The organism is Burkholderia latens (genome assembly GCF_001718795.1).
In the GTDB taxonomy this organism is placed as follows: Bacteria; Pseudomonadota; Gammaproteobacteria; order Burkholderiales; family Burkholderiaceae; genus Burkholderia; species Burkholderia latens_A.
Window position 1 is genome coordinate 57,672 of the sequence record NZ_CP013437.1, and the last position, 57,671, is coordinate 115,342.

Annotated in this window: 44 protein-coding genes and 4 pseudogenes (2 of these 48 cut by a window edge); 19 read left to right on the forward strand and 29 right to left on the reverse strand. The window is 64.3% G+C overall.

Translation table 11 applies throughout. From position 1 onward, the window contains the following. On the reverse strand, positions 1 to 598 hold the 5' end (the start) of the coding sequence (locus WK25_RS15950) for an NAD(P)/FAD-dependent oxidoreductase (RefSeq protein WP_069242424.1). Its footprint begins 611 nt before the window's first position; the window shows 598 of its 1,209 coding nt (coding positions 1–598); its start codon is at positions 596 to 598; its stop codon lies beyond the left edge, outside the window. Positions 599 to 827: 229 nt separating this feature from the next. Here WK25_RS15950 and WK25_RS15960 point away from each other — a divergent pair, with 229 nt between their 5' ends. The 5 genes from WK25_RS15960 to WK25_RS15980 all read left to right on the forward strand — a co-directional run bounded on the left by WK25_RS15960 (position 828) and on the right by WK25_RS15980 (position 6,164). Beyond that, entirely contained in the window at positions 828 to 1,829 is a 1,002-nt protein-coding gene (locus tag WK25_RS15960; RefSeq protein ID WP_069242073.1) for a bestrophin family protein, read from the forward strand. Positions 1,830 to 2,124: 295 nt separating this feature from the next. Further along, positions 2,125 to 2,904: an acetoacetate decarboxylase gene (locus WK25_RS15965; protein ID WP_156789061.1), complete on the forward strand. Its 780-nt coding sequence runs from the start codon at positions 2,125 to 2,127 to the stop codon at positions 2,902 to 2,904. Positions 2,905 to 2,919: 15 nt separating this feature from the next. Then, a complete protein-coding gene (locus WK25_RS15970; protein WP_069242075.1) occupies positions 2,920 to 3,702 on the forward strand; it encodes a 3-hydroxybutyrate dehydrogenase in 783 nt (260 codons plus the stop codon). A 10-nt stretch (positions 3,703 to 3,712) separates the two neighbouring features. Further along, positions 3,713 to 4,984, forward strand: a complete 1,272-nt coding sequence (locus WK25_RS15975; protein ID WP_069242076.1) for a DUF3734 domain-containing protein — start codon at positions 3,713 to 3,715, stop codon at positions 4,982 to 4,984. 175 nt (positions 4,985 to 5,159) lie between these two features. Further along, on the forward strand, positions 5,160 to 6,164 hold the full coding sequence (locus tag WK25_RS15980) for a VTT domain-containing protein (RefSeq protein ID WP_069242077.1): 1,005 nt from the start codon (positions 5,160 to 5,162) through the stop codon (positions 6,162 to 6,164). A 641-nt stretch (positions 6,165 to 6,805) separates the two neighbouring features. On the opposite strand, the gene WK25_RS15985 is transcribed toward WK25_RS15980, so the two are convergent. The 3 genes from WK25_RS15985 to WK25_RS15995 all read right to left on the reverse strand — a co-directional run bounded on the left by WK25_RS15985 (position 6,806) and on the right by WK25_RS15995 (position 11,787). Further along, positions 6,806 to 8,362 carry a DHA2 family efflux MFS transporter permease subunit gene (locus tag WK25_RS15985; protein ID WP_069242425.1) on the reverse strand — a complete coding sequence of 519 codons (1,557 nt, stop codon included), beginning with the start codon at positions 8,360 to 8,362 and terminating at the stop codon, positions 6,806 to 6,808. Between the two features lie 103 nt (positions 8,363 to 8,465). Continuing rightward, positions 8,466 to 9,785 (reverse strand): HlyD family efflux transporter periplasmic adaptor subunit, encoded by a 1,320-nt coding sequence (locus tag WK25_RS15990; RefSeq protein ID WP_069242426.1) that lies wholly within the window; start codon positions 9,783 to 9,785, stop codon positions 8,466 to 8,468. 34 nt (positions 9,786 to 9,819) lie between these two features. After that, entirely contained in the window at positions 9,820 to 11,787 is a 1,968-nt protein-coding gene (locus tag WK25_RS15995) for an efflux transporter outer membrane subunit (RefSeq protein WP_083253031.1), read from the reverse strand. A 454-nt stretch (positions 11,788 to 12,241) separates the two neighbouring features. On the opposite strand from WK25_RS15995, the gene WK25_RS16000 reads away from it, so the two are divergent. From WK25_RS16000 to WK25_RS16010, 3 genes are all read left to right on the forward strand, one after another. Beyond that, positions 12,242 to 12,742 (forward strand): Ohr family peroxiredoxin, encoded by a 501-nt coding sequence (locus WK25_RS16000; protein ID WP_069242078.1) that lies wholly within the window; start codon positions 12,242 to 12,244, stop codon positions 12,740 to 12,742. Positions 12,743 to 12,890: 148 nt separating this feature from the next. Continuing rightward, entirely contained in the window at positions 12,891 to 13,370 is a 480-nt protein-coding gene (locus WK25_RS16005; protein ID WP_069242079.1) for a carboxymuconolactone decarboxylase family protein, read from the forward strand. A gap of 4 nt (positions 13,371 to 13,374) precedes the next feature. Continuing rightward, positions 13,375 to 13,779, forward strand: coding sequence for a cupin domain-containing protein (locus WK25_RS16010; protein WP_069242080.1), 405 nt, complete (start codon positions 13,375 to 13,377; stop codon positions 13,777 to 13,779). 225 nt (positions 13,780 to 14,004) lie between these two features. On the opposite strand, the pseudogene WK25_RS16015 reads toward WK25_RS16010, so the two are convergent. The 11 genes and pseudogenes from WK25_RS16015 to WK25_RS31295 all read right to left on the reverse strand — a co-directional run. Further along, positions 14,005 to 14,619, reverse strand: a pseudogene (locus WK25_RS16015) (LysR family transcriptional regulator); the annotation flags it as partial. Positions 14,620 to 14,701: 82 nt separating this feature from the next. Beyond that, positions 14,702 to 15,244 (reverse strand): annotated as a pseudogene (locus tag WK25_RS16020) (SDR family oxidoreductase); the annotation flags it as partial. A 500-nt stretch (positions 15,245 to 15,744) separates the two neighbouring features. Further along, positions 15,745 to 16,464, reverse strand: a complete 720-nt coding sequence (locus WK25_RS31285; protein ID WP_167432654.1) for a hypothetical protein — start codon at positions 16,462 to 16,464, stop codon at positions 15,745 to 15,747. Positions 16,465 to 16,665: 201 nt separating this feature from the next. Beyond that, the gene (locus WK25_RS16025; protein ID WP_083253032.1) at positions 16,666 to 18,147 is read right to left on the reverse strand and encodes a TolC family protein; all 1,482 of its coding nucleotides are present in this window, start codon (positions 18,145 to 18,147) and stop codon (positions 16,666 to 16,668) included. Between the two features lie 2 nt (positions 18,148 to 18,149). Continuing rightward, positions 18,150 to 19,397: an HlyD family type I secretion periplasmic adaptor subunit gene (locus tag WK25_RS16030; protein ID WP_413169626.1), complete on the reverse strand. Its 1,248-nt coding sequence runs from the start codon at positions 19,395 to 19,397 to the stop codon at positions 18,150 to 18,152. A 2-nt stretch (positions 19,398 to 19,399) separates the two neighbouring features. Beyond that, positions 19,400 to 21,727: a type I secretion system permease/ATPase gene (locus WK25_RS16035; protein WP_083253046.1), complete on the reverse strand. Its 2,328-nt coding sequence runs from the start codon at positions 21,725 to 21,727 to the stop codon at positions 19,400 to 19,402. Positions 21,728 to 22,046: 319 nt separating this feature from the next. Beyond that, the gene (locus tag WK25_RS31290) at positions 22,047 to 24,884 is read right to left on the reverse strand and encodes an Ig-like domain-containing protein (protein ID WP_156789048.1); all 2,838 of its coding nucleotides are present in this window, start codon (positions 24,882 to 24,884) and stop codon (positions 22,047 to 22,049) included. A gap of 183 nt (positions 24,885 to 25,067) precedes the next feature. Next, positions 25,068 to 25,568 (reverse strand): OmpA family protein, encoded by a 501-nt coding sequence (locus WK25_RS16045; RefSeq protein ID WP_315854879.1) that lies wholly within the window; start codon positions 25,566 to 25,568, stop codon positions 25,068 to 25,070. Positions 25,569 to 25,910: 342 nt separating this feature from the next. Beyond that, positions 25,911 to 36,326, reverse strand: coding sequence for a YadA-like family protein (locus tag WK25_RS16050; RefSeq protein ID WP_257785760.1), 10,416 nt, complete (start codon positions 36,324 to 36,326; stop codon positions 25,911 to 25,913). A gap of 141 nt (positions 36,327 to 36,467) precedes the next feature. After that, a pseudogene (locus WK25_RS32430) lies at positions 36,468 to 36,668 on the reverse strand (ESPR domain-containing protein); the annotation flags it as partial. A gap of 1,139 nt (positions 36,669 to 37,807) precedes the next feature. Next, positions 37,808 to 38,011: a hypothetical protein gene (locus tag WK25_RS31295; RefSeq protein ID WP_156789049.1), complete on the reverse strand. Its 204-nt coding sequence runs from the start codon at positions 38,009 to 38,011 to the stop codon at positions 37,808 to 37,810. Positions 38,012 to 38,506: 495 nt separating this feature from the next. Between WK25_RS31295 and WK25_RS16055 the strand changes: the two genes are divergently transcribed. Together WK25_RS16055 and WK25_RS16060 are read left to right on the forward strand one after the other, a co-directional pair. Further along, the gene (locus WK25_RS16055) at positions 38,507 to 38,947 is read left to right on the forward strand and encodes a hypothetical protein (protein ID WP_038570182.1); all 441 of its coding nucleotides are present in this window, start codon (positions 38,507 to 38,509) and stop codon (positions 38,945 to 38,947) included. A gap of 139 nt (positions 38,948 to 39,086) precedes the next feature. After that, positions 39,087 to 40,076 (forward strand): patatin-like phospholipase family protein, encoded by a 990-nt coding sequence (locus WK25_RS16060; protein ID WP_069242084.1) that lies wholly within the window; start codon positions 39,087 to 39,089, stop codon positions 40,074 to 40,076. A 452-nt stretch (positions 40,077 to 40,528) separates the two neighbouring features. On the opposite strand, the pseudogene WK25_RS32095 reads toward WK25_RS16060, so the two are convergent. From WK25_RS32095 to WK25_RS16090, 7 genes and pseudogenes are all read right to left on the reverse strand, one after another. Continuing rightward, positions 40,529 to 40,754: pseudogene (locus WK25_RS32095) on the reverse strand (hypothetical protein); the annotation flags it as partial. Between the two features lie 54 nt (positions 40,755 to 40,808). Continuing rightward, positions 40,809 to 41,696, reverse strand: coding sequence for an ABC transporter permease (locus WK25_RS16065; protein WP_038570188.1), 888 nt, complete (start codon positions 41,694 to 41,696; stop codon positions 40,809 to 40,811). Next, positions 41,693 to 42,688 carry an ABC transporter ATP-binding protein gene (locus WK25_RS16070; RefSeq protein ID WP_069242085.1) on the reverse strand — a complete coding sequence of 332 codons (996 nt, stop codon included), beginning with the start codon at positions 42,686 to 42,688 and terminating at the stop codon, positions 41,693 to 41,695. The genes WK25_RS16065 and WK25_RS16070 overlap by 4 nt, the downstream gene beginning before the upstream one ends. 73 nt (positions 42,689 to 42,761) lie before the next feature. Then, positions 42,762 to 43,817: an ABC transporter substrate-binding protein gene (locus WK25_RS16075; RefSeq protein ID WP_052110895.1), complete on the reverse strand. Its 1,056-nt coding sequence runs from the start codon at positions 43,815 to 43,817 to the stop codon at positions 42,762 to 42,764. 56 nt (positions 43,818 to 43,873) lie between these two features. Next, complete coding sequence (locus WK25_RS16080) at positions 43,874 to 44,797, reverse strand: TauD/TfdA dioxygenase family protein (protein ID WP_069242086.1); 924 nt, start codon at positions 44,795 to 44,797, stop codon at positions 43,874 to 43,876. A 176-nt stretch (positions 44,798 to 44,973) separates the two neighbouring features. Then, positions 44,974 to 45,978, reverse strand: a complete 1,005-nt coding sequence (locus tag WK25_RS16085) for an SDR family oxidoreductase (protein ID WP_069242087.1) — start codon at positions 45,976 to 45,978, stop codon at positions 44,974 to 44,976. A 90-nt stretch (positions 45,979 to 46,068) separates the two neighbouring features. Beyond that, entirely contained in the window at positions 46,069 to 46,347 is a 279-nt protein-coding gene (locus WK25_RS16090; protein ID WP_038572082.1) for a hypothetical protein, read from the reverse strand. 338 nt (positions 46,348 to 46,685) lie between these two features. Between WK25_RS16090 and WK25_RS16095 the strand changes: the two genes are divergently transcribed. Together WK25_RS16095 and WK25_RS31300 are read left to right on the forward strand one after the other, a co-directional pair. Beyond that, positions 46,686 to 48,932, forward strand: coding sequence for an ATP-binding protein (locus WK25_RS16095; RefSeq protein ID WP_069242088.1), 2,247 nt, complete (start codon positions 46,686 to 46,688; stop codon positions 48,930 to 48,932). Positions 48,933 to 49,007: 75 nt separating this feature from the next. Beyond that, complete coding sequence (locus tag WK25_RS31300; RefSeq protein ID WP_156432163.1) at positions 49,008 to 49,148, forward strand: hypothetical protein; 141 nt, start codon at positions 49,008 to 49,010, stop codon at positions 49,146 to 49,148. Positions 49,149 to 49,295: 147 nt separating this feature from the next. Here WK25_RS31300 and WK25_RS16100 read toward each other — a convergent pair whose 3' ends face one another. From WK25_RS16100 to WK25_RS16110, 3 genes are all read right to left on the reverse strand, one after another. Then, positions 49,296 to 49,565, reverse strand: coding sequence for a DUF2934 domain-containing protein (locus WK25_RS16100; protein WP_069242089.1), 270 nt, complete (start codon positions 49,563 to 49,565; stop codon positions 49,296 to 49,298). Between the two features lie 28 nt (positions 49,566 to 49,593). Continuing rightward, positions 49,594 to 50,019, reverse strand: coding sequence for a CBS domain-containing protein (locus WK25_RS16105; protein ID WP_038570200.1), 426 nt, complete (start codon positions 50,017 to 50,019; stop codon positions 49,594 to 49,596). 81 nt (positions 50,020 to 50,100) lie between these two features. Further along, positions 50,101 to 50,811 carry an MgtC/SapB family protein gene (locus WK25_RS16110; RefSeq protein ID WP_038570203.1) on the reverse strand — a complete coding sequence of 237 codons (711 nt, stop codon included), beginning with the start codon at positions 50,809 to 50,811 and terminating at the stop codon, positions 50,101 to 50,103. A 535-nt stretch (positions 50,812 to 51,346) separates the two neighbouring features. On the opposite strand from WK25_RS16110, the gene WK25_RS16115 reads away from it, so the two are divergent. From WK25_RS16115 to WK25_RS31305, 3 genes are all read left to right on the forward strand, one after another. Further along, a complete protein-coding gene (locus WK25_RS16115) occupies positions 51,347 to 51,631 on the forward strand; it encodes a helix-turn-helix domain-containing protein (RefSeq protein ID WP_059545820.1) in 285 nt (94 codons plus the stop codon). Beyond that, entirely contained in the window at positions 51,621 to 52,925 is a 1,305-nt protein-coding gene (locus WK25_RS16120; RefSeq protein ID WP_069242090.1) for a HipA domain-containing protein, read from the forward strand. The genes WK25_RS16115 and WK25_RS16120 overlap by 11 nt, the downstream gene beginning before the upstream one ends. A 236-nt stretch (positions 52,926 to 53,161) precedes the next feature. After that, on the forward strand, positions 53,162 to 53,464 hold the full coding sequence (locus WK25_RS31305) for a hypothetical protein (RefSeq protein WP_156789050.1): 303 nt from the start codon (positions 53,162 to 53,164) through the stop codon (positions 53,462 to 53,464). Positions 53,465 to 53,591: 127 nt separating this feature from the next. Here WK25_RS31305 and WK25_RS16130 read toward each other — a convergent pair whose 3' ends face one another. Further along, entirely contained in the window at positions 53,592 to 53,804 is a 213-nt protein-coding gene (locus WK25_RS16130) for a twin transmembrane helix small protein (RefSeq protein WP_038570212.1), read from the reverse strand. After that, positions 53,801 to 54,151 (reverse strand): hypothetical protein, encoded by a 351-nt coding sequence (locus WK25_RS16135; protein ID WP_069242092.1) that lies wholly within the window; start codon positions 54,149 to 54,151, stop codon positions 53,801 to 53,803. The genes WK25_RS16130 and WK25_RS16135 overlap by 4 nt, the downstream gene beginning before the upstream one ends. 342 nt (positions 54,152 to 54,493) lie before the next feature. Between WK25_RS16135 and WK25_RS16140 the strand changes: the two genes are divergently transcribed. Continuing rightward, complete coding sequence (locus WK25_RS16140; protein WP_038570216.1) at positions 54,494 to 55,249, forward strand: YoaK family protein; 756 nt, start codon at positions 54,494 to 54,496, stop codon at positions 55,247 to 55,249. An 86-nt stretch (positions 55,250 to 55,335) separates the two neighbouring features. Further along, the gene (locus WK25_RS16145; RefSeq protein WP_038570218.1) at positions 55,336 to 55,521 is read left to right on the forward strand and encodes a ribbon-helix-helix protein, CopG family; all 186 of its coding nucleotides are present in this window, start codon (positions 55,336 to 55,338) and stop codon (positions 55,519 to 55,521) included. A 34-nt stretch (positions 55,522 to 55,555) separates the two neighbouring features. Here WK25_RS16145 and WK25_RS16150 read toward each other — a convergent pair whose 3' ends face one another. Next, positions 55,556 to 56,392 carry a spermidine synthase gene (locus tag WK25_RS16150; protein WP_069242093.1) on the reverse strand — a complete coding sequence of 279 codons (837 nt, stop codon included), beginning with the start codon at positions 56,390 to 56,392 and terminating at the stop codon, positions 55,556 to 55,558. 42 nt (positions 56,393 to 56,434) lie between these two features. Beyond that, positions 56,435 to 56,773, reverse strand: coding sequence for a zinc ribbon domain-containing protein YjdM (locus WK25_RS16155; RefSeq protein WP_038572085.1), 339 nt, complete (start codon positions 56,771 to 56,773; stop codon positions 56,435 to 56,437). 366 nt (positions 56,774 to 57,139) lie between these two features. On the opposite strand from WK25_RS16155, the gene WK25_RS16160 reads away from it, so the two are divergent. Together WK25_RS16160 and WK25_RS16165 are read left to right on the forward strand one after the other, a co-directional pair. After that, on the forward strand, positions 57,140 to 57,403 hold the full coding sequence (locus WK25_RS16160) for an HPr family phosphocarrier protein (protein ID WP_059545829.1): 264 nt from the start codon (positions 57,140 to 57,142) through the stop codon (positions 57,401 to 57,403). Between the two features lie 65 nt (positions 57,404 to 57,468). Continuing rightward, a protein-coding gene (locus WK25_RS16165) for a hypothetical protein (RefSeq protein WP_038570227.1) crosses the window boundary here: on the forward strand, positions 57,469 to 57,671 show its 5' portion. Its footprint extends 19 nt past the window's final position; 203 of the gene's 222 nt are visible here — the first part of the coding sequence; it begins with the start codon at positions 57,469 to 57,471; its stop codon lies beyond the right edge, outside the window.

Here is a 57,671-nt window from a genome sequence, read left to right on the forward strand (position 1 = left end):
CGATGTCGTCCTGCGCGCCGATCACGACGACACGCCCCATCGTCTGCGGGCCGAACCACTCGCGCAAGCGCTTGGGCAACTCGGTGGCGACCTCGATACCCGTGAAGCCGCAGCCGACCACCACGACCGTATTGCGTGCCGGCGATTCCGGCAATTTTGCGAGCGCCGCGAAGTGGTCGTCGAGCGCGACGGCGTCCTCGATGCGAGCAACTGAGAACGCGTGTTCCGCGAGCCCCGGCACCGGCGGTTTGCTCAACCTGCTGCCGCTCGTCAACAACAACCTGTCATACGCGAGCAGACGTCGCTCGCCGTTGGCGCACGCGACGCCGACCGTCTTCTCGCCGACGCAAATTTCCTCGACGCTGCCTTCGAGAAACTTCACGCCGACCGCATCGAGCAGCGGCAGCAACGGCGCGGCCATCCGCTGTGGTTCGCTTTCGTACAGACGCGGCCGAATCTGCAGTTCCGGTTTCGGCGAGATCAACGTGATCTCGACGTCGCCGCTCGTCACACCGGCACCATCCAGCACCCGCGCGGCACCCAGTGCACCCCACACGCCGGCAAAGCCGGCACCCACTATTAGGATCTTCTGCGACATGATCATTGCCCTCGGTTGATGTCGATGGCGGCAACTCGCCGCGCAAAATCATCGTAGGTCGACATGGCATTGCGCAGTAGATCCGCAGTCGTGCTCACGATGTTGCCGCTTCGGCACCAATCCGTCACACGCCGCATGGATCGATCGCAGGCATGATGTCGGCGAACGATCGCACGCGACTCGAACGCCGTCTTCGTCATCCACCTGAATCAACGATGAGGCAAATAAAATGCACATGGGGAAATCGTACAAACTGTCGGAGTTCCTGATCTGGACACGCTGGAAAATTTACGAGCTGCTCATTTTCGGTTCGGTTCCGGTTGTCCTGTACAAGTTCTTCTCCGTTACGTGGCTATCGATCCCTCTGACGATCGTGGTTCTGCTCGGAACCGCGACGTCGTTCATCGTCGGCTTCAAGAACGTTCAAACGTACAACCGCGCGATGGACGCGCTGGAAATCTGGACCGATATCCTGAGCAAGAGCCGTCGCTGGGGCCAACTCGCTCGCGATTTCGTCACCGATGACGAGATCGCCCGAAAACTCGTCGATCGCCACCTGGCATGGCTGACCGCGCTGCGCTATGACCTGCGCCGCCCGCGCATCTGGGAAAGCACGAACAAACGCTACAACGCCGAGTACCGCCGATTCTATCGCGTTCCCGAGTGGGAAAAGGACATCAGGGAATTGTTGCCGAAGTATCTCTCCTCGACCGAAACGGAACAGGCGCTCGCGTCGCCTTGCATCGCAACGTTCGTGCTGAGCCTGCAGGGCACTTCGCTCACGACGCTTCACATGGCCGGCCATCTGGATTCGAACTTCTTCATGGAGCTTCAGAAGACCGTCGGCGACTTCATCGACCTCCAGGCAAGATCGGAACGCTTCAAGAACTTTCCCTACCCGCGTCAGTATGCGACCGTCAGCTCCCTGTTCGTCCGGTTCTTCTGCCTCTCGCTTCCGTTCGGTTTGCTGAACGAATTCAACCGGTTGAACGACGGCGTGAGCGGTTTCATGCACGGCAACATGGTCTGGCTGGTCGTGCCGTGCAGCGTCGCCGTTTCCTGGATGTACACCTCGCTCGAGCAGGTTGGCGAAAGCACGGAGAACCCGTTCGAAGGCGGCGCCAACGACGTGCCCATTTCAACGCTGTGCAGCACGATCGAACGCGATCTGAAAGCGATGCTCGGAGAACACGCGCGCGCCCCGTCGAGCCGCACGATCATCGCGCTGTAACGCGTCAGGCGTCTCTCGTCGCGTCACCCTCCGTTCGTCGATTGTTGCCATCGCGACAACATGATGAGGTCCTTCCCGGCGCTACTGTCGCACGAGCACATCGCCTACGCTTGGCGCTGACGGTGGCCGTGCATGCATGTCCGCTCCCGTCCGGGAAACGGACACGACACCGCAAGAGCGACGTGCGACTCGCGCGGCCGTGTGCGCCGCGTTGCGTCGTCGCGCGTCATTGGCCGCGGCAGCCAGGGCTGTTGCCATGGCATCACCCGGCACCTCACCAACCGAGGAACGATCCGTGACAGAAGAAGATATCCGCAGCAACGCGTTCGCGATGCCCGTGCATAACCCGGCTTACCCGCGTCCGCCCTTCCGATTCGTCAATCGTGAGTATTTCATCATCTCGTACGAGACGGACATGGACGCCCTCCGGGCCGTCGTCCCGGAACCGCTGACGGTCGACCGGGCCGTCGTCCACTACGAGTTCATTCGGATGCCTGATTCGTCTGGATTCGGTGACTACACCGAAAGCGGCCAGGTGATCTCCGTTCTGGACGAGAACGGCACGCGCGCCAATTTCACGCATGCGATGTACCTCGACGACGAAGGCCCGATCGCCGCCGGACGGGAAATCTGGGGATTTCCGAAGAAACTGGCGTCGCCACGGCTCTGCGTCGACGGCAAGGACACGCTGCTCGGCACGCTCGACTACGGCACGCAGCGCATCGCCACCGGCACGATGGGTTACAAGTACCGCGCGCTCGACACGGAAACCGAACGCCGCAAGCTCGCCGACACGCCCAACTATCTGCTCAAGGTCATTCCGCACGTCGACGGATCCGCGCGCATCTGCGAGCTGGTGCGCTTCGTCCTGCGCGATGTCGACGTGATCGGCGCATGGGAGGGACCCGCCGCGCTCGAACTGCATCCGCACGCGCTCGCGTCGGTTGCCGATTTGCCGGTCCGCAAGGTGATCGGCGCGCGCCACGTCATCGCGCATCTCACGCTCGATATCGGCGAAGTGGCTCACGACTACCTCGCCCCCGCCGCGTCGCTGAAGCTCGCGGTCAACCAGTAAACCTCCGGAGGACGTATGGCACTGAATGACAAGGTCGCGCTCGTGACGGGCGCGGCAAGCGGTATCGGCGATCTGTGCGCACGCAAGCTTGCGGCGGACGGCGCGACCGTCGTGATCGCCGATCTGAACCTCGCGGCCGCCCGCAAGGTTGCAGACGATATCGTCGCGGCCGGCGGCAAGGCATTGGCGATCGCGATGGACGTCACCAGCGAGGAAGCCGTCGAAGCCAGCATGGCCGAAACGGTGAACCGGCTGGGCAGCATCGACGTGCTCGTGTCGAACGCGGGCATCCAGATCGTCAACCGGATCGAGGACTACGCATTTTCCGACTGGAAGAAGATGCTGGCCGTTCACCTGGACGGGGCATTCCTGACGACGCGTGCCGCCATCAGGCACATGTACGCGTCGAACAAGGGTGGCACGGTGATCTACATGGGCTCGGTGCATTCGCACGAGGCCTCGCCGCTGAAGTCCGCCTACGTGACCGCGAAGCACGGGTTGCTCGGTCTCGCGCGCGTCGTCGCGAAGGAAGGCGGGCCGCGCGGCGTACGCGCCAATGTCGTGTGCCCGGGCTTCGTCAGGACGCCGCTGGTCGACAAGCAGATTCCCGAGCAGGCGAAGGCGCTGGGCATCTCGGAACAGCAGGTCGTTAAGGACGTGATGTTGAGGGAGACAGTCGACGGCGAATTCACGTCGGCGGCCGATGTCGCGCACACGGTTGCGTTCCTGGCCGGCTTCGAGTCGAACGCGCTCACCGGACAATCGATCGTCGTCAGCCACGGCTGGTTCATGCAGTAAGGAGGACATCATGTATTCGAGCCAGCGTAACAAGCTGAAGCAGGCCCATCGCATCAAGCTTCCCCCGTATGACGAAATCGGAGTCGTGCTGCAGGGTGGCGGCGCACTCGGCTCATATCAGGCCGGCGTGTATGAAGGCATGGCCGAAGTCGGCGTGGAGCCGACGCGAATCGCCGGCGTATCGATCGGCGCGCTGAATACGGCGATCATCGCCGGCAATGCGCCGGCGGACCGCACCGACGCGCTTCGCGGCTTCTGGAACACCATCAGCCAGCCGGGAGATCCGTTCGCTCACGTCGGCGCGTGCATGTCGGCGTGGCCCGGGCTTGCCGACGTGGGGCGCAGGTGGTCGAGCGCATGGGCCGCCGCGCGCACGCTGATGGAAGGCCAGGACGGATTCTTCTCGCCGCGCATGCACGTGCCCTTCGCCGGGTTCGGCGGAAAGCGTCCCGACCAGGTCAGCTATTACGACACGTCGGCGTTGCGTGAAACGCTCCTGCGGTACGCCAACTTCGACCGCATCAACGACGGGAACATTCGCGTATCCGTCGGAGCGGTCAACGTGCGAACGGGCAATCTCGTCTATTTCGACAATACGAAGATGCGCCTGGCGCCGGAGCATTTCATCGCCTCCGGCGCGCTGCCGCCGGGCTTTCCGGCCGTCGAGATCGATGGCGAGTTCTACTGGGACGGCGGTCTCGTTTCCAATACGCCGCTCACCGAGATCATCCGCGAAAGCCAGCACAGGGACACGCTCGTTTTCCAGCTCGATCTGTGGAGCGCGCGCGGCAAGTTGCCGGGCGACTTCCTCGATGTCAGCGAACGCACCAAGGACATTCAGTATTCGAGCCGCACGCGCGCGATCACCGCGTTCATGTCGCAGAACCAGAAGCATGCGCAGATGATCAAGGCACTGCTCGAACATATTCCCGAACACGTGCGGCTTGCCCACCCGCTGCTGCGGGAGGCGCAGAAGACGGCGGACGGCAGTGCCGTGAACGTGGTGCACCTGATCTACAAGAACAAGACGTTCGAGGGGCACTACAAGGACTATGAGTTCAGCAAGGACACGATGCGCGAGCATTGGGCGAGCGGTCTCGAGGATATTCGCCGTTCGTTCGGACACCCGGAGTGGTTCGAGATTCCGAGCCGGGAAATCGGCTTCGTCACGCGGGACGTGCACCGCTATCGGCACGACGTCGACGAAGCCGGCAACCTCGGCAGGCATGCCGCTCCCGCGGAACACCTTGCGCCGGAGAAGGAATCGTCCGTCGCCGGGTAACCCGTATCGACGCCAGCCGCGGGCGAGCCAGGCGGTCGGCCGCGCACCGGCGACGCGTGACCGGCGGCCCGCCGGCGCCGTTCCCGACTCGCGGTACCGCGCCTGCAGGACCGCTTCAGGCGGCGCAACGACCGATCGTCGAGATCGCGCATGCGCCCGCCGCAAGGAGAGCACCATGATGTCGCATGAAATGATCGCGAGGTACGGCACGCTGGTCGTATTCCTGAACGTGCTCGGATCGTCGCTCGGCCTGCCGCTGCCTGCCATTCCGACCTTGGTCACAGTGGGCGCGGGCATCGCGCTCGTGACCCATGTCGCGTCGTCGGCGCTGCTGCATTTCTCGGCGCTACTGGCCGCCGCCGTGGTTGGCGGCCTGCTCGGCGACCTGGTCTGGTACCAGGGTGGGAAGCGCTACGGCAAGCGCACGCTTCACACCGTCTGCAAACTGACGCCGTCGCGCGACGCGTGCGTCCGGACGACCGAGCGCTTTTTCGGCCGCTGGGGCGTTCGCGTGCTCGTGGTCGCGCGGTTCGTACCCGGCCTGTCGCTCGTGGCCGTTCCGCTTTGCGGCGCGATGGCCGTCAGGTTGCGCGCCTTTGTCCTGCACGATTGCGTCGGCGTCGCGCTGTGGGCGTCGATCGGGCTGGCAATCGGCACGCTGTTCGCGTCGCAGATCGACGCGGTCTTCGCCTTTGTCGCCCGTCTCGGCTGGCACGTGCTCATCGTGATCGCCATCGCACCGCCGCTGTATTTCGTGTACGGATATTGCCGCCGGCGAATGCTGGCAAGCGCGCTCGGGAAAGCGCGGATCAGCGCGGGCGAACTGCATGCGCTGCTCGCGAACAATCCGCGGCCGGCCGTGATCGATATCCGTTCCGCCGAGCGGAGAATGCTCGATCCGTTCGTCATTCCGGGCGCGGTGATCGGCGATGAACGCAAGCCCCGCCAGATCATGGAGCGCTATGGCACGAACCGGACGCTCGTCATCTATTGCGCGTGCCCGCACGAAACGTCTGCCGCGTCGGTGGCCAGGCAGTTGCGGCTGTCCGGCGTCAAGCTCGCCCTGCCGCTCACCGGCGGTATCGATGCGTGGCGCGTCGAGGGCTTCGACGTGGAACCGATGGTCGCGATGAACGACGCGGCAATCGGCCCGGAAAAGCAGAAAGCCTTCACGTATTGACTCCGTGGCCCCGTGGCGCGCCCAGGTTCCCGGGCAGCGTGGTATCGCACCGTTGGCGGCCTGCGGGCCGCCGATTCGGCTGGCGACCGACAACACCGCCATGACGCCTTCATCCGCTCGTGCAGCGCGCGCCGGACATTGGTATCGCAACCTTCCCTCCCCCAGCTTCACGCCTCTTCCCGGTCGCATCCTCGGCAGACCTGACACGGCTTTTTCGATCACAGTTGCGCCATGCGGCGACTGCACCGCTTGTCGCAAACCTGCTGGCAAGACGACCTGTCGTTCGGATTGCGGGTAACGCGCCCCTTCCGCCGCTGCACGCTTGGCGGGCATATTCCCCGACACAGGCAGTGAGATCGGCGTAACGGACAAGCGATGTCAGCACGCTCGAAACGCCATCCGGCGCGTTTCCGTGACGATGAAGGCACGCGCTGGCCTCGAACGGCTTGATCACAGTTGGACGAAGCGTTTGAAGCACGGGGTGGCGGCTCCCTGCAACGATCCGGCCAGTCGGCCAAATGCGACGGCATGGTGGCCATCATGTTGACGGACACCATGCCGGGATCGACGCTCGCTGGTTTGGCATATCCCCCAGCCGCGGAAGCCGGGCGATCGTCGCCGTGCGGTTCCAGCGGCCGCGTTCAGTGCCCGCCGGCCGCTATCCCGCCGCCGCTGCCCTTGACCGGCCGGGTGAGCCAGACCAGCGGAATGATACCGACGAAGATGATCGACGACACCCAGAAGATGTCGTTCAGCGCGAGCATCGCGGCCTGCGCGTTCAGCGAGCGTTCGAAGAAGGCCGTGGCCTGATCCACACCGACGCCGAGCATCGCCTGGAGCTGCGCGACGGCACTCGTGTAGGTCGGGTTGTTCACGCTCGTTTGCTCGGCGAGCCGCGCATGATGCAGGATCGTCCGGTCGTTCCATCCGGTCGCGATCAGCGACGTGCCGACGCCGCCCGCGAACACGCGCACGAAATTCGACAGCCCGGCGGCCGCCGGAATCCGGTCGGGCGTCAGGCCGGACAGGATGATCGCGGTCAGCGGCGTGAAGAAGAGCGCCATCGGAATGCCTTGCAGCAAGGTCGGCAGCACCAGCGTATACGGGTCGACGCCCGTCGTGTAATGCGAGCGCATGAAAAACACGCCCGCAAAGCCGACGAAGGCCAGCGTCGCGAGCACCCGCGCGTCCGACTTCGGCATGATCTTCGCCATCAACGGTGCCAGCAGCACGGCGAAGATCCCGAGCGGCGCCGTCACGAGCCCGGCGTCCACCGACCGATAGCCGAGATAGCCCTGAATCCATTGCGGCAGGATCACGAGGTTCGAGAAGAACACCGCGTATGCAACCGAGATCGCAATCGTGCCGCCGCGGAAATTGCGCACCGCGAACAGGCGAATGTCGACGATCGGGTTCCGCTCCGTGAGCTCCCAGATCAGGAAAAACACGAAGCTGACGGCGGCGATCACGGCAAGCGTGCAGATCACGGGCGAGCTGAACCAGTCGAGATCCTTGCCCTTGTCGAGCATGATCTGCAGCGTCGCGACCCATACGATCAGCGACATCAGGCCGACCTTGTCGATAGGAATCTTGCGCACCTGTGTCTCGCGGTCGCGATAGATCATCCACGTGATGCCCGCCGCGAACAGGCCGACCGGAATGTTGATGTAGAAGATCCACGACCAGCTGTAGCTGTCGGTGATCCAGCCGCCCAGCGCGGGACCGGCAATCGGGCCGACTGTCGCGGTCATCGACCAGAGCGCGAGCGCGGTCGAGCTTTTCTCCTTCGGATACGAACCCAGCAGGATCGCCTGCGAAAGCGGAATCAGCGGCCCCGCCACGGCGCCCTGCAGGACGCGCGCAGCGAGCAGCACGAGCAGGTTCGGCGCGACGCCGCACAGCCACGACGAGAACACGAACAGCACGATCGCGGCCACGAACAACCTGATCTGCCCGACGCGCTGCGTGAGCCAGCCCGTCAGCGGAATCGCGACGGCATTGGCCGCCGAGAACAGCGTGATCACCCACGTGCCTTCGTCGACGGATACGCCGAGGTTTCCCGAGATGGTCGGAATCGCCACGTTGGCAATGGACGAATCGAGCACGTTCATGAACGTCGCGAGTGCGACGGCGAGCGTCGCAAGGACGAGCTTGCCACCCGTCAGCGGCGGCGGTGCGGGTTGCGTTGAGGAATTCATCTCGCTTCCAGTCTGAAGTTGCGACTGTGCCGGCGTGTCGAGCCGGCCAGTCGGACGATTGAATCGACCGGGGCGCGACAGCGACGCGCACCGGGTCAACGATTCAGCTTGCGCGCTGCGCGGTGTCGCGCGCATCGCGCGCGACCCTTGCGTCGCGCTTGCCGGAAGCCGCCGGCGCGCCAGTTTGCGCCGCCGCATGCTCGCCGACGACGTTGCGCGCGATGATCTTCTCGATCTCGGCATCCGCCTGTGCGCCGTATTCGGCAAACACGTCTGTGCGATACGACGTGTTGATCGCCGCACCGAGCTGCGGGCCCGTGTCGTCGCGCGTATCCACGTCGACATCCATCGACAGTCCGATACGCAGCGGATGCGCGTCGAGTTCCTTCGGGTCGAGCTGGATGCGCGCGGGCAGGCGCTGAACGATCTTGATCCAGTTGCCCGTTGCGTTCTGCGCGGGCAGGCTCGCGAATGCGCTGCCCGTACCCGCGGAGAAGCCGACCACGCGGCCGTGATACTTGACCTTTCCGCCGTACACGTCGGCCGTCAGCGTGACGGGTTGACCGATGCGCATGTTGCGCAACTGGCTTTCCTTGTAGTTTGCGTCGACCCATACGCCGTCGAGCGGCACGATCGCCATCAACGGCGTGCCGGGCGACACGCGCTGGCCGACCTGAACCGAACGCTTCGCGACGTAGCCGGTGACGGGCGCGGGCAACACGTTGCGCGCGTAGGCCAGATACGCGTCGCGCACCTTCGACGCGGCCGCCTGCACGTTCGGGTGCTGATCGATCGTCGTGCGATCGGTCAATGCGCGGTTGGCCTCCGCCTGTCGACGCGCGGCGTCGAGCGCGGCCCGCGCGGCCGCCACGGTGTCGCGCGCGTGCGCGATGTCTTCCGCTGACACGGCCCCCGTATCGGCAACGGCCGCGCGACGACGCAGGTCGTCCTGGGCACGGACGAGATCGGACTGCTTCTGCGCGACGTTCGCCGCGTACAGATCGTCGTTCACGTAGAGACTGCTCACCTGGCGCACGGTCTGGCCCAGCGCCGCCTCGGCGTTGCCGAGCGCGACTTTTGCGTCGGCGGCGTCGAGCGTGACGACAGGATCGCCCGCCTTCACGATCTGTGTATCGTCGGCGTTCACCGCGACGACGGTACCCGCCACCTGCGGCGTCAGCTGCACGAGATTGCCGCTGACGTACGCGTCGTCGGTCGATTCGTGGTAACGCGCGAACGTCAGGTAGTACGCGGCGTACGCAATCGACGCCGCCACGACCGTCACGCCGAGCAGCGCCAGCAGCAGCCGGCGGCGGCGCGGCGCGTCTTCGCTTGCGACATCGTCGCCGCCCGACGGCGACGTATCACGATTCGCGCGGGGGGCGTCGGCCGGCTTGTGTACCGGCGGATCGATTTCGCTCATTTCAATTCTCCAGGCAGATTCGATGGATCGCCGCTCAGCGCGCGGCGGCGGCGGGCACGGCCGATACGCGCGCATCGGCATGTGCCGATGTGCCCGCGCCCGCGAATGACGTGTCGACGAAGCCGCCGCCCAAAGCGGACGCGAGCGCGATCTGACGGTCGCGGCGGTCCATGCGCAGATTCGCGACGCGCTGATCGGCGGAAAGTGCGTTGACGTCGGCGTTCAACACCGTCAGTTGATTCGTGAGACCGGCCTTGTACTGCGCGAGCGCCAACGCGGCCGCCTTCAGCGCGGCCTGCTGCGCCGTCTGCGCATCGACCAGCTCTGCGTCCGTTGAACGCACGTCGGCGACTTGCGTCGCGACCTCGCTCAGCGCGGTGACGAGCGCCTGGTTATAGGTCGCGACGGCAAGATCGAAGTCCGCGTAGCGCCCCTTCAGTTGCGCGCGTAGTGCACCGGCGTCGAAGATCGGCAGATGAATAGCCGGTCCGACCGACGCGGTGCGGCTCGCCGCCGTCAGGAAGCGGCCGAAGCCGAACGCATCGAGTCCGATCGCGGCGCTCAGGTTGATGTCCGGATAGAACTCGGCCTTCGCTTCCTTCACGCCGTGCGCGAGCGCATCGACACGCCACCGGGCAGCCACGATGTCGGGGCGCCGGCTCACGAGATCCGCGGGCAGATTGTCGGGCACGCGTACCTCGTTGCCGGTGCCGAGCGTCGGGCGCCCGATCCCCAGGCCGCGATCGGGACCGGCGCCGAGCAGCGCGGCAATCTGGTAGCGCGCCGCGAGGATCCGGCCGTCGAGCGATTTCAGCAACGCACGGCTCGTCGCGAGATTGGCGCGGGCGGTCTCCCGCTCGACCTGCGTATCGAGCCCGGTCGCGATTCGGTCCGCGGCGATGCGATCGATCTGCTCGCGTTGGGCGATCTCCCGTTGCGCGATGTCATGCAACAGGAACAGGCGTGCAAGTTCGTTATAGGTGCGTGCGATCGCCGTCGTAAGCGCCAGCCTGACCGCTTCCGCCTCGGCGCGGCTCGCCTGCAGGCCGGACACCGACGCGCGCAGCGCCTCGCGTTTCTTGCCCCAGAGGTCAAGCTCGTACGAAGCGCCCAGGATGCCGCGGTTCTCCGTCTGCCATGACCCGCCATACGGCGGCGGCACGAGCGCCGTACCGGAAAACTGCTGGCGGGTGAGGGCGTAGCTGGCATCGACGCGCGGCATCGTCCCCGCTCGCGCGGATTCGCTGTAGGCCTGCGCGGCCGCCACGCGTGCGCGCGCCTGATCGAGCGTCGGGCTGCGCTCGAGCGCCTCGTCGATCAAGGACTTCAACTGGCCGTCACCGAACTGATCGACCCAATCCGCAGTGGGCCAACGGCCTTGCTCGAACGGCAGGCTCCATTGCGTCGCGTAATGCTGCGGATCGGTCATCGCCGCATCGCCGTGAATGCCGGCGTAGTTCGCGCATGCCGACAACATGCCCGCGACGACCACCGGCACCCCGGTCTTGAGTGTGCGCGACGCATGCCGCCACGCGATCGAAAGCATGACCGTCGTGCGTCCCTTCGCGAGCGCGATCAAGGTTCGGATGCCGATCCATGGATTCAGCAAACCGCGGCGCACCTGCTCGCTGTGACCGACACCACACACGCACCAACTGCAGAAGTGCTCGCAGTTGTTCGTCAGAAGCCGATAGCGATCCTCGCCGACGCGCGACCAGGCGCGCTCGACGACAGCGATTCCTGTATAGATGGCATCCGGCTCCGCCTGAACTTGGATGGTGTTGCTCGCCGCGAAGCGACGCAATGAGATGCATTCCACCGGAGACCGCCTCGCGGAGCAATCAAAGCCGCCATAGTGAACAACCAGTCCATCTCCAACGTAGATGCCGTGATGCGCGTACCCGTCGCGCTCGCTGACGAGATGCGCGCCTATGTCGATGTCGGGTTCCGTACGAATCGGTTCGCGTGAAAGCGTCGGCCAACCGATATTCAAAGTGTCCATCGCAAGCCTCCGATTGCGTAGGTGTGCCGCATGTCGCGTCACCGAGGGGTTGCCTGCATGCGCAAGCCGAAGATCGGCCCGCACTGCCGTGTCGTCATACTAGGATCCGCACGCATGTGCAGGTAGACCCGCATCGGAACACTTTCCCGTTCCTCATCGGCACCAATCGGCTGCACCCGCGGTCGTGCAACGTTCGACGCGAGCGACACCGGCCGTTCTCGCCGCATTGGTGCGTAGCGCGCAACACCATGCATCCCAGACCGATCTAGTCCGGCGCCCTGTCTTTGCCTAGCATGCAAGAGCGCTGGGGCCATCGTTCGGATGGCGGTCGTGGGGAACGGCCTGCAGGCAAGCGCTGCACCAATGCGCCGAGTCGCTTCGGGAAACGACGCGCCGCCCCGATACGCAGGGCTCGGAACACTCGCGTCGATCAATACAAGCAACCGGGAGGCATATGGAGAACGAGAGGTTGCAACCTCCGCCGTTGACACTGCTCGACAAATACCGCGGGCGAGAATTCGCCGCGCTCTACACGACCACGGTCACCGTCTCCGGTGGCCAGTCCGGTCATGGCCGCGCATCGGGCGTCGCACGATCCGATGACGGCTGTCTCGCCCTCGATCTGCGATTGCCGACCGAACTCGGCGGGCCGGGCGGCGGGACCAACCCCGAACAGCTTCTCGCCGCCGGCTACGCCGCCTGCTTTCACGGCGCGCTAAGCCTGATCGCGCAACGCGATCGGATCGACATCCGGGAAACGACAGTCGCCGTCGAAGTGGCGTTCGGTCGCGATCCGGTTGATGGCGGCTATGCGCTGACGGCCAACATCACCATCCGCATGCCGGGCGTGGACCGGCAGGTCGCGGAGCGTCTCGTTCGCGACACGGAGCGCCTGTGTCCCTATTCGAAGATGGCACGGCAGGGAATCTGCAGTGTCGTCGCCGTGTCGGCGTGATTGGTGCCGAAGCGGCAACATAGTGCGCACGTTCCCGGCCCTACCCGCCCGCGGGACCCGCGATTACGATGGTTGCCAGGCAGGTCGTGCGATGCATCGCCATGCTCACGACCACTCGAGCAGCTTCAACCAATCAGGACAACGGATCATGACGCAACGTATCAATTATTTTCAGCAATCGCCGGAACTGACCAGGAAACTCGTCGAACTCGACGGGCTGCTTCAGAAGACGGCGATCGAGGTTCCGGTCCGCGAGCTCGTCGAGATTCGCGCGTCGCAGCTCAACGGCTGCGCGTTCTGCGTCGACATGCACATCAAGATGGCGAAGATCCACGGCGAGCGCGAACTGCGCGTGCATCACGTTGCGATCTGGCGCGAGTCGCCGCTGTTTTCGCCGCGCGAGCGCGCCGCGCTCGAATGGACCGAGGCGCTGACGCATCTCTCGTCGCACGGCGTGCCGGACGATCTCTACGAGCGCGTGCGAGCCCATTATTCCGAGCAGGAACTGTCGGATCTCACCGTCCTCGTGGGTGCGATCAACTGCTGGAACCGGCTGAACGTCGCGTTCCGCATCGTGCCCGGCTCGTTCGACACGATGTTCGGGCTCGACAAGGCCAACCTGGAGTAACGACATGAAACGCATCGTGCTCGCACTTGCACCGCTTGCGTTGTCGCTGCTGATGCCCGTTCAGCTGGTCGTCGCCGCACCGCAAGCCAAGGTCACGCAACTGACGACGGAACCGTTGCCCGAGTATCCGGGCAAGGAAGTCGAGATGATCGTCGTGGATTATCCGCCCGGCAGCGTCGACCCCATCCATCGCCACGACGCACACGCATTCGTCTACGTGCTCGACGGCAGCATCGTGATGGGCCTAAACGGTGGAAAGACGGTCACGCTCCACGCCGGCGACACGTTCCATGAAGGCCCGGAAGACGTGCACACGGTCGGACGGAACGCTAGCAGCACGAAGCCGGCAAGATTCGTCGTGTTCCTGATCAAGAACAAGGGGGCGCCGGTCCTCACTCCGGTGAAGTAGTGTAGCCACTTGCGCGGCCGGGCAACCCCGGGCCGCGTTGCCAGTTTCAAGCGAAGCGACGCATTGAATACCTGTCGCCGGGTATTAGGCCGAACTCGACCCACCGTTGATCCACGGATCAGCAACATACTGATTTAACATGATAAATATTTGGGGTCGCAGCCAGGAGTTTTGCCGCGCTTAAGATCACCTAACCGGAAAAGCGCACGGGAATCAAAGGCCCCCCGGGAGCCCGTGCTTCGCCACGTACGACGGCGACGCGCAAAGCGCCATCTGCATCGGAATCAGCTGCCGCGCAATGATGCTGGAGTCTTCGATGCGGCCATTGCGAAACGCCACGTCGATCCGTTCCGATACGAGGTCGATCGGCCGGTCGTCGAGCAGCAGATCGAAGACGATGTCGGGGTACGCCTGCGCAAACTTTTCCAGCAACGGCGCAACGATTTTCCGGCCAAACCCCACTGCTGAGCTGATACGGATCAGGCCGCGCGGCGGCCCCTGCCGCAGCTCCAGCATGTCGTTCATGGCCTCGACGATCTGCGCGACGCCCTGGTGGCAGTTCTCGAAGAACCGCTGACCTTCGCACGTGAGCTCGGTCATGCGGGTGGTCCGCTGGAACAGCCTCGTGCTCAGCTGCGCCTCGAGCTTCTGGACGTTCCGGCTCACGGCCGGCCGGCCGACGCCGAGCAGCTCGGCGGCTTTGGTAAAACTGCCCTCGCTCGCCACCGCGACGAATGCAAGGATGCCCGCGTAGCTGGCGCCGAAGCTCGCCGACAGTGCATCGGCACGACGGGCCAGCTCGCGCCGAACGCCGTGCTCCGCTGTATCCGATTGATTCATTTCCGCTTCCCCAGACATGCCGCTCACTCCGATTGCCCTTCGCCGGCATGCGCCGGCGAACAGCTTCACGTGCGAACGGAAATCAGCTTGCCGCGAGCCACCGGTCGAGACCGATGCGACCCAGCCGCGCCGGCCCGAGCGGCACCAGCGATTGCGCCTCAACGCGGCCGCCGTAGTAGCGGGCGTCGCGATCGGTCACCACCGTACGCGTATCGCCGACCGACTTCAGATACCGTGCAACGATCTCCGCGAACGGTGCGCGATCCGGACCTGCGATCTCGACCGTGCCGTTCTGCGGCCCGGCGAGCGCAGCCTGAGCGACGAGTGCCGACACGTCTTCTGCAGCGATCGGTTGAAACAGGCCGTCGCCGATGCGGACCGTGCCGTCTCGCGTGCTGAAATCCGCGATGCCGCCAATGAATTCCATGAACTGCGTGGCACGCACGATCGTGTACGGCACGCCCGCTGCGTCGATGGCCTGCTCTTGCGCGACCTTGGCCAGGAAATAACCGTTCTCCGGCATCCGGTCGCAGCCGACGATCGACACTGCAACGTGATGGCGCACGCCTGCGGCAACCTCGGCCTTGCCGAGATTGCGTGCCGATGTACGGAAGAAGTTCCTGATCAAGAATAAGGGGGCGCCGGTGCTCACACCGGTCAAGTAACACAATCGTTGGCGAGGCCCGGCAACGCCGGGCCGCGTCCGGGTATTGATCGAGCCAATGCGGCGCAACTGTGCGCTGCCTGTATGTGCGGAAAGCGCTCAACCGGTCACGCTGCGACTGGCTGTCAGACAGGAATGCATTGATTTAAAACGACACATGAAAGTGGCGCAAGACAACCCCTCGACAAGGCCGGGGGGCCGCGTAACTGGAAATGCGCATCGGGATCAAAGGCGCCGCCGTTCGCGCTCATCTTCTCGACGCCCGCAGGATCCCGACGTTCGAGTCAACATTGCCACGTCGTCACGACGCGTATATATGCGTTTCGATCGCGTGTTGATGCTGCGGGGATCCACCTCGCTCATGCTGGTCAATCCACGCCGCCAAGGTCGAAATCGAAGCGGTTCCGTGCGAACGCGGCCAGTGATCGTCGCTCGCGGGATCCCACGCGTCACTGGTCAAATTACGAGTCGGTCAAGCGCGTGTGCTCCCTGAAGTGAATCGCATTGCCCGGCGAATATCCGCGTGTCGCCTGCTGCCGTCCGCGCGCCGCTTCGTGGTTCGCCAATTCGATCCTCGCCGCCTGCAAATTTTCCCCACACAGCCACTCGCCTTCACATTCGTGCGCCGATTCGGGAGCTGGCACGGCAAGTGCCACGCTCGCGGGACGCACCGGGCGCGCTACCGCACGTTTGCTCTCGCCGGGTGCCGCCTTCCGCTGATGCGCGCGCGGGCGCCGATCGTCCGGAAGCACAACAGACCGACCTGACTCCCGTTGCTCCCGGACACCAGCTTGACGCAACGGCTCCGACGCCAGCAACTTCCCCGTTCGAGTATGCTGCTCGTTCGAATCCGTGTGCGCGCCGGCGACAGCCACTTCGCCCGATGCGCGCAGTGCCAGGGTGTCTGCACGATCTCCGTGTACCACTCCAGCTCCCTGACCGCCCGGTAGCGCGCTCGAAAAAGCCGCCTTTTTCGACAGCGCCACGGCATCCGGCAGGCTCGTGCCAAACCATACGGCAATTGCCGCACCGAACAGCGCACTGCACACCGCAGTGAGTGCGATCCGGCCACCACCGTGTCGTGTGCGCGAGCGGCTCCATGCGAGATTGTCATGCCCGAAGTCCACTGCCCGCCACACGCGCCGTTTCATGCCGAACCGCTTACTGCTGGGCGTTGACACCCCCGTCGCCAAATGAATCTCGGCTTCGGCCGATCGCACGAATGCAAGGACGGCACCGCGCCGGCCTCCATACGGTGGCGGCAAATAGGAGGCTGGCCGCGGCGCAGGTGGGGTGAACCAATCCACAGTCGAGTGAATTCTCATTGCTTTCTCCGTTGCGCTTGTCTGCATCTATCGTCGCGCTCGCGTGAGCGGCACACGCTAACCTTCCCGAAGCCACTGGACGAGCAAGCCTGCCGATGCGTAGCCGCGCAGCGTAGCGACGTAGCCATCGAATCGATAGGCCACTTCGCTCACCCGATTGTTGTAGTAATCGCTCTCCGCAATCAGCACGTCGAGCAGCGTGCGCCGTCCAAGGTGATACCACTGATCGAAAAACGCCTTGCGCACCCGATCCGACTCCACCGACAGAGCACGGTACTGGTTCGCGCGTGCGCCAAACGACCGGGCGTCCTCGTCCGCAGTTCGCACTTGATACTCGAGATCGAGACGCGTTTGCTCGACCTGGCGCCACCCGGCCAGCGCCCTGAATGCCGCGGCGTCGGTCGCGGCAGTCGCAGCACCGCCCGTGAACGCGTTCCAGCTCAACGTCAGCATTGTTTGCCATGGCATCCTGCGCCCCTGCACGTCATGCCCCGTACTGGCGCTGACGACCCAGTTCAGTTGCGGTTTTCTTGACGCGCGCACCGCGTCGCGATTCATATCGGCAGCCGCAGCCTCCGCGCGCGCCTGCTGAAGTCGCGGATTGTTGTCGAGCGCTGCCATCAGGCGCTCGAGATTGGCCGGTTTGAGCGGCCAGGTCGACGTCGCGGGCGTCGGCACGGGCTGCTGTCCCACCAGCTTGCGCAAATTCAGCTCGGCGTCGCGGCATTTGGCAAGCGCGGCATCTCGACTCGCCTGCGCCTGTAGCAGGTGCGCCTCTGCCTGCGTCAGCTCGCTGGCACGGCCGCGATCGGTCGCAACGATAGCCGCGAGCATGCCGACCAGCTGAGTCATCCGATCGACGAACTGCTGACTGAGCGCTGCGATATTGCGTTGTTTCGCGAGTTCCGCGAGCGTGGTCGACACCTGATACGCGGAGTCCTCCATTTGCGCGATGTAGCGCTCCTGATTCGCATTCGCGAGCTCTCTGCGGCTCGCGATCTGCTTCGCGTTGCGCCCCCAGTCAAACAGCGTCGTCGTGAGGTCTGCACTGATCGAGTTGCCCGGATCATATCCATTGCCTGCATTCGAACCGAACTGCATCGAACGCGTCCGGCCGTTGAGTTGAAGTTGGGGCCAGCGGGCCGCCTTCGCCTGGCTGACGTCCGACTGAGCGGCCTGATACTCCGCATACAGCCCGCGCACCTGCGGACTGACGTCCATAGCCGCTTGGGCAGCGGCATAGAGCAACTGCCGTAACTGAGCCTCGGTAGCGAAGGATCGCGCTCCCGTGGCCGGGATCTGCGGGCCGGGAACGGCAGGCGTTTCTCCCTGACCGGCTTCCTCCGGCATATCGCGCAGCGGCGCGTGGGTTGTCGTTGGGCTCGCCGGCGTCAAGATGACCGGCGGCATGTCGGCTGCCCTGGCCGGTTGCCATGCGATCGCGGCGATCGGTATCGCGAGTGCGACTACAGCCGACACCGGCACGCGCCGGCGCGCAAACTCGACGCGGGCGCGTGCAAGATTTCGACGATCACTCATGTTCAACGCTCCCGGAACGCTTCGCGAACTTTGAATATCGGCTTCAACAAATAGTCGAGCACTGTCTTTTCGCCGGTACGGATATCGACCGTTGCCTGCATCCCTGGAAGTATCGGCAAGCGCTTGCCCGCGATGTGCAGCGCGTTCGTGTCGGTCTCGACCATCAGCCGGTAGTACGTCGCGTCCGGCCGCCCTGTGGCCGCGCGTTGTTCGTCTTTCACCGTGTCCGGCCCCACGCTGACGACGCGCCCATGAAGTCCACCGTAGATCGCGAAATCGTACGCACTGACTTTCACCAGCGCCGGCATTCCGGGACGCAGGAACGCGACATCGGAGGGCTTGATGCGCGTTTCGACCAGAAGCGTGTCGTCGACCGGCGCGATTTCCATAATGTGTTCGCCCGGTTGCACGATCGCGCCCGGCGTGTGGATCCGCAGGTTCTTCACGACACCGCGGCTTACTGCGACGATGTCGGTGCGCTCCAGGACGTCGGCGCGACCGACGAGCGATTCGCTCGTTTGCGCGAGTTCCGGCTCCAGTCGCGTCAGCTCCGCGCCGGCATCTGCCCGATAGCGACTCCTGCGCTCGACGATTTGAGCGTCGATATCGGCCGCCTGTCGCCGCATGCGCAAGATTTCGACCTCCGAGATCAAGCCTTTCGCCGCGAGCGGCTCCGACATCGCAAGCTCGCGCGACACGAGCGTCCGGCTCTGCGTCAACGCAGCGACGCTTTCGTCGAGCGCCCGCCGACGAGCACGATAGGCCGCCGTCTCTTGCCGGACAAGATCCGGTTCCCGCGCAACTTCGTAGGGAAACGCGAGCGGAATGCCGTATGCCTCGGCGCGCAGCCGAGCGACAGTCGCCTTCAGGCCGACTGCCTTTGACCGCAATTCGCGATAACTCGATTGCGCGCGGGTCGGATCGATCTTGGCCAACAACTGCCCTTTCTCGACGAGATCGCCCTCGCGTACGGCGATTCGCTCGACGATCCCGCCTTCCAGGCTCTGTATGACCTGCTCCCGACTCTGAGACACCACGGTCGCGTCCCCGCGCGTAACTTCTTCGACACGCGCGAAGTGCGCCCATGCCAACCCGATACCGAGCACGGCGGCAACGACGTACAGCACGGACTGAGCACCGGCCGACGAACGCACCAAGAGCGCCTCACGAATGTCGTTCATGAAAGCCGCGTCCTGTACCAGCAATCGCGGCTCGGTCTTGCGCCGCCGCAACATCGCTCCAACTTTCATCGTCATGCCTCCGTGGCGTCCGTATCCGCGGTCGCGGATTCGCCCTCCGTGCCGGCGAGATGCCCGGCCCGCTCGGTCATTCGGGCAAAACGGCCGCGTGCAGGCTCCGGTTCATTTGGCGTGCGCCGTCGGTCCGGCGTCGACTGCCCCGACAATTCGGCGAGCACGCGAGCCTTCGGCCCGTCCATGACGACTTTCCCGTGATCGACGATCACGATGCGATCGACGAGTGCGAGCATCGAGGTGCGGTGCGTTACGACCACAAGCGTCTGACCGACCGTCGCTTGCCGCAGGTGTTCGATGAAGAGCGTCTCCGTTTGCGTGTCCATCGCGCTCGTCGGCTCGTCCAGCAGCAACGCGCGCGGACGCGCGATCAGACTGCGTGCGAGCGCAACAAGCTGCCGCTGGCCGCCCGACAGTTCGCTGCCGTTTTCGCCGACCGGCAGGTTGACGCCAAGCGGATGTCGCGCGACCAGCTCGCCCAGCCCCGTCAATTGCAACGCCCGGACCAGCTCGTCCGTGGTTGCGTCGGGCCGCCCGAGCGTCACGTTCTCGCGCAGCGAGCCGTAGAAAAGGCGGCTGTCCTGACTTACATAGCCGAACGTATTACGCCAGTCTGCGGGCGCGATTTGCTCGGCATCGAGGCCGTCGGCAAGCACCTTTCCATCGGTCGGCCGATACAGGCGAGCGATCAATCGCAGCAGCGTCGATTTCCCGCTGCCGACCCGGCCGAGTATCGCGACGCGTTCACCCGCGCCTATTTCGACCGACAGGCCCTGCAGTACCGACGGGTTCTGCGCGGCCGCCGACGGATAGGCAAACGACACGTTGTCGAGCTTCACGTGGCCGGTCAGCGGCGGCCGGGCAAGGTATTCGTGCGCGGCGTCGTGATCCAGCGGCATCGCCATCAGTTCGTTCAGCGATTGCAGCGCGGCTTTCGCCTGCTGAAAGCGCAATGCCAGCGCCATGATCTGCCCGAGGGGTGCGGTCGCTCGGCCGGCAAGCATCACCGCGCCGATCAGCGCGCCTTGCGTGAGCGTGCCAGCCCCGATCAGGTAGACGCCCGCGACTACGATTACGACGGTCTGCAGTTGCTGGAGACCCGTCACGATACTCGTCGAGAGGCTCGAAAGCTGACGCGACTTCATCGACGCCGCCGCCGCCTTCGCGCTGAATGTGTCCCAGCGATGCCGCATCGCGCCCTCACCGCCGACCGCCTTCAGCGTTTCGAGCCCCTCGATCGATTCGATGAGTACGCCTTGCTTGAGCGACGCTTCCCGAAGGTTCTCGCGCATCGCACGCGCGAGCGGCCACTGCACGAGCAGGCCGATTCCGACGATGAGCGGGATCATCAGCAGCGGGATCCAGCCGAGCGGCCCGGCAACCGCGAAGATCACGCCGACGAACAGCAGCACGAACGGCAAGTCGGAGATCGCGGAAAGTGTCGCGGACGTCGCGAAGTCGCGCACCGATTCGAACTCGCGCAGGCGATGGGCGAACGAGCCGGCCGACGCCGGCCGGCGCTCCATCCGGATCGCGAGCGCCTGCCTGAACAGCAGGCTGCCGAGCACGAGATCGGCCTTCTTGCCAGCCGTGTCGAGCACGTGCGCGCGCACGTGACGCGAAACCGCCTCCATCAGCATCGCGAGCGCGACACCGATCGCGAGCGACCAGAGCGTCGCGTATGCCTGGTTCGGCACGACGCGGTCGTACACGTTCATCGTGAAGAACACGCTTGCGAGGCCGAGCACGTTGATGAGGAAAGCGCCCAGCGCGGCGCTCGCATAGTAGTTGCGGTAGTGCCAAAGCGTGCGGAGCAACCAGTGGCCTGCCGGTTCGCCGAGCGGTTCGCCGCCGCGGCTGTCGGACTTCGCGAGCGGCTTGACGAGGATCGCGTAGCCCGAATAGGTGTCGCCGAGTTCATCTTCCCGACATTCGACCGGACCCGTGCCGAATTCAGGCGTCATCACCCGGTAGACGATGCGCGGGTCTTTCAGTCCGGACGGACCGGCGCTTCGACCGAGCAAAACGCACGCGTCGCTGTTTTTCCGCAGCAGAACGACGGGAAGAAGATGCTCGGGCAATTGCGACAATTTCCGCTCTACCAGCTTCGCACTCAATCCCGCTTGGGCGAGCAGCTCCAGTGCAAGCGATGGCGTCAATGATGCGGACATAGCCAGTCCTGCCGTCAACGCGTCGCGAGTACGGCCGTGTCCGTAGTAGTCGCAGATCCAGGAAACGGCATCCAGCAGACTGTCGCGTCCGATCGTTTCGGGCAGAGCTGCATTGCTGTCATGCGTGATATTGCTATAGAAGGTTTGGGTGCTCATAGCATCGATCATCAAGCGAGTGCTCGACGATTCAAGTCGAATGCCGCCCGTGTTCGTACGGACGTGATGTTCTAAAAAAACGTTGAATTTGAGAGGGACGGCATATCGGGATTCATATGCGTCACATCGGAATCGGATTCGTATCGCGAACCGTTAGCCCCTCGGGCTCGCTTCGCCGCTATTTCGCGCGGTCTGAGCCGCGCCGTCAGTCATCGTTTCGGACGACGGACGGCGCGCTCAATGCGAAATCGAATCAAAACGGGAAACTACGACGCATCGCATGGCACATGTTTGCGCCATGCAATGCAATCGGCCAGGTTTAGACGAGTTGCGTTGTCACGGTGGATTGCACCAGCAGTTCGACGTTCAACGCAGTGTTTTCATAGACGACGTAGGCTGATCCGTTGACCGCCACCGTCCCCTCTTTCGTCCAGCCCCCCGCTTCCAGCCCGCTCATGTCGGACAAGTCGACGCGGTCGCCGGAATTTCCGTTCACCATTAGTTGCGTGTGGCCGTCGACAAGGAACAGATCCTTGTGACCCAATTCCAGCACGTCGCTCATCGACAGCTTCAGCGTGTTGTTGCCCGTACCGGTAATGTCGATGATCTCGATGGACGAAATCTTGTCGTGACCGTCGACATTAATCAGCTTCGACAGATCCAGCACTTGGCCCGCGCCCGTGAGCTTCAGTGTATCCGTGCCGGCGCCGCCGTGAATGCCGCTGTTCCCGCCAGAGAAGTAGGAAACGTGATCGACTTGAAATTCGCTGCCATCAGCGGCGCCGTAGTAAGCACCATCAGCGATGTCAGACACATGCTGCACGTCTGCGGGCGGCACGATTTCGGTGGTCGTTTCCCATTTCGATTTGGCGAAGCTTCCGCCGGAGAAACCGATATTGTCGATCCAGAATCCCGGCCCCTCGGCAGGCAGATATGGGCCTCCACCACTCATGCTGAATATAAATGACGAAAACTCGAGGTCATTGGGTAGCACAATATGGTACGAATTGATTTCGCCTGCGGCCACCTTGGAACCATCTTTGGTGAGGAAATGCCGATAAACCAGCGATCCTGAGTCATCAAGAAAATCGATTGCATAATTCCAGTAGATCGAGGAGGTGATGCCTATGTCGATTTTCAAACCCTGGGCATGCGCCCCATCGTTAAGGAAAAATTTCGCCTTGTTAGCAGAGATCAACAACCCCGTTTCGCCGACTTCGGGCTTGATTTTTCCCGCAATGGGACTCCCACCGGCCTGCCGGATACCTTGGTCTTTGATGGTTGGATCGAGCGACAACGAAAAAGCACCGAAATTGATCGGTATTCCACTGGCGCCCAGGTCGCGCGGTTTCTCGCCGTTGAACGTCACATCAACATCAGGCGCGATTGTGCTGAAGCTTCCGCCGGAGAAACCGATATTGTCGATCCAGAACCCCGACCCCTCGGCAGGCACATATGGGCCTCCACCACTCACGCTCAATATAAACGACGAAAACTCGAGGTCATTGGGCATCACGATATGGTACGAATTGATTTCGCCCGCGGCCACCTTCGAACCATCTTTGGTGAGGAAATACCGATAAACCAGGGATCCTGTTTCATCGAGAAAATCGATTGCGTAATTCCAGTAGTTCGACGAGTTGATGCCTATGTCGATGGTCAATGCCTGGGCGTGCGCTCCGTCATTAAGGAAAAATTTCGCCTTGTTGGCAGCGATCAACAGTCCTGTTTCGCCCACTTCGGGCTTGATTTTCCCCGCGACGGGACTCCCACCGGCTTGCCGGATGCCTTGGTCTTTGATGGTTGGATCGAGCGACAACGAAAAAGTACCGAAATTGACCGGTATCCCACTGGCGCCCAGGTCGCGCGGCTTCTCGCTGTTGAAGTCGACAACCTTGAAATCAATGCCCGCGTGTGAACCCGCTCCCGCAGTGACCTCCACGTATCGCGTGACCAGGTAATCCGAAATATTCCCGCTGCCATCTACCAGCGCCACGCCGTAGCTAGCGTGCTCGTCGATCGTCGCGGCAATGTTCGCGGGAATTGCTACCTTCACGCGTCCGGCAGCAATATCCGCTGCCGTGAGCGTGTAAGCGATCCGATGATCGCCGATCATCACGTTGACCATGTCGCCCGCCGACATCCCTTTGCCGGCCAGCGATACGTCTATCACGTTCCCCGAGCGTGTCGCCGATGCCGGCGCGCCGGGCGCAGTCGTATCCAGCTCCACGTCATACGCCTTGAGCGGTCCCGACATGCCATCTGCATTGACTACACGCGTCTGCACGGTCCACTTTCCGGCGTGCGCGTTCGGATCGATCGCCACCCAGGTACCGTCCGACTTCATCAGCGCGTCTTGCCACGTCTTGCCGCCGTCCGTCGAAACCTGGACTTTCTGCCCGGCGGGCAACGTCGCGGACAAGCGGCCGCTCAACAAACGTCCGGCCGTCCCGTCGTTAGTCACACGGTCGGCATTGGAACTGCCGCTATCTCGCCCGAGATTGTCCAGGATCGCCGTCGCGACCGGCGTCGGCGCCGGCGAGGTTACTGCCTCGACCGTCACCTCATATGCCGCCGATGCAATGCTCGTGTTTCCCGCTGGATCCATCGCCGTCACGGTCAGCACATGCTTGCCGCCGGACAGGCCGGACGGCAGCTGGAACGACCACGTCCCATCCTCGTTGGTCGTTACCGTACCCAATACCTTCGTGCCTTCGTAGACGGTCACCTTCGAATAGGCTTCCGAGCGTCCCGACACGACCGGCTGCTTCCCGTCCGTCGCCGTCTCGACCTTCGGTTGCGACGGCGGCGTGGTGTCCACCTGGATCCCATATGACGTCGACGGCACACTCAAACCCGCGTCGTTGCTCGCGCGTACGGTCAAGCGGTATTCCCCGTCCGCCAACGCCTTCGGCAACGTAAAGTTCCACGTACCGTTCGCTGCAACTACTACGGTGCCGACCTCCCGGCCGTCCACCAGGATGTGGATCGTCGAACCTGCATCGCCGCGCCCGCTCATCTTCGGACGCGAATCATTGGTCAGACCGCCCTTGGGCACGACGCCGGTGTACGGCGGAACACTGTCCGTTACGCTGTCGATCGTCGGACGCGACGGCCGCTTTACAGCCCTCGTCATTGCATTGGTAGAAATGCTCACTACTAATCCTTGTGCTGGATACTTCTATTTCGCGTGGAAACGGCGACGCAATCAATGCGGCCGTATGCGCTGTTGAAATTGAACGCACGTGCAATATGCAGGTGCGTGCGCGTTCAGTTCGGTCGTAGTCCGGCGTCGGCAAAAGCATTGGCCTTGCCGGAGCAACGCTGACGCTTGCCGGACTTACTCCGTCGCGAGTCGAATTTCGACTCGGCGGTTTTGTGCGCGTCCTTCTGCAGTGCTGTTGGTTGCAACCGGATCTGCGGCTCCTCTGCCTTCGGCAATGAACTGTTGGGCCTGCAAGCCGCCGATGCGCAGATAGCTGATTACCGAACGCGCGCGCGCTTCGGACAGGCGTTGGTTATGCGGGACGGAACCGGTCGAATCGGTGTAGCCGGTGACGGTCACCCGGCGAAACTCGACACCGCCATTCACGCCCAAAAACTGATCAAGCGCGCGACGGGCCGTTACGGTCAGTGCCGCGCTGTCGGTCGCAAAATGCGCATTACCTTGCAACAGCACCTGTGGCCGGGATGCGGGTTGCGGAGCCGGCTGAGGCGGCTGCGGCGGCGGCAGGTGAGCCGCCGGTTTCGGGCTTGGCTTTCCGCACATGAAGTCGATTTCACGCGGATCTTTCAACGCCACGCCGTCGCGAACGCGGTCGACCGAATGAAGTTGCGTCATGCCTTTGTCCGTGCAGAACTTTTGTGCCGCCGCGACACACGCATTGCTGCTTGACAGCATGCCTGCGCATGTCACCCGGTATATCGGCTCCTGTTGCTCAGGCGAACTCAGTGCGCGGATGCTGTACGTCGGCCCGGACTGGGTTGCACATGCGCCCAGCGCGGCAGCGATCGCACCGAGCATGCACGACCGAAGAACGAGAGATGAAAATTTCATGTTGTTTGGACCGTCAGGGTAATAGCTAAAGTGAACAATGAGAGAGAAAGCGAACCTGGGTCCGGGCAAGACCATGTCACTGCCCGGACCGGCGGCGGAGGCAGGCCTTTCGGCCCGCCTCGGCGCTTACCATTGATAGGAGGCACCTGCGCCGACGACGTTGCCGCCGCTACTGAGACTCACGCCGGCTTTCATTTTCAGGTTCTCGGTAATACGCGCTTCGCCACCCATCGCGACCGCCTGATAACCCTTGTATGAAGCTGCGCCGATACCGAACGAGAGATTCTTGCCCGGGTCCACGCCAGGAATCATCGTCAGTGCCGTTGCTGCCGCGACGCCGGAATAGGCGTTTCTCGCCATACCGTCGATCTGCCCCTGCATACCGCCCATTGCCCTGTCAAACTGCCCCTTGCTGACGGCGTCCGTAGCCTTGACGCCGTCTGCCACGTTGACCAGCCGGCGCGTATGGCCATCCGATCCGATGGACACCGTGTTCGCCTCATTCGCGACCGAGCCCTGACCGATTGCGACTGCATTGCTTGCTCCGGCGGAGACAGTCGCCCCCTGGCCGATTGCGGTGCCGCCGTTCGACTTGACGCTCGCGTGGGCTCCAACCGCCGTACCATCGTTGACGCCGTTCGCAACCTGCGAATTCGAGCCAGCGCTGACGTTGGCGTTACCCGTGCCAGGCTTCGGCGCGACGACATCACCGGCAGTGTCGCCCTTGCCGCCCGTTCCGTCGATGAGACCATTGCCTACGGCGGCACCGGACCCACCGGGCACTTCCGCAGCGATCACCCGGTCGTGGATCTCGTCCACTTGACCTTGCAGCGCCGACAGCTGGCCGTAGTTGACGGCGTCATACTGGCTCTTTCCGTCTGCGACATTGGTCAGCGTCACCGGTCCCGACACGACGCCGTTGCCAAGCGTGAGCGATCCGAAATTCGGTGTGCCATCCGGGTGCTTGTCGTACGCCACGACACCGGCGAGATTGACGCTTTCACCCAGATTGTTCTGAATATTCGTCACTCGATTGTCGATGTCGGTGAATGCGTCGCCTACGTTGTGATAGGTGTTGCCGCCCACTTCGTACGTCGGCGCGACGATTTCGCCCGTTTGCGGATCAAGCTTCGCCCCACCACCGAGCGCCGTCGTTACGCCGGTCAACTGACTCACGTTCACTGCGTCGGTCGACGCCACACCTTTCGCTACGTTGTGCAGTGTGACCGGTGCGGTGGCGTCAGCGCCACCCAGCGTCACCGAGCTGTAGTTCGTTGTGCCATCGTCATGCTTGTCATAGGTGACCGCTGCCAGCAGCGTGCCGTCACCGCCGATCAAACCCGCGGACTTGAGCTGTCGTACGTTGACCGCATCGGTGTCGTCAGCGCCGTCAGCCACGTTCTTCAGCGTCACCGGCGCCGCTGCGCCCTTGCCGCCGAACGTCACTTCCGCATGAGTCTCGTCGTCATATTGAACGGCATTTGCCAGGCTCCGTTGCAACGAGTCGATCTGGTTCGTGTTCTCCGATGTACGGCCGTCAAGATTCTCGAGCGCGTCGCCGACGTTGTGATAGGTCTCGGTTCCACCATTGGCACCGGCCAGCGTGTACGACGGCGCCGTTATTTTCCCGGTGGCGGTATCGAGCGCGGCACCTGCTCCGAAATGTTCCGAAACGCTCTTCGCTACGGCGTTCAGCTGTGCACCATTGACTGCGTCCGAGCTGTCCGCTGTGAGCGAGCCGTTAGCCACGTTGTTGATCAACGTGCCAGTTTTACCGGCCAGCGTTACCTTGTCTTTCGTCGCGCCGTCGTACACCACCGCGTTCTCGCTCGTGCCGCCACCGCTTGCCGCAGCAGCTTCCAGCGCATCGCCCACGTTTGCGTACTCCTTGCCGTCAACCGTGTACACCGGGGCCTTCACGCCGCCGTCGGTGCCAATTCCGGCTCCGCCGCCCAGCGCGTCCGTCACGCCCTTGAGCTGGCTCACGTTCACCGCGTCCGTCGATGCGACACCCTTGGCGACGTTGTGCAGCACAGTCGGTACCTTTGCGCCGGCTCCGCCAAGCGTCACCGATGCAAAGTTCGTGCTGCCGTCGTCCTTCTTGTCGTACACCACCGCCGACAACGACTTGCCGTCTTCGCCGATCAGGCCCGATGACTTCAGTTGCGACACGTTCACCGCGTCCATGTCCAGCGTGCCTGCCTTCACATTCGACAGTGTCGTGCCCGTCTTGCCGCCGGCCAGCGTCACCTTGTCTTTCGTCGTTCCGTCATACACGACCGCCAGCGACTCACCGGTCGTACCGTCGATTACACCGCCATCCTTCAGCGATTCTTCCAGCGCGCCCAGGCTCTCGTTCGTCGCGAACAGCTGCGCACCGTTCACCGCATCCTTGCTCGTCGACGACAGCGTCCCAGCCTTCACGTTCGTGATCGTCGTGCCCGTCGTGCCGCCGGCCAGTGTCACCTTGTCTTTCGTCGCGCCGTCGTACACCACCGCCGACAACGACTTGCCGTCTTCGCCGATCAGACCCGACGACTTCAGCTGCGACACGTTCACCGCGTCCATATCCAGCGTGCCTGCCTTCACGTTCGACAGTGTCGTGCCGGTCTTGCCGCCGGCCAGCGTGACCTTGTCTTTCGTCGTGCCGTCGTACACCACCGCCGACAACGACTTGCCGTCTTCGCCGATCAGGCCCGATGACTTCAGCTGCGACACGTTCACCGCGTCCATATCGAGCGTGCCTGCCTTCACATTCGACAGTGTCGTGCCGGTCTTGCCGCCGGACAGCGTCACCTTGTCCTTCGTCGCGCCGTCGTACACAACCGCCAGCGACTCACCGGTCGTACCGTCGATTACACCGCCATCCTTCAACGATTCCTCCAGCGCGCCCAGGCTCTCGTTCGTTGCAAACAGTTGCGCACCATTTACCGCGTCATTGCTCGTCGACGACAGCGCGCCCGCCTTCACGTTCGTGATGGTCGTGCCCGTCTTGCCACCGGCCAGAGTCACCTTGTCTTTCGTCGTGCCGTCGTACACAACCGCGTTCTCGCTCGTGCCGCCACCGCTCGCCGCAGCAGCTTCCAGCGCATCGCCCACGTTTGCGTACTCCTTGCCGTCAACCGTGTACACCGGGGCCTTCACGCTGCCGTCCGCGCCAATTCCGGCTCCGCCGCCCAGCGCGTCCGTCACGCCCTTGAGCTGGCTCACGTTCACCGCATCCGTCGATGCGACACCCTTGGCGACGTTGTGCAGCACAGTCGGTACCTTTGCGCCGGCTCCGCCAAGCGTCACCGATGCAAAGTTCGTGCTGCCGTCGTCCTTCTTGTCGTACACCACGGCCGACAACGACTTGCCGTCTTCACCGATGAGGCCCGATGACTTCAGTTGCGACACGTTGACCGCATCCGTATCCAGCGTGCCTGCCTTCACGTTCGACAACGTCGTGCCGGTCTTGCCGCCAGCCAGCGTCACCTTGTCCTTCGTCGCACTGTCGTACACCACCGCCGACAACGACTTGCCGTCTTCACCAATCAGCCCCGACGACTTCAGTTGCGACACGTTCACCGCGTCCATGTCCAGCGTGCCCGCCTTCACGTTCGACAGTGTCGTGCCGGTCTTGCCGCCGGCCAGCGTCACCTTGTCTTTCGTCGCGCCGTCGTACACCACGGCCGACAACGACTTGCCGTCTTCGCCGATCAGGCCCGATGACTTCAGCTGCGACACGTTGACCGCGTCCATATCCAGCGTGCCTGCCTTCACGTTCGACAACGTCGTGCCGGTCTTGCCGCCGGCCAGCGTCACCTTGTCCTTCGTCGTGCCGTCGTACACAACTGCCAGCGACTCACCGGTCGTACCGTCGATTACACCGCCATCCTTCAACGATTCCTCCAGCGCGCCCAGGCTCTCGTTCGTTGCAAACAGTTGCGCACCATTTACCGCGTCATTGCTCGTCGACGACAACGCGCCGGCCTTCACGTTCGTGATCGTCGTGCCCGTCTTGCCACCGGCCAGCGTCACCTTGTCCTTCGTCGCGCCGTCGTACACCACCGCCGACAACGACTTGCCGTCTTCACCGATGAGGCCCGACGACTTCAGTTGCGACACGTTGACCGCGTCCGTATCCAGCGTGCCTGCCTTCACGTTCGACAACGTCGTGCCGGTCTTGCCGCCGGCCAGCGTCACCTTGTCCTTCGTCGTGCCGTCGTACACCACCGCGTTCTCGCTCGTGCCGCCACCGCTTGCCGCAGCAGCTTCCAGCGCATCGCCCACGTTTGCGTACTCCTTGCCGTCAACCGTGTACACCGGGGCCTTCACGCTGCCGTCGGTGCCAATTGCTGCACCGCCGCCCAGCGCATCCGTCACGCCCTTGAGCTGGCTCACGTTCACCGCGTCCGTCGTCGCAACACCCTTGGCGACGTTGTGCAGCGCAGTCGGTACCTTTGCGCCGGCTCCACCAAGCGTCACCGATGCAAAGTTCGTGCTGCCGTCGTCCTTCTTGTCGTACACCACCGCCGACAGCGACTTGCCATCGTCACCAATCAGCCCTGACGACTTCAGTTGCGACACGTTCACCGCGTCCATATCCAGCGTGCCCGCCTTCACGTTCGAGAGTGTCGTGCCCGTCTTACCGCCGGCCAGCGTCACCTTGTCCTTCGTCGCGCCGTCATACACGACCGCCAGCGACTCACCGGTCGTACCGTCGATTACACCGCCATCCTTCAGCGATTCTTCCAGCGCGCCCAGGCTCTCATTCGTCGCAAACAGCTGCGCACCGTTCACCGCATCCTTGCTCGTTGACGTCAGCGCGCCCGCCTTCACGTTCGTGATTGTCGTGCCCGTTGTGCCGCCGGCCAGCGTGACCTTGTCTTTCGTCGCGCCGTCGTACACCACGGCAGACAACGACTTGCCGTCTTCGCCGATGAGGCCCGACGACTTCAGTTGCGACACGTTGACCGCGTCCGTATCCAGCGTGCCGGCCTTCACATTCGACAACGTCGTGCCGGTCTTGCCCGCCAGCGTTACCTTGTCCTTCGTCGCGCCGTCATACACCACCGCGTTCTCGCTCGTGCCGCCACCGCTTGCCGCAGCAGCTTCCAGCGCATCGCCCACGTTTGCGTACTCCTTGCCGTCGACCGTATACACCGGGGCCTTCACGCCGCCGTCCGCGCCAATTGCTGCACCGCCGCCCAGCGCGTCCGTCACGCCCTTGAGCTGGCTCACGTTCACCGCATCCGTCGTCGCAACACCCTTGGCGACGTTGTGCAGCGCAGTCGGTACCTTTGCGCCGGCTCCGCCAAGCGTCACCGATGCAAAGTTCGTGCTGCCGTCGTCCTTCTTGTCGTACACCACCGCCGACAACGACTTGCCGTCTTCACCGATCAGGCCCGATGACTTCAGCTGCGACACGTTGACCGCGTCCATATCCAGCGTGCCTGCCTTCACGTTCGACAACGTCGTGCCGGTCTTGCCGCCGGCCAGCGTCACCTTGTCCTTCGTCGTGCCGTCATACACGACCGCCAGCGACTCACCGGTCGTACCGTCGATTACACCGCCATCCTTCAGCGATTCTTCCAGCGCGCCCAGGCTCTCGTTCGTCGCAAACAGCTGCGCACCGTTCACCGCATCCTTGCTCGTTGACGTCAGCGCGCCCGCCTTCACGTTCGTGATCGTCGTGCCCGTTGTGCCGCCGGCCAGCGTGACCTTGTCTTTCGTCGCGCCGTCGTACACCACGGCAGACAACGACTTGCCGTCTTCGCCGATGAGGCCCGACGACTTCAGTTGCGACACGTTGACCGCGTCCGTATCCAGCGTGCCGGCCTTCACGTTCGATAGCGTCGTGCCAGTCTTGCCCGCCAGCGTTACCTTGTCCTTCGTCGCGCCGTCATACACCACCGCGTTCTCGCTCGTGCCGCCACCGCTTGCCGCAGCAGCTTCCAGCGCATCGCCCACGTTTGCGTACTCCTTGCCGTCGACCGTATACACCGGGGCCTTCACGCCGCCGTCCGCGCCAATTGCTGCACCGCCGCCCAGCGCGTCCGTCACGCCCTTGAGCTGGCTCACGTTCACCGCGTCCGTCGTCGCAACACCCTTGGCGACGTTGTGCAGCACAGTCGGTACCTTTGCGCCGGCTCCGCCAAGCGTCACCGATGCAAAGTTCGTGCTGCCGTCGTCCTTCTTGTCGTACACCACGGCTGACAACGACTTGCCGTCTTCGCCGATCAGGCCCGATGACTTCAGCTGCGACACGTTCACCGCGTCCATGTCCAGCGTGCCTGCCTTCACATTCGACAGTGTCGTGCCCGTCTTACCGCCGGCCAGCGTCACCTTGTCCTTCGTCGTGCCGTCATACACCACCGCCAGCGACTCACCGGTCGTACCGTCGATTACACCGCCATCCTTCAGCGATTCTTCCAGCGCGCCCAGGCTCTCGTTCGTCGCAAACAGCTGCGCACCGTTCACCGCATCCTTGCTCGTCGACGTCAGCGCGCCCGCCTTCACGTTCGTGATCGTCGTGCCCGTCGTGCCGCCAGCCAGTGTCACCTTGTCCTTCGTCGCGCCGTCGTACACCACCGCCGACAACGACTTGCCATCTTCACCGATGAGGCCCGACGACTTCAGTTGCGACACATTGACCGCGTCCGTATCCAGCGTGCCTGCCTTCACGTTCGACAACGTCGTGCCCGTCTTACCGCCGGACAGCGTCACCTTGTCTTTCGTCGTGCCGTCGTACACCACCGCATTCTCGCTCGTGCCGCCACCGCTTGCCGCAGCCGCTTCCAGCGCATCGCCCACGTTTGCGTACTCCTTGCCGTCGACCGTGTACACCGGCGCCTTCACGCTGCCGTCGGTGCCAATTGCTGCACCGCCGCCCAGCGCGTCCGTCACGCCCTTGAGCTGGCTCACGTTCACCGCGTCCGTCGTCGCAACACCCTTGGCGACGTTGTGCAGCACAGTCGGTACCTTCGCGCCGGCTCCGCCGAGCGTCACCGATGCAAAGTTCGTGCTGCCGTCGTCCTTCTTGTCGTACACCACGGCCGACAGCGACTTGCCGTCTTCACCGATCAGACCCGACGACTTCAGTTGCGACACGTTCACCGCGTCCATGTCCAGCGTGCCTGCCTTCACATTCGACAGCGTGGTGCCCGTCTTGCCGCCGGCCAGCGTCACCTTGTCTTTCGTCGCGCCGTCGTACACCACGGCCGACAACGACTTGCCGTCTTCACCGATGAGGCCCGACGACTTCAGTTGCGACACGTTGACCGCGTCCGTATCCAGCGTGCCTGCCTTCACGTTCGCCAACGTCGTGCCGGTCTTGCCCGCCAGCGTTACCTTGTCCTTCGTCGCGCCGTCATACACCACCGCGTTCTCGCTTGTGCCGCCACCGCTTGCCGCAGCAGCTTCCAGCGCATCGCCCACGTTTGCGTACTCCTTGCCGTCAACCGTGTACACCGGCGCCTTTACGCTGCCGTCCGTGCCAATTGCTGCACCACCGCCCAGCGCGTCCGTCACGCCCTTGAGCTGGCTCACGTTCACTGCGTCCGTCGACGCCGTACCCTTTGCCACGTTGATGATCTGACGCTGAACCGTACCCGAGCCCACAGACAACGCATTACCGCGGTTCGCGACAGCGCCCGAACCCAGGGCCACGCCACCCGCCGCCGTCGCACTCGCCCCAGCACCGAGCGCCATCGCATCCACGATGTTCACTGCAACCGACGCGCCCGTACCCACGGCGATACCGTTCACAGCCCCAGCCTGTGCCTTCGCCCCGTCGCCAATCGCAACCGAGCTTTGGCCGAGCGCCCATACCCGATTGTTGCCGAGCGCCACGGCCCTATTCGCGTTTGCCTTCGCGTTCGAGCCGACCGCAACCGTCTCTGCTCCATTGGTCGTCACACCCGATCCGACTGCAACCGCATACGGTTGATCGGCCCCCGTCTGAGCACCGCTACCCAACGCGACGGAGTTATCGGATCCGGCGACCGCTTGCACACCCACTGCGAGCGCGTCTCTCCCAGCTGCCACCGACGAAACACCGGCTGCCATCGCAGTTCCGGAAGTGGCTCCATTGAGCGATGCAACGCTCGGATAATCGCCGTCCTTCCCGATGCCATCGACTGCAACGAAGCTGCCCGGCGTGGATTCCACGTTCCGCTGCATCATCCGCTTGCCGACCGAACGCTGCGTCTTGGTGTCGAGTGCGCCGATCGCATCGGCCAATTGCTTCATATTGACCGCGTCGTTCTCGTCGATCCCGTCGCTGACGTTGACGATTCGGCGCGTTATCGATCCGGTATCGCCGATCGAAACGGTGTTCTCCTGATCAGCCACGGAATTGATGCCCAGGGCGACAGAATTGAAAGCGCGTGCGCGCGCGCCCGACCCGATCGCCACCGCATTGTCGACCGTCGCGTTCGCATTCCCGCCAATCGCGACACTGTTCGCACCAAGCGCGTTCGCCTTCATGCCGGACGCCTTTACCTGGATGTACTTCATGGGCAACGTGCCGTCCGACAAGCCGCTTGAAATCTCGTCCTTGATGTCGTTCAGTCCCTTCGACAATTGCTGTACGTTCACCGCGTCCGTGTCGGCGACACCCTGCGCGAGGTTCTTCAGCGAGACAGGCGAGGTCGAGGCCGTTCCGCCCAGCGTGACCGTCTTTTTCGTGTCGGAGTCGTACTGGACGGCGTTGCCTGCATTGCCGCCCGCATTCGCCGCCTGGAGAGCCGCGCCGACGTCGTTATAGGTCTTGTCGCCGACCTTGTAGGACGGCTTCGTCACGCTCCCGTCTTCGCCGATTCCCGCACCGCCGCCCAGCGCGTCCGTCACGCCCTTGAGCTGGCTCACGTTCACCGCATCCGTCGTCGCAACACCCTTGGCGACGTTGTGCAGCGCAGTCGGTACCTTTGCGCCGACTCCACCAAGCGTCACCGATGCAAAGTTCGTGCTGCCGTCGTCCTTCTTGTCGTACGCCACGGCCGACAGCGACTTGCCGTCTTCGCCGATCAGCCCGGACGATTTCAGTTGCGACACGTTAACCGCGTCCATGTCCAGCGTGCCCGCCTTCACGTTCGACAGCGTCGTGCCCGTTTTGCCACCGGCCAGCGTCACCTTCGCCTTCGTCGTGCCGTCGTAGACCACCGCCAGCGACTCACCGGTCGTCTCGTCGATCGCGCCACCGCTCTTCAGCGATTCTTCCAGCGCACCCAGGCTCTCGTTCGTCGCGAACAGTTGCGCACCATTTACCGCGTCCTTGCTCGTCGACGTGAGCGTGCCTGCCTTCACATTCGTGATCGTCGTGCCAGTCTTGCCGCCAGCCAGCGTCACCTTCGCCTTCGTCGTGCCGTCGTACGCCACCGCCAGCGACTCACCGGTCGTCTCGTCGATCACGCCACCGCCCTTCAGCGATTCTTCCAGCGCGCCCAGGCTCGCGTTTGTCGCGAACAGCTGCGCACCGTTCACCGCGTCCTTGCTCGTCGACGTCAACGTTGCCGCCTTCACGTTCGTGATCGTCGTGCCCGTCGTGCCGCCGGCCAGCGTGACCTTGTCTTTCGTCGCGCCGTCGTACACCACCGCCGACAACGATTTGCCGTCTTCGCCGACCAGCCCCGACGACTTCAGTTGAGACACGTTCACCGCGTCCGTATCCAGCGTGCCGGCCTTCACGTTCGACAGCGTCGTGCCCGTCTTGCCGCCGGCCAGCGTCACTTTGTCCTTCGTCTCGCCGTCGTACACCACCGCGTTCCCGCCCGCGCCGCCACCGCTGGCCGCCGCGGCCGCCAGCGCGTCGCCCACGTTCGCGTATTGCTTGCCGTCAACCGTGTACACCGGCGCCTTGACGCTGCCGTCCGTGCCGATCCCGGCACCGCCGCCCAGCGCATCCGTCACGCCCTTGAGCTGGCTTATGTTCGCCGCATCAGTATCGAGGGTGCCCCGACCGACGTTGACGATTTGACGCTCGAAACCGACGGTACCCACCGACACCGTCTGATCGCGGTCGCTTTCCGAATACGAACCCAAGGCAACGCTGTCCGCGCCAAGCGCGCTCGCGCTCATGCCGAGTGCTACCGCGTTCTCTGCCGTTGCGCTCGCCTGCAAGCCATGCGCGATTGCGCCAACCGCCGAAGCGACGGTCGAATCCCCCAACGCAAGCGAGGATTCCGCGGTTGCCTGCGCCTTGCGGCCCATCGCGTATGCGCCCCAACCGGCCGCCTTCGCCTCATTGCCGACCGCGATCGACGACTTGCCGCTCGCGTTGGCAAGCGCGCCCACCGCGATCGCGCCTTGTTCGCCGTTGGCGGATGCGCTGGCACCGACGGCGACGTTGTTGGCCGTCGCGGCCGCGTTACCGCCTACCGCGACTGCACCGCCAAGCCCCGTCGACGAAGGGTGTGCGCTCGCATTACTGCCGATCGCGATCGATTTCTCGCCGAGCGCCGATGCGGCGTCCGTCCCGTCGCCAATTGCATCGATCTTGATATAGGCTTTATTGTCAGCCGCTACGCTGCGCGTACCGACGCCGGCAATCGGCGTCGACATCACGGATTTTTCCTCCTCTGCGGTTGCCGTCTCTTCCGTCGGGAACTGCAAGGATTCTTCGGAAGGCGTTGCAAATGCCTGGCCGGAAGACGCCGCGATCAACGCCAGCGCAACCTTCACTTGCACTTTCCCCGAGGACGATTTCGTGCGCCCATGTGCAATTTCCGATGCCGCACACCAGGTATTGGTGGATGCGTTCCATACGACTCGATACGTCTTGTTCACGTAAGCGGTTCCTATTGAGAAGATGACTGGCAAATCGATTGCCGGGATAGCTCGATGCAGCGGCAAAGAGGAGGCGACGCATCGTCGGATGCGCGAATTCGCGCAGGCGACAGGCATGCGAGTCACAACGTCTTATTCACGCACACGAAATCTATTTAAATCCGCACGGTATCGTGCTGAAAAAATAATTTAGAATTATATGAGTGCGAAATCGGGTGATGAAATAGGACGATTACCATTTGCATTATTTAGGCGGCTAGTACTCGTCTTATTTATTTTGGAGATAATTTAACTCAATAAAGCGATTTTCTCGAAGGGGATGGCGTTGAAAAGTTAAATCTCTTTAAACATTTTCCGCCCAAATCACTCATGGCAGATTCTTTTATTTAAAGTCTCTTCAACCAACGAGTGAGCACGCAGACAACTTGGCTGTCGAGCGCATCGAGCCGTAGTCAGGAGCAGGAAGCTTGGGAAGTGTTGGCGGAAGGTCCGAGTCGGCGCAGCTCGGCGGCTGCGCGACGCGTAGTGCCGCCCCGTCGATACGAGCGCCAATGATCGGAGTTGCGGTGCGCGTCACGATGTATCGCGCACGCCGTACGTCGAAGCGTCCGCTGACTATGCGTCTGTGCCCCCGCGAAACCGGAATCCTCGGCATGGGGCGCCCCGCCGACCAATCCACATGTCCCGCGCGTCGATCGACAAGTCGAATGCAGCCAAATCCGCAACCGGGGTCGCCGCAGAGGCAAGGCCGACGCTCGCCACGTCCCGCAACAGCGCGGGCATGCCGGCGCGCTGCAGCTCGATGTGACTGTGCAGGGGGCAGACCGCGTCGATTGGTCCGGCCGCATCAGCGACTTCATCGCACTGTGGCGATTCTGTGGGGCCGCGCGACCCGATCGGGTGTGTCCGACCGCCGATCGGTCCGGGAAGTTGCCGCGCATGTCTCTCGTCCACGGTTACTCGACCAACGTGACGCTCCGCCGCGAATCGCGTGCACGATCGCATCCCGCCGAGACGGTTGACCCGCTTCGGGCGCGCTCCATACCGGCGGATTGGCTCTGGCAACGACGCACGCGTTCATGACATGGGCTGAATGAAATGAGCGGCGTATCGCTCTCGTCGTCGACGGACGTTCGTCGGCGAAGCAGAAGAGCGCAATCGGCTCCAATACCGGTCTGGGCCAGGATGTGGCGCACCGGCTCTTCGAACAGGGACGCATCGTCGCGGGAAAATGTCTTCTGCAACCAGCGCCTCCATCACCGCTTCCCGTTCGGCATATCGCAGCGCAGCAGGCTGAACGGCCAGATGTTGCATCTCGAAGGCGCGCGCAGTTTCCCGAGATCGCCGCCAACCGAATCCATGATTTTTCGCGAAATTTCAAGCGGCACGCCAAATCCCGTACGTAAACGACGATTACGCTCAAGAGCAAGCGGCCGGTACGCTGCCCGCAATCCGGTCATGCCGGTCCACGTTTAAGTGAAACCGTGTCATCGTGCCTTCCGCCGCCCGGGGTCATCCGAAGTATGTGCAACCTTAATTGGTCGAACTTGATCAAGTGTTTCAAATACATGCAGTTAGAGCCTCATTGTTTTAATTTTGAATGGATTTCCATTTTTCGCACGCCTTGTCATCCGTCATTTCATTTCCTATAAATCACTGGTACCAAATCGATCGAGAAGAAAACGGCGACACCCGAGACCATTGCGCCAATAGAAGGAATCGAATATTCGGCATTCGTTGATCCCATGCATGCACCGTGGCTTGCCTTCGTGGGCGTGCCCCTTGGCGTCGCCCCGCGCCGTCATGGTTGATCTGCGATCGCCCACCGGATCCGAACACCATGCAATTCATCGGCATCGCAGCCTTTGACGATGCCGGCGCGCCATGCGTCCGAAAACGCATGAGGTTGTTCTCGAAGGCACGGGGAAGCATCCAATCTCTTCAAGGTGAGAAAAATGAATCTCAATCCGATCGAAAATAAGCCGCACGGGACCTTTGCCGAATTCGCCAATACTGTCCCTGTTTCTGCCAGTGTGGTCGATACGTTCAAAATGGCGCTCTATCACGACGGCGTGCAATTGGGCTGGCTCGGCCAAAACAGCGGCGAATGGGCCGTTCTCGTCGATTCCGCCGCGAAAGCGTTGATGCTCGAACAATACCCCTATAACGGCGTGACGTATTACCGGATCCGCGGCACCAGTCGATATATGTCCGTCAGCAACAATGCCTATGTCGGTTTCTATAACTGGATCGGCGCGCGCGGATGGACGCGCCAGGGCTCGATTCTGGTTTCCGATTTCAATCACCAGAAGCTGTCGCTCTATTCCAAGGACAACGCGTATCTATATGCGTGGGACGCGTACACCGTGCTCGATGTGAAGTTCGACGAGCAATAACAACCGGCGCGTCGCCCATTGGCTTCAATTTGTGGCGCCGACGCAGTGCAACAAGCGGGTGCCCCATCGGTGATGCGGGTGGGCTGCCCGCCGCGTTGCGCCATTCATGTTCATTTCACAATCGAAACGGGGAAACACGATGGCCTTCAAGATTCTCAGTTGCGACGGCGGCGGTATCCGGGGATTGATCACCGCCCTGCTCATCCAGGATCTCGACCGGCGCAGCCGGATCATTGCGAGCGCTGACGGCTTCGCGGGCACGTCGACGGGCGGCTTGATCGCCCTGGGGCTGGCGCGCGGCGTATCGATTTCAGAGATCGTCGATATCTACAGGACGAAGGGTTCGGTCATCTTCCGGGAAAACGGCGCATGGCTCGCGCAGAAGCAAGCACTCGAACAGGACGCGGTGCTCGCTGGGCCGGGCGTGTTCCAGTGCCAGTATGTCAACACCGGGCTGCAGGATGTTGCCAAGTCGCTGGTCGGCAACGGGAAGCTGGCCGATCTGCCGCGCTTCGTCGCGATCAATTCTGCGCGCCTGTGGGATCCGCCAACCAAGAGCTGGGCTCCGTGCACCTTCTCGAACGGAAACGGCAACGCCTATCGCAATGTGAGCCTGTTCGATGCTGCACTCGCCACGTCGGCTGCACCGACTTATTTTCCGCCGTACGAAATCGCCGGGCTCGGCTATTTCGCCGATGGCGGCGTGTTCGCGAACAATCCGTCCGTGTCCGCCATTGCCGAGGCGCTGGGCACCGGTCGCGCAGGCACGCTGGATGATGTGCGCCTGCTGTCGCTCGGCACCGGAACCAGCCCCGCAGGCATTCCTCCGAACGCGATCGGCAACCCGTTGACCTGGGGCGTCTCGAAATGGCTGTTGCCGTTCGAAAGCGGAAGCGTACCGGCAGCGGCCCTGCTCGGGCTAACGATGGATACGACGGCGACGATCGCCGCACAACAAGTCGGGCAGATACTGAACAAGAACTACCAGCGCGGGAATTTCGTCCTCGGTCAACCCGTCGGCCTCGACGACTGGGAAAAAACTCCGATACTGGAGAAGGAAACCCAGGCGTATATGAGAACTGCCGAGTGGGAACGTGTTTGCCAGTGGGTCGCGCAATTCTGGCGCTGATTGCGCACCGATTGCACGGGTTCATCGCGATGCTTCCGCTCGCTTGCAGACAGGCGGGCGGACACTACGCGATCGTCGGCATGCCGCGCTGGGACAGAAGGAAATCATTGCACGGCAGCGTCCTTCGATGACCGATGCATGTGCGTGACTCGTTTCATCCTCGCGCGCACGCGCTCCCCGCGCCCGTATTCGGGCGCACGGCGCGCGTGTTCGATGCCGGTGTCGCCATCCCGATTGTGGAACCGACGGAAGCGCTTCCCTCCACTGCGCGGCACGTGCCGCCAGCCCGCGACCTGCTTGTGCCGGCATCGCCCATGATCCCGCCGCCGCGGATGGCGGGCCTGTTCCGGTCGATTCAGCCGACGACTGGAGCGCATCGACGCCGGCGCGCAAGCCCGACCGGGCGCGCCCCTCGGCGACGCACTCAGGTGCAGGCGACGCCGGACGTTCGATCACGGTCCGCCCGTCTTGGAGTCGGTGCAAGCCCGGGCCGCCGATGTGACCCGCATGTCGATCAACGTGCGGGACGCGGCCGACAGGCGGCGATGCGGCGCATACACGACGGAAAACGGACGTGTGCGGCCCACGGAGGGGCGGCACTTTGACGAGATGTCCGGCGCTGAGCCGCCCCTGAACGATGAAGTCATAGGTCTGGCAGATACCGGCGCGCAGCCGGGCACTGTCGCGCGCACGCCGGGAATGCGCGTGCGTGCCAACCCGCATCGATGCATGTCAGTGCTGGATTCCCCAGCGGCGCACCGTCACGCGCTCGAGCGTATCGAACACGACGTGCTCGACCAGCAGTCCGATCACGATGACCGCCGCGAGACCTGCAAACACGCGATCGGTATACAACTCGTTGCGGTTCTGGAAGATGTACCAGCCGAGCCCGCCCTGCCCCGCGCTCGCGCCGAACACGAGTTCCGCCGCGATCAGCGTGCGCCATGCGAACGCCCAGCCGACGCGCAGCCCGGACAGGATCGACGGCAGCGCGGCCGGCACGAGAATCAGCGCGATTTGCCGCAGCCCGGTGAGGCCATAGTTCCGCCCGGCCATCTGCAGCGTCGCCGGTACGCCGGCGAAACCCGTATACATGCTGAGCGCGAGCGGCCACAGCACCGCGTGCACGAGCACGAACAGCAGGCTGCCGGCGCCGAGGCCGAACCACAGCAGCGCGATCGGCAGCAATGCGATCGACGGCAGCGGGTTGAACATCGACGTGAGCATCGACAGCACGTCACGGCCGATGCGCGTCGATACCGCGACCGACGTCAGCGCGAACGCGAACAGCACGCCGAGCGCATAGCCCCGCAACAGCACCGACATCGAAATGCCCGTCTTCACCAGCAGTTCGCCCGACGCGATGCCCTGCACGAACGCCGCGAGCGTCGCGCCGAAAGTCGGCACGAGCAGATCGTTCGCGACGATGCGCGCGACGATCTCCCACGCGGCGATCAGCACCAGCGCGATCAGCGCGCGGCGAAACACGCTCGAACCGACGACGCGGCGCGCGAGCGGTGCAGGCACTTCACGTTCGGCCTCGGGCAGCGCGTCGAGTGTGTGCACGTATTCCGCTCGCACCGGCGGCAGCGGCGGGATGGCAGGATCGATCGCGTTCATGATGAGGTGACCTGGACGGCCGGCGCTGGCGCCGTTTCGCTCGCGACGTCGGTAGCGAACAGCAGATGATGGATGCGTGCGACGGTTGCGCGGAAGTCGCCGCTGCCGACGCTGTCGAGCGAGTGATCGTGGCTGTTGAGCTCCGCACGCACACGGCCGGGATGCGGCGACAGCAGCAGGATCCGGTTGCCGACCACGAGCGCCTCCTCGATCGAGTGCGTGACGAACAGGAGCGTGAAGCGGAATTCGTCCCATAGACGCAGCAACTCCTCCTGCATCTTGCGGCGCGTGAGCGCGTCGAGCGCGGCGAACGGTTCATCCATCAGCAGCACGCGCGGCTGCATCGCCAGCGCGCGCGCGATCGCGACGCGCTGCTTCATCCCGCCGGACAGCGTATGCGGATACGCATCGGCGAATGCGGCGAGCCCGACCTTGTCGAGATAATGCAGCGCGCGCTCGCGTGCTTCCGCGCGCGACAGCTTCGCAGCCGCGCGCAGCGGGAACGCGACGTTCTCGACGACCGTCTTCCACGGCGGCAACTGGTCGAACTCCTGGAACACGACGATGCGGTCGGGGCCCGGGCCGTGCACCCGCCGGCCGTCGAGCGCGATCGAGCCCGATACGGGCTCGATAAAGCCGGCGATCGCCTTCAGCAACGTGGATTTGCCGCAACCTGACGGGCCGAGCAGCACGAAGCGGTCGCTGCCGTACACGTCGAAACTGACCTGGTGGGTGGCGCGAACGATCCGTTCGCCGGTCCGGTATTCGAGGCTGACGCGATCGATCGCCAGCAGGCGTTCGCTGTGCGTGCCAGCCGCGCCGGCTTGCGGCGCCGATGCGACGCGTGCATCGGTGACGCGATGAGCGGCCGGGATGGCCGTGCCGCGCGCGGGATACGGCGGCAAGCCGACTCGGGGAGATGTGGCGTTCAAGGTCGAAGCTCTTGCAGGTAAAGCATCAACATACGGCGACGCGGCGCGCGACCCAACCAACGATTGCGCATATCGAAACCGCGCCGGCGCATAAGCATCGATCGCGACGCGCGAACGCCCGTGGCGGCGTCGATCAGCTGCCGCCAGCCGTCGCCGGATCCTCGAAGAAGTAGTCACGCCACGACTTCGGCTCGTTGCGGATCGCGCCGGTGCGATACATGAACTGCGCGAGCTTCAGCGTGTTCTGCGGCGCCGTCTTGAACTGCACCTGCGGATTGCGCAGGATTTTTACGAGCAATGCACGATCGATCTTCGAACCGTTCACGCGAACGTACGTGTCGGCCGCGCGCTCCGGATCGGCCGTGATCTGGCGCGCGGCTTCGGCAAGCGCGGAGACGAACGCGCGGTAGGTCTTCGGGTTCTCGTCGCGGAATTTCTCGGAGGCATACAACACCGTCGCGGAGCTGGGGCCGCCGAGCACATCATAGGAATTCAGCACGATGTGCGCATTCGGATTGCCGACGAGTTCCTGGTCCTGGAACGGCGGATTGCCGAAGTGGCCGGTAATCACGTTGCTGTTCGCGAGAATCGCGGCCGTTGCATCCGGATGCGGAATCGCCTGCGTGAACGCATCGAGCTTGTCGAACTGCCTGTCGCCCCACTGTTTCGCGGCGGCGTACTGCAACACACGCGACTGCACCGACACGCCGACGGCCGGCACCGCGATGCGGTCCTTCGCGCTCAGGTCGGCGATCGTCTTCACGTTCGGGTTGATGCTGACGAGGTAGTAGGGGAAATTGCCGAGCGACGCGACGCCCTTCACGTTCTGCCGGCCGTGCGTGCGGTCCCACACGGTCAGAAGCGGGCCGACGCCCCCGCCGGCGATATCGACCGCACCGGACAGCAGCGCGTCGTTCACGGCCGCGCCGCCGGACAACCGTACCCAGTCGACCTTGATGTCGACGCCGGCTTTGCGTCCTTCCTTCTCGATCAGTTGCTGGTCGCGTGCAACGTTCAGCATCAGATAAACGACGCCGAACTGCTCCGCGATGCGGATGCGGCCTTCCGCATGCGCGGCTTGCGGCGTGCCGGCAACGGCGCAGGCCAGCGCGACGGCGAGCGTGGCGGCTAACGCGCGGCGCGCGGACACGATCATGCGGCGCAGGGCCGGCGAATGCGGAAGCGACATCGAAACTCCGGTGGTATCCAGTGGAAAAATGACGCAGCGGCACGACCGCGCGGCACTCAGAACGGTGCGTCGCCCTCGACCGTGGTGCGATACAGCTTGCGCCGAAGATGGTCTGGCGTGCCGGCCGCGAGGTGCATCAGCGAGCGGTTGTCCCAGAACACGAGGTCGCGATCGCGCCATTGATGGCGATACAGCTGCTCGGCGCGCACGCTATGCGCGAACAGTTCGTCGAGCAGCGCGCGGCTCTCGTCTTCCGGCACATCGACGATGCGCGTCGTGAAATGCTCGCTGACGAACAGCGCCTTGCGGCCCGTTTCCGGATGCGTGCGTACGACCGGATGCACGACCGCCTTGACCTGCGCGATCTGCTCGGGCGAAAGGTTCGGCCGCCACGGGCTGCGCGCCTGCAACTCCGCATAGCGCGCGAGGTACGTATGCTCGGCGCGCCGCCCTTCGACCGCGCGGCGCAGGTGCGCGGGCAGCGTGTCCCATGCGAGATGCATGTTTGCGAACAGGGTGTCGCCGCCTTCGGGCGGCAGTTCCTGCGCATGCAGCAGCGAGCCGAGGCTCGGCCTTTCCTTGTACGACAGGTCGGAATGCCAGAAATGGCCGGCGTCGCCGAGTCCGATCGGCTTGCCGTTCTCGACAATGTTCGACACGATCAGCACTTCCGGATGCCCGGCCAGGGCAAATTGATGCAGCACGTGGGTCTGCAACGGGCCGAAGCGGCGGCTGAACGCAATGTGTTGTTCCGGCGTGATGCGCTGGTCGCGAAACACGAGTACGTGATGGTCGAGGTGCGCGCGATGGATGCGCGCGAAACCGGCCGCGTCGAGCGGTTGCGACAGGTCGAGTCCCACGACTTCGGCGCCGAGCGGCGCGTCGAACGGAACGATGTCGAACCGCTGAGCGCTGGCGTCGGGCGCAGGCCGGGGGCCGGCGGACGCCGACGCGGGGGCGTGGATGGCGGAAGTCGTCACGGTACAGCCTTGATTCGGTAAAAATGCGAATCTACGAGTGTGCGCCGGACAGCGTCAACGAAGCGATTCCGATACGTTTATCTGCTGCAGCGATAAGGATCGCTGTTCGGGCGCCAGGCTCGCCCGGCGGACCATTCGCGCTTCCCATCCGTGATCCTGCCCCGCGCGCCGCCGCGCTACGGCTGCCCGCCGCCTCCCGACGCACCGTAGATCTGTCCGGTCACGTAACTTGCCCGTGCCGACGCGAGCTCGACATAGATCCACGCGAGTTCGGCCGGCTGGCCGGGCCGCCCCATCGGCACTTGCTGGCCGAACGTCTCGACGTTCTTCTCGGTTTGACCTCCGCTCACCTGCAACGGCGTCCAGAACGGGCCGGGCGCGACGCCGTTCACGCGAATCCCTCGCCGGATCATCTGCTTCGCGAGGCCCTTCGTGAAGTTCGCGATCGCGGCCTTCGTCATCGCGTAGTCGAGCAGATTCACGGAAGGCTCGTACGCATTCACCGACGTCGTGTTGACGATCGCCGAGCCGGGCGGCATGTGCGGAATTGCCGCGCGCGTGATCCAGAACAGCGCGTACAGATTGGTGCGTAGCGTCCAGTCGAAGTCCTCGGTGCTGATGTCGAGAATCGAGTCGTGACTGTGCTGGCGCGCCGCGTTGTTCACGAGGATGTCGAGTCCTCCCAGGGCCGCGACCGCCCGCTCGACGAGCGCGTTGCATGCGCTTTCGGTGCGGATGTCGACCGGTAGCGGGACGGCCTTGCGGCCCGCGCTGCGGATGTATTGCACGACTTCGCGCGCGTCGGGTTCCTCGTCCGGCAAATACGCGATCGCGACGTCCGCGCCTTCCCGCGCAAACGCGATCGCGGCCGCGCGCCCAATGCCGGAATCGCCGCCGGTGACGAGCGCCTTGCGACCGTCGAGCCGGCCGCTGCCGCGGTAGCTGCGCTCGCCGTGATCGGGGCGCGGCGTCATGCGACCGGCAAGCCCCGGCCACGGCTGGTGCTGCTCGGGAAACGGCGCGTGCGGATACAACGTGCGCGGATCGTGCGGGGCCGTGTCGCCGCCGTCGGACGCGCCACCGCCTTGAGCAACCGCCGGAAGCGCCACGCCGGCGACGAGGCTCGCACTTGTGCCCTGCATCCATTTGCGGCGGGATTCGGATATTTCGTCTGATGACATGAATGGCTCCGATGTGGGCGCGAACCGGGCGGGGCCCGGTTGCGCGAGGACAGGAAAGCGAACGAGCGGGCCGCGCTGCCCCGCCCGCCGCTAGAGCGGCCGCGGCCGATTGCCCGAATCATCCGGCGCATCGTGCCCGTCGGGCCGGGCTTTGCCGGCCGGATCTCGCACCTCGGTCGCGCGCGGATCGTCGGGCACGACCTTGCGCGCCTGGTCATCCGGAATCGACTCGAGTTCGCCGCCGCCCGGCGCGTGGCCGGCGCGCGTGGGCGAGTCGGCTGGTATCGGGCCGCGCCGCTCCGGCGAGTCGGCCGATTCGCGCGGCTCGACGTGCGCTGCGGTGTCTTTCGGTTGACGCGTTTTCGTCATGGTGGTGCACTCCCTGTATTGCGGTTTGGCTGCGTAGCACGACGCCGGAACGGCCCGCGTGAAAACGGCCGCGGCGAACTTCGATCCCAGCAACCGACATGCCGTCGGTCGCGCGCGACGCACGCGTATCCGCGTATCCATTCGGCGCCACGCTTGCAGAATTTACAAAGCCTGCACCGCGCAACGCCGCCCGCGTGCCCCGCGGATGCACGGGTCGCGCCCGCCCCGCAAGGCCATCGGCCCGGATTGGCGAGCGGCACGCGTCTTGCTGCTGTCGGCCCGGATATGGCGGTGGCCCCGACCGACGGCCGCCGGCGGCACCGTATGGTCGTGAGCCTATGAAAACTGCCTCTCCCCTGCTGGAATCGGCGCCGCTGCGGGCCGATCACTTCGTGCAGTTCTACGAGTCCGGTGAGCAGCTCGTGGCGGAAGTCGCGTCGTTCGCGGTCGACGCGCTGTCTGCGGGCGGCAGCGCGATCGTGATCGCGCGGCCGGACCGGCTTGCTGCAGTGCACGAGCGCCTCGGCGCGTCGCTCGACGACGCAGCCCGCGGCCGCATCTTCATGTCGAGCGCGCAGGAACTGCTCGACAGCTTCATGGACCGCGATCTGCCCGACCCCGTGCGCTTTCACCGGTCGGTCGGCACGATCGTGGAGACGGCCGTCCGCGCCGGGCGGCCCGTCCACGCGTTCGGCGAAATGGTGGCACTCCTCTGCGCGCAGGACCGCTATGCGGGCGCGTTGCGGCTCGAAGCGCTGTGGAACGAGTTGATCGAGCAGTACCGCTTCTCGCTGTACTGCGGCTATCCGCACGACGCGTTTCCGAGCGCCGAGCAGTCGGAGATGTTCCGCCATGTGTGTGCGCTGCATCGCCGCATCCTGCCCGCCGCGTCGTTGCGCAGCGACGAAAACGAACTTCACCTGACGCTCGCGCTGTCGCAGCAGCGCTCGCGCGCGCTGTCGGACGAGATCCGCCGTCGCGAGGCCGCCGAACAGCAGCGCAACGGCGTGCTCATGCATACGCCGTTGCCGATCGCGCTGCTGTCGGGTTCGGCGCACCGGGTCGTGCTCGCAAACCATCGTTTCTCCGCGCTGTGCGGCCGCACCGACATCGTCGGCCAGCCGCTGACGGAGGTGTTGCCCGGCGGCGATACGCCCGCGATCATGCGGGCGCTCGAAGCGGCGCGCGTGCACGGCCGCTCGACGACGATCGGCGAGCACCGCGACCGGCCGCGACCCGACGGCGCGGATAGCGCCGAGAACGCGCGCGTGTATCGGCTGCACTTCAATCCGCAGCCGCTCACGGACGGGCTCGGTGTGATCGTCAGCGCGGTCGAGGTGACCGAGCACGTCGCCGCGCGCGAGAAGCTCGTCGCCGCGAACACCGAGCGCGACCGGCTGCTCGGCGAGCTGCGCGACGCGAACCAGGCGAAGGATCAGTTTCTTGCCGTACTCGGCCACGAGCTGCGCAATCCGCTGACGCCCATCTCGCTCGCGCTGGAGTTGATTCGCAACCACGACGGGCACGCGACTCCGAACGAAATCGCGATCATCCAGCGGCAGCTCGATCACATGGTCCGGCTGATCGACGACCTGCTCGACGTATCGCGCATCACGCGCGGCAAAATCACGCTGAAGAAGGAAGCCGTGCGGCTCGCGGACATCGTCGACCGCGCGGTCGAGGTCGCAAGCCCGCTGCTCGAGCAGCGCCGCCATCGGCTGCGCGTCGATACGGATCCGGACGCCCGTTGCAACGGCGATCCGATGCGCTTGTCGCAGGCCGTCGCGAACCTGCTGACCAACGCCGCGAAATACACGACGCCGGGGGGCGACATCACGGTGCGCGCGACGCGCGGCGCGGACGGCACGGCGCTCGTCGAAGTGTGCGACAACGGCGTCGGCATTCCTCCCGATCGCCTGGACAGCATCTTTGAACCGTTCTACCGAATCGACGGCGAAGCGAAGCAGCCGCATGGCGGCCTCGGCATCGGCCTCGCGCTCGTACGCAGCCTCGTGAATCTGCACGGCGGCACGGTGCGCGCGGACAGCTCGGGCCCGGGGTGCGGCAGCACGTTCACGATCGCGCTGCCCGAGTACCGGCCGAAACCGGTTACCGGCAGCGCGCCACCGACGCCGCCGAGCATCGGCGTGATGCCGCCGGGCACCGGCCGCCGCGTGATGCTGGTCGACGACAACGAGGATGCCGCGTCGACGCTCGCGCAATGGCTGCGCGACGCCGGTCACGACGTGGCCGTCGTGCACGATCCGGTGACCGCGCTGGCCGCCTATCGCGCATATCGCCCCGACGTCGCGATCCTCGATATCGGACTGCCGGTGATGGACGGTTACGAACTGCTGCGGCGGCTGAAAGCGATCAACGAAGTCACGCCGTGCACGTTTCTCGCGCTGACCGGTTACGGGCGCTCCGCCGATCGCGAGCGCTGCCTCGCGACCGGGTTCCTGCAGCATTTCGTGAAGCCGGTCGATCCGGCCGCGCTGCACCTCGCGATGAGCCGGTTGATGCCGGGCAGCGACGGGCACGAACGCGATGGGCGCGATGGCGCGGGCGCGGAAGCCGGACGCTGAGCGCGGCACGCAGCATGCTCGAACGCGGTATGCCGGCCGCGTGCCGGCGCCTTTTCGACACCGAGGAGCATGCTCATGAGCCCGACGAACACCGGCAACCCGACACCGGATCCGGACGCGACCGATCAACCGGACACGCCGGACATCCCGCAGCCGCCGCAGCGCGAACACCTGCCCGACCTGCCGGACCCGACCGAAGTTGGGGAAGACGGGTAGCGTTGTTGCAGTGTTCTCAACGCAGGTCAGTTGGAGCCGGATGCACCGCTCGTCCCTGCGCCGGCCGGTGGCATGCCCCGCATCGAAAGACGCGGGGCCAGTCCGCGTTGTCGCCGGCATGCGCGGTCATGTCAGCCCGTGCTTGCGTCATCGCGTGCGGCGCTTCTCGTGCGCGATCTCGCTGGCCGGGATCGCGCCGGTGTCCTGGAGCGGGTCGCCCGGGATGCGCCGCTTCGCGGACTGAGCGATCGGCCCGTCCGCCGCCGCTTCGGCACCGTCGTCCTCGCTGCTGCGCTGCGCATCGATCTGCCGCTCCGCCTGCAGCCAGTATTCATCGGCACGGCCGTCCGGCGAGCCGTCGGCCTGCCACAGCCGGTACGCGCGCTCCCTGATCTGCGTTTCCCTGTCTTCATTCATGTCGTTACTCCGTATCTATCAGCGGCAATCACCGATCGGGGCGCGACGGCGCCGACACCGCACCGAGTGTCGATGAAATACCGCCGTCGGCGGACGTGGCGAGATCGCCGAGCGCGACGATGCCCACGAGCCGTTTCTCGCGATCGACGACCGGCACGCGTCGGATCTGCGCATCCTCCATCTTTTTTTGTACGGCCGAGATGTCGTCGTCCTCGTAACACCAGTTCGCTGGTCCGCTGACCACGCCCTCGATCGGCTCGTCGGGCCGCACGCCCATCGATACCGCGCGCACGACGATGTCGCGGTCCGTCAGCATGCCGATCAGTCGCGTGCCGTCGCATACGGGCAGCGATCCGACGTTCAAATCGTCCATCAGCTTCGCCGCTTCGCGCAGGCTTTGCGTCGGCGCGATGGTCGCGGCATCGCGTGTCATCACTTCAGCTACACGTGTCATGTTTCGCTCCTTGGTAAGCCGCCGGGGCGGCCCGCTGCACGAGCATCGCGCGTTCCGGCTGCCGCGCGGCCGGTTCGCCCGTCAGTTCTCGGTCGAGCAGCGCACCGACGTCAAGCCCGCCGTTTCGACGATCCGCATCAGTTGCTTGAGCATCGCGTCGCCGGTCGGCGCTTCGCGCCATTGCACGAACAGTTCCTCCTCGCGCATCGCATGCGCAGCCGTTTCGCGAAAACCGCGCGTGCGGCACGTGAAGCCGGCATCGCGCAGCCTGTCGGTCAGCTGTTCTCGTGCGGCCGCGCCGCGCGGATATTCGACCGTGACCAGCGCGTTCCTCGTGCGCCGCAAGCGCTGCTCGACGAACCGCAGCGGCCAGACGACGAGCAGCGCGAGCCCCAGCCCCAGCGCACCGAGCAGCAGTTGGCCGCCGCCGATGCACAACCCGATGACCGTCACGAACCATAGCGTCGCGGCCGTGGTCACGCCCGATACCAGCCCGTCGCGATGCAGGATCGCGCCGCCGCCGATAAAGCCCATCCCGGTCAGGATGCCCAGCGGCAATCGCATCAGGTCGAGCACCGAGAACGCGCCCTCCGGCTTGCCGGCCTGCAGCAACAACGCGTTGACCTGCAGCATCGACAGGCACGCGGCAAGACAGACGAGGATCGTCGTGCGCAGGCCGGCGGTCTTGCCGGACTCGCTGCGGTCCAGTCCGATCACCCCGCCCGCGACCAGCGCGAGCACGATCCTGACGAGAACCTCGTTCCACTGAAGTGCAACCGGCATCGGCCCCATGTGCGCCTCCCATGCAAATGGTGGTGTGCGGTTCGTCGCGGTACCGCCGCGAACGATGCTTGCGCGACGCAAGGTGCGCGCCTGCTTCTCGCCCGCGGGGCACGACGCCGGTGAAGGGGCGCGCGTCACCGTGTAGCGCGGGGGCGCGGATTGTAGAAAAGTGGCAGGCGCGTGCCGGCGCGGCTCGTCACACCACTTCGACAAGCGAACAGGGGCGCCCCCAACACTGGCTAGCGCTGTCTACACACAGCCGGAAAACATCATCGCAGCTGCTGCGCTGAAACACGTCGCGAGCAAACACGCGAGAGGCGGCGGCGTGCTCTGCGCACGATGCCGGTTCCTGCTGCGCCGTATCCGAGCGAATACGGGCGGCGCGTTGAGTGGCGATTTCCATGTGTTCAGTTCCCGATCGGGTACGGAGTTACATGGAAGTCGCTAAAATTGTCGCCCCGTTCCTGATCGGATACGAAACCGCGTTCGCGCGGGCGAGTTGTGCCATACTGTTTCCGGTCAGATACGAAGCACGGAGAACATCATGTCGGAGCCGCTGTCCGTCGACACGATCGGCGCGCTCGCTCACCTCATCCGCGCGGCACGGCTTCAGCAGGGCTTTACGCGCGATGAACTGGCGAACGCAACCGGGCTGTCGCCGAAATTCATCAGCCAGGTGGAAGCCGGCAAGCCAACCGCCCAAATCGGCAAGGTCATGCTGCTGCTCGGCGAACTCGGCGTGCGGCTGTACGCGGAATCGTCGGTCGAGATTTCGGAGGCCACCGCGCTGAAGGCGGCGCAACGACGCAGGAGCAGCCATGGCGGCTAGAACGCTGATCGCGTCCGCGAACGGCGTGCGCATGGGCACGCTGACCGACGACAAAGGGGTCTGGTCGTTTGCATACGACCCGCAATGGCTCGCGTCGCCGGCAGCGTATCCGCTGTCGCCCGCCTTCGCGCTGCGGGCAGAGCCGCTTACCGACTCGTCGACCGATCGCCCGGTGCAGTGGTTCTTCGACAACCTGCTGCCCGAGGAAGGCATGCGCACGTCGCTCGCGCGCGAGGCGAGGGTCGATGCCGCCGATGCGTGGGGCTTGCTCGCGTACTTCGGCCGCGAATCGGCCGGCGCGTTGACGCTGCTGGCGGAAGGCGAGCACGAAGCGCCGGGCGGCCTGCAGCCGCTGGCGCTCGACGAACTCGAACGGCGGATCCGGGCGATGCCCGAGCGCGCGCTGACGGCGACCGCGCCCAAGCGCATGTCGGCCGCGGGCGCGCAGCAGAAGCTGCTGCTGGTGCTGCGCGGCGACGCGCCGGACTACGCGCTGTACGAGCCGGTCGGCAGCGAGCCGTCGATGCACCTGCTGAAGCCGGACATGCGCGCGGCAGGCTACCCGCATTCGGCGATCAACGAGTTCTTCTGCATGACGCTCGCGAAGAAGATGGGGCTCGACGTGCCGGACGTGCACTTCCTGCGTGCGCCGTCCGCGTGTTACGTGATCGACCGGTTCGATCGCAACGTCGCGTCGGAACCCGCGGCCCGCCTTCATACGATCGACGCGATGCAACTGCTCAACTACGACCGCGGCTTCAAGTACCAGCGCGCGAACGCGCAGGAACTCGCGCGCGCGATCGAGCGCACGAGCACGCGTGCGCTCGCGCGTCTGGCGGTGTTCCGCTGGACCGTGTTCAACGTGGTGGTCGGCAACGCCGACGCGCATCTGAAGAACCTGTCGTTCTTCGTCGATGCGCGCGGTTACCGGCTCGCGCCGTTCTACGACATCGTCAGCACGGTCGTGTATCACACGCCGACACACCGGCCCGATCACCGCGGCGATCACTGGCCGCACTGCGAACTGACGATGCCGCTCGGGAATGCGACGCGGTTTGCCGATATCGACGTGAATGCGCTCGTTGCATTCGGCCAGGCGCTCGGGCTCAGGGAGAAGGCGGCCATCAGCGAATTGCAGCGCTTTCTCGAGCCGCTCGATCGTCACGTCGACCAGACGCTCGATGAAGTGCGACACATCGCGCATCCGGACGCCGGGGAAATGCGGTTGCTGAATTCGATCGTCGCGATGCCGATCGCGGAAATGGGGCGCGCTCTGCGAACGACGCGGGGGTGACCGGCGATGCGCGGGGCAATTCAAGGGAAACGCAAGGCCGTGACCGACGGGCAACGCGTGGCTCGTGGGGACGGTTCTCTATACGAAGTCGACCGAACTGCGGAGTTCTGCCCAGGGGCCGCAGCCGGGCTGCGCGGATCGAGCGAGCTCGCCAACGCAAGTCGTCCCTGCTGCAGGAGATTGACAAGACCCGTGCGCTGCAGCGGGACGAACGCGAAACGCCGCAGGCGAGGCTAGTGAGCCTGAGCGCCGAGTTGGCGCGTCTTGATGACGAACTTGCCAGCCAGCGAGAGCGCGAGCGCGTGTCGATCGCTGCAGTTGGCGCTGCACGCTACCGCCGTCTGCTTGCACTGGACTACATTTCGACGGACCGGCTCCAGCAACGGCAGGCCGATCAATTTGGCCAACAGTCGAAGCTGCTTGGCTTGCAACGCGACCGCAGGACCATTTCGCAGGCGCTCAAAGAAGCAGGAAATGGACTTTCCGGGCTCGCGCTCGGGCATCAGAACCCGCTGTCGCAGACTAGGCGGAGAACCTGATGGGGCAAATCCGTCTACGCAATGCATTCGCATTACGCTCATCGGGATAAGTATTCTTATCAGAATAGCTCTATTGACGAACGAAACTCGGGCGCACCGAACAACGCCGCACGGCAACCGGCGCGCGTCATCGCCCGATCGGCAGCCCCGTCGGCTCGATCCATCCGAGCTTGTACGCGATCAGCAGCGACAGGAACAGCGTGATGGACAGCCCGACGCGCGCGGCGAGCGACCATGCCATCCGCTTGCTCTTGCCGCGGTCGTGGTTCATGAAATACAGCGCGAAAATGAGGCTTCCGATGATCAGCACGAAAGCCCCGGAAACCAGCACAATCTTCATCGTTGATGCTCCTTGAGGCCCGCATCGGCCCTCAGCAGTTCGGCGAGCTGGCGCCGCTCGGCAGCAACGTCGGCGACGCCGGTGGCCGGCCAGTCGAGCGCGACGCCATTGCCAAGCGAATCGCGCACGAGCGTCTGGTAACGCCGGTCGCTGATGCGCCCTTCGTCCATCGCGTCCGCGATCTCATGTCGGAACGGTAGCGGAAAGCTCGCGTATCCGCGCGACAGCGCCGCATATTGGCGCGCGTCGATTTCCTTCGACGACGGCACGACCGCCCACACGACGACGGCAACGATGGCTGCGAACGGGATCGCCGTATAACGGAGGACGAACTTGATCGGGGTCATGGCATGGATATCGACGTGGTGGCGTACTGACGACGAACAGGCGCCGTATTGAACCGGAAGCAGCCGGCAACCGGTTGCGCGGGCAATGCCGCGAACCGCGACAGCGGGCTCCGGCGGCATGGGCGATATTGTACTCAAAGCACAATATGGCTAACAGCGCATGATAATGGCATTATCATGATTCACGGCCAGCAAGCTGCCCGGCCTCTTTGGCCCTTTTTGACGTCTTTGGGTCTATTTGCCGCCGGCCCGGATGCGGCCGCCAGACACGAGCGTCTGCCGCCCTGCCCGCGCGGGTAGTTCACCGATCCGGCGATTGAGCGAAACCGAAAGCGAAACCTTATGCCAGCGCAGTACTTTCGAAGCCTGACCGGAAAACACCGCAGCGCAACCGCGAATCGTCAGCTCGGCTTTTCGCTCGCCTTCGTCGCCGGCGCGGCCAACGCCGGCGGCTTCCTCGCGGTCCGGCAATACACGTCGCACATGAGCGGCATCGTATCGGCAATCGCCGACCAGACGGCGCTCGGCGACATCCCGCTCGCGCTGGCCGGCGTCAGTTCGCTCGCGTCGTTCCTCGTGGGCGCCAGCTGCTCGGCAATCCTCGTCAACTGGGGGCGCCGGCGCGGGCTGCACAGCCAGTTCGTGCTGCCGCTGCTGGTGGAAGCGGTGCTGCTGCTCCTGTTCGGTCTGCTCGGCAGCCACCTCGCACTGTGGGAGACGTTCTTCGTGCCGGTCACGGTCACGCTGCTGTGCTTCATCATGGGGTTGCAGAATGCGACGATCACGAAGCTGTCGGGCGCGGAAATCCGCACGACGCACGTGACGGGCATCGTCACCGACCTCGGCATCGAGCTGGGCAAGTTGTTCTATTGGAACCGGACGGCCCTCGACGTGGACGCGCACGCAGTGATCGCCAATCGTTCGAAATTGCGGATTCACGCGACGATGCTCGCGTCGTTCTTCGTCGGCGGGCTCGCCGGAGCGATCGGCTTCAAGCATGTCGGCTATGTGTCGACCGTACCGCTCGCCGCCGTGCTGGTAATGCTCGCCGCCATGCCCGTGATCGACGACGTGCTCGCGTGGCTCGAACGGCGTTAGTGAGCCCGCACCCTTGTCGCCGCGACGCTGCGCCGAAAGCCGATGAATTATAATTTGATTAACATATCGACCCACCCCGCCTGACGATGGAAACCAAAACCGCCCGCCTCACCGTTCTGATCGATCCCGCGAAGAAAGAAGCGTTCGAAATGCTGTGCGCGGAGCAGGATCTCACGCCGTCGCAAGTCGTGCGTCAATTGATCCGCGAATATCTCGACAAGCACGGCGTCACGTACAAGACGAAGAGCGCGCTCGGCAAGCGGGTGAGGTAACGGTTCGGACAAGCGCGGGCGCGCACCGGCGCCGTCATGCGCATATTTCCCATCGGGGATGTTCACGCGTGCGCCAGACCAGCCGCGCGGGATCGATGCACTCCCCTGCCTTCATGCGGCGGGCCGTCGACGCGAGTTTGAGCTCGCCGGCCGACGCGAACCCGAGCGCACGCTCGAGCAGGATGCGCAGCGGCGGCAAAGGATTGCCGTTTTTCCACGCGAACGCGATGAAGTTGTTGTCGTCGCCGCACGGCACGAGCGCATAGGAATCGTCGAACACCGCGTGCAGCTGTTCGAGATGACGCTGCAGCGCCGGATCGTCGTCCATGAAATTGATCGCGAGCACGCCCGTCTCGCTCAACCGTGCACGGCACGCGTCGAGGAACGCGGTGCCCGTGCAGCGACCCGGCGTGCCGTCGGCAACAAACGCGTCGTGCAGAATCACGTCCGCCCGCACCGCCGGGGTTGCGACGTAGTCCGCGCCGTCCGCGCACACCACCGCGAACCGCGCGTCGTCCTGCGGAATCCGGAACACGTCGCGCAGCGCGATCACGTCCGGGTTGATTTCGACCGCGTCGATCGCGGTGTCCGGCAGGTGCCGATAGCAGTACTTCGCGAGCGATCCGCCGCCGAGCCCGATCATGCAGATGCGCGACGGCGCCGGCTGCAGCAGCAGGAAACCCATCATCACGCGCGTGTAGCCGAGTTCGAGCCGCACCGGATCCTTCCGCGACATGAAGCTCTGCGTGCCGAGGTGATCGAAATGCAACGACACCGCGTGCTTTGTCTCGAGCACGAACGGACGGCCGTCGTTCATCGGCGTCGCCAGGAAACGCAGGAATGCATCATACGATGTTCGATCCTCGCTCATGTTCGGCAGCCCGGTCGATCGGAAAGTCAGTGGAACCGCGCGTCAGACCTTCTTCAGGTAGCAGGCCTTCAGCATGAAGCCGCCCTGGTCGGTCTTGCAATCGACTTCATGATCGCCGCCGACGAGTCGGATGCTCTTGACCTTCGTGCCCATCTTCAACGTGATCGACGAGCCCTTCACGCGCAGGTCCTTGATCAGCACGACCGAATCGCCGTCCGCCAGCACGTTGCCGTTCGCGTCCTTCACGACGTCGCCCGCCGGTTCCTCGCCCGCTTCGGCGCCGGCCGACCATTCATGGCCGCAGTCCGCACACACGGTGAGCGTGCCGTCCGGGTAGGTGTTTTCCATCGCGCATTGCGGGCAGGCGGGGGCGGCGTTCATTGCAGCATCCATTCGGTGGGGGTTCAGGTCAATCGATAAAAAAATGCCGGGCGCGCCAGCGCGTCGCCCGGACCGCGTGTCGCGCGCCCCGTCGGGGTTCCCCCGGGCCGCGCGTCATGCACACGGCATTATAATGCAATACACATAATGTTGCCGCCGTATTATAATTGCGCACTTTCGATGGTTCGCCGGACTTGACGGCGGTTTCGTTGAGGATGTCGACATGTTCGAGCTGAATAAAGCGCTGGCGGCGTGCGACCACCGTGCTGCACGCCGCCAGCGCGCCGCCCGGCGCGCGCTCCCGGCAGGCCGGTTGTCTGCCGCGGATCGCCGTTCCAGCGACTTTCCACGAGACTGATCCGCATCGTGGCAACCGTCGTCTACGTTGAAATCGGCCGCGCATGGAACCGCAGCCGCGCAAGCGCGGCCCGCGATGCGCTCGTCGCGGCGGCGCGCCGCTTCGAAAGCGACATCCTGCTGCACGCGAACGGCCTCAGCGGCAGCGCGAAAGACCCGAGCGCCGTCGCGGCGCTGCAGTTGCACGGCGGCACGTCCGCGCAGATGCTCGCCGCCGGCCCTGACGAAGGCAGCGCGCTCCAGGCGCTATTGCCGTTGCTGCAAGCGGGCTGACGCTACGTCGCCCGATCCCGCGGTCTCGTGCCGTTCACCCTGAATCACCACTCCCGGAGGAAGCAATGAACGACAACGTCACGCCCAACACTCCCAATCTGTCGGCCTCCGCGATCTGGGCGCTCGAGCGGCTCGCCGACGTGCGCTACGGCCGTGACGCGCCGGCGCTCGGCTGGTCGGTCCAGCAGGAACTCGTCGGCGCGGGCTTCGTCAGCCATGCGGGGAACGGCCGCTCCGGCGCGTCGATCACCGCGCACGGGCGCAGTTT

Coding starts and splice junctions, on each gene's coding strand:
- WK25_RS16155 (WP_038572085.1), bottom strand. CDS start 56,773: ATGAACGCCGCCCCCGCCTGCCCGCAATGCGCGATGGAAAACACCTAC.
- WK25_RS16055 (WP_038570182.1), top strand. CDS start 38,507: ATGAATCTCAATCCGATCGAAAATAAGCCGCACGGGACCTTTGCCGAA.
- WK25_RS31295 (WP_156789049.1), bottom strand. CDS start 38,011: ATGACCGGATTGCGGGCAGCGTACCGGCCGCTTGCTCTTGAGCGTAAT.
- WK25_RS16025 (WP_083253032.1), bottom strand. CDS start 18,147: ATGAGTGATCGTCGAAATCTTGCACGCGCCCGCGTCGAGTTTGCGCGC.
- WK25_RS16045 (WP_315854879.1), bottom strand. CDS start 25,568: ATGACGCAACTTCATTCGGTCGACCGCGTTCGCGACGGCGTGGCGTTG.
- WK25_RS15990 (WP_069242426.1), bottom strand. CDS start 9,785: ATGAGCGAAATCGATCCGCCGGTACACAAGCCGGCCGACGCCCCCCGC.
- WK25_RS16105 (WP_038570200.1), bottom strand. CDS start 50,019: ATGACACGTGTAGCTGAAGTGATGACACGCGATGCCGCGACCATCGCG.
- WK25_RS16000 (WP_069242078.1), top strand. CDS start 12,242: ATGGAGAACGAGAGGTTGCAACCTCCGCCGTTGACACTGCTCGACAAA.
- WK25_RS16050 (WP_257785760.1), bottom strand. CDS start 36,326: ATGTCGACGCCGATTGCCGGCGTCGGTACGCGCAGCGTAGCGGCTGAC.
- WK25_RS16010 (WP_069242080.1), top strand. CDS start 13,375: ATGAAACGCATCGTGCTCGCACTTGCACCGCTTGCGTTGTCGCTGCTG.
- WK25_RS16065 (WP_038570188.1), bottom strand. CDS start 41,696: ATGAACGCGATCGATCCTGCCATCCCGCCGCTGCCGCCGGTGCGAGCG.
- WK25_RS15970 (WP_069242075.1), top strand. CDS start 2,920: ATGGCACTGAATGACAAGGTCGCGCTCGTGACGGGCGCGGCAAGCGGT.
- WK25_RS16130 (WP_038570212.1), bottom strand. CDS start 53,804: ATGAAGATTGTGCTGGTTTCCGGGGCTTTCGTGCTGATCATCGGAAGC.
- WK25_RS15995 (WP_083253031.1), bottom strand. CDS start 11,787: ATGGACACTTTGAATATCGGTTGGCCGACGCTTTCACGCGAACCGATT.
- WK25_RS16095 (WP_069242088.1), top strand. CDS start 46,686: ATGAAAACTGCCTCTCCCCTGCTGGAATCGGCGCCGCTGCGGGCCGAT.
- WK25_RS16150 (WP_069242093.1), bottom strand. CDS start 56,392: ATGAGCGAGGATCGAACATCGTATGATGCATTCCTGCGTTTCCTGGCG.
- WK25_RS16140 (WP_038570216.1), top strand. CDS start 54,494: ATGCCAGCGCAGTACTTTCGAAGCCTGACCGGAAAACACCGCAGCGCA.
- WK25_RS16110 (WP_038570203.1), bottom strand. CDS start 50,811: ATGGGGCCGATGCCGGTTGCACTTCAGTGGAACGAGGTTCTCGTCAGG.
- WK25_RS16090 (WP_038572082.1), bottom strand. CDS start 46,347: ATGACGAAAACGCGTCAACCGAAAGACACCGCAGCGCACGTCGAGCCG.
- WK25_RS15975 (WP_069242076.1), top strand. CDS start 3,713: ATGTATTCGAGCCAGCGTAACAAGCTGAAGCAGGCCCATCGCATCAAG.
- WK25_RS16035 (WP_083253046.1), bottom strand. CDS start 21,727: ATGAGCACCCAAACCTTCTATAGCAATATCACGCATGACAGCAATGCA.
- WK25_RS16115 (WP_059545820.1), top strand. CDS start 51,347: ATGTCGGAGCCGCTGTCCGTCGACACGATCGGCGCGCTCGCTCACCTC.
- WK25_RS15985 (WP_069242425.1), bottom strand. CDS start 8,362: ATGAATTCCTCAACGCAACCCGCACCGCCGCCGCTGACGGGTGGCAAG.
- WK25_RS16145 (WP_038570218.1), top strand. CDS start 55,336: ATGGAAACCAAAACCGCCCGCCTCACCGTTCTGATCGATCCCGCGAAG.
- WK25_RS15960 (WP_069242073.1), top strand. CDS start 828: ATGCACATGGGGAAATCGTACAAACTGTCGGAGTTCCTGATCTGGACA.
- WK25_RS16075 (WP_052110895.1), bottom strand. CDS start 43,817: ATGTCGCTTCCGCATTCGCCGGCCCTGCGCCGCATGATCGTGTCCGCG.
- WK25_RS16005 (WP_069242079.1), top strand. CDS start 12,891: ATGACGCAACGTATCAATTATTTTCAGCAATCGCCGGAACTGACCAGG.
- WK25_RS16060 (WP_069242084.1), top strand. CDS start 39,087: ATGGCCTTCAAGATTCTCAGTTGCGACGGCGGCGGTATCCGGGGATTG.
- WK25_RS16085 (WP_069242087.1), bottom strand. CDS start 45,978: ATGTCATCAGACGAAATATCCGAATCCCGCCGCAAATGGATGCAGGGC.
- WK25_RS16100 (WP_069242089.1), bottom strand. CDS start 49,565: ATGAATGAAGACAGGGAAACGCAGATCAGGGAGCGCGCGTACCGGCTG.
- WK25_RS16120 (WP_069242090.1), top strand. CDS start 51,621: ATGGCGGCTAGAACGCTGATCGCGTCCGCGAACGGCGTGCGCATGGGC.
- WK25_RS16135 (WP_069242092.1), bottom strand. CDS start 54,151: ATGACCCCGATCAAGTTCGTCCTCCGTTATACGGCGATCCCGTTCGCA.
- WK25_RS31300 (WP_156432163.1), top strand. CDS start 49,008: ATGAGCCCGACGAACACCGGCAACCCGACACCGGATCCGGACGCGACC.
- WK25_RS16030 (WP_413169626.1), bottom strand. CDS start 19,397: ATGAAAGTTGGAGCGATGTTGCGGCGGCGCAAGACCGAGCCGCGATTG.
- WK25_RS15980 (WP_069242077.1), top strand. CDS start 5,160: ATGATGTCGCATGAAATGATCGCGAGGTACGGCACGCTGGTCGTATTC.